This is a genomic window from Salinibacterium sp. GXW1014 (assembly GCF_044769865.1).
Taxonomy (GTDB): Bacteria; Actinomycetota; Actinomycetes; order Actinomycetales; family Microbacteriaceae; genus Homoserinimonas.
The window spans coordinates 567159-624829 of the sequence record NZ_JBIZWA010000002.1 but is presented as its reverse complement, the minus strand read 5'-3'; the positions used below and the strand labels follow the sequence as shown (position 1 = coordinate 624829).

The 57671-nt window shown below is 68.3% G+C and carries 47 protein-coding genes and 1 pseudogene (2 of these 48 cut by a window edge); 32 read left to right on the top strand and 16 right to left on the bottom strand.

Annotated elements, in window-relative coordinates; genetic code table 11:
* Window positions 1–1411, bottom strand: partial view of an MDR family MFS transporter gene (locus ACIQK7_RS12690; RefSeq protein ID WP_403025443.1) — the 5' portion only. It extends 77 nt beyond the left edge of the window; 1411 of the gene's 1488 nt are visible here — the first part of the coding sequence; its start codon is at window positions 1409–1411; the stop codon falls past the left edge of the window.
* Between the two features lie 272 nt (window positions 1412–1683).
* Here ACIQK7_RS12690 and ACIQK7_RS12685 point away from each other — a divergent pair, with 272 nt between their 5' ends.
* On the top strand, window positions 1684–3063 hold the full coding sequence (locus ACIQK7_RS12685) for a flotillin family protein (RefSeq protein ID WP_403025440.1): 1380 nt from the start codon (window positions 1684–1686) through the stop codon (window positions 3061–3063).
* On the opposite strand, the gene ACIQK7_RS12680 is transcribed toward ACIQK7_RS12685, so the two are convergent.
* The 7 genes from ACIQK7_RS12680 to ACIQK7_RS12650 all read right to left on the bottom strand — a co-directional run bounded on the left by ACIQK7_RS12680 (window position 3041) and on the right by ACIQK7_RS12650 (window position 13139).
* Window positions 3041–3946 carry a TIGR01777 family oxidoreductase gene (locus tag ACIQK7_RS12680; RefSeq protein WP_403025437.1) on the bottom strand — a complete coding sequence of 302 codons (906 nt, stop codon included), beginning with the start codon at window positions 3944–3946 and terminating at the stop codon, window positions 3041–3043. The genes ACIQK7_RS12685 and ACIQK7_RS12680 overlap by 23 nt on opposite strands.
* 10 nt (window positions 3947–3956) lie before the next feature.
* The gene (locus tag ACIQK7_RS12675) at window positions 3957–4460 is read right to left on the bottom strand and encodes a pyridoxamine 5'-phosphate oxidase family protein (protein WP_403025434.1); all 504 of its coding nucleotides are present in this window, start codon (window positions 4458–4460) and stop codon (window positions 3957–3959) included.
* Window positions 4461–4531: 71 nt separating this feature from the next.
* The gene (locus ACIQK7_RS12670; RefSeq protein ID WP_403025431.1) at window positions 4532–5599 is read right to left on the bottom strand and encodes an aromatic acid exporter family protein; all 1068 of its coding nucleotides are present in this window, start codon (window positions 5597–5599) and stop codon (window positions 4532–4534) included.
* Window positions 5599–7395: a thiamine pyrophosphate-requiring protein gene (locus ACIQK7_RS12665; RefSeq protein WP_403025428.1), complete on the bottom strand. Its 1797-nt coding sequence runs from the start codon at window positions 7393–7395 to the stop codon at window positions 5599–5601. The genes ACIQK7_RS12670 and ACIQK7_RS12665 overlap by 1 nt, the downstream gene beginning before the upstream one ends.
* Before the next feature lie 78 nt (window positions 7396–7473).
* On the bottom strand, window positions 7474–10818 hold the full coding sequence (locus ACIQK7_RS12660; RefSeq protein WP_403025426.1) for an error-prone DNA polymerase: 3345 nt from the start codon (window positions 10816–10818) through the stop codon (window positions 7474–7476).
* A gap of 30 nt (window positions 10819–10848) precedes the next feature.
* Entirely contained in the window at window positions 10849–12426 is a 1578-nt protein-coding gene (locus ACIQK7_RS12655; RefSeq protein ID WP_403025423.1) for a DNA polymerase Y family protein, read from the bottom strand.
* Window positions 12423–13139 carry a hypothetical protein gene (locus tag ACIQK7_RS12650; RefSeq protein WP_403025421.1) on the bottom strand — a complete coding sequence of 239 codons (717 nt, stop codon included), beginning with the start codon at window positions 13137–13139 and terminating at the stop codon, window positions 12423–12425. Before ACIQK7_RS12650 ends, ACIQK7_RS12655 begins: the two co-directional genes overlap by 4 nt.
* Window positions 13140–13538: 399 nt before the next feature.
* On the opposite strand from ACIQK7_RS12650, the gene ACIQK7_RS12645 reads away from it, so the two are divergent.
* From ACIQK7_RS12645 to ACIQK7_RS12615, 7 genes are all read left to right on the top strand, one after another.
* A complete protein-coding gene (locus ACIQK7_RS12645) occupies window positions 13539–13751 on the top strand; it encodes a hypothetical protein (protein WP_403025419.1) in 213 nt (70 codons plus the stop codon).
* 33 nt (window positions 13752–13784) lie between these two features.
* Window positions 13785–14606: a CPBP family intramembrane glutamic endopeptidase gene (locus tag ACIQK7_RS12640; protein WP_325208855.1), complete on the top strand. Its 822-nt coding sequence runs from the start codon at window positions 13785–13787 to the stop codon at window positions 14604–14606.
* Window positions 14606–15589 carry a serine hydrolase domain-containing protein gene (locus ACIQK7_RS12635; protein ID WP_403025416.1) on the top strand — a complete coding sequence of 328 codons (984 nt, stop codon included), beginning with the start codon at window positions 14606–14608 and terminating at the stop codon, window positions 15587–15589. The genes ACIQK7_RS12640 and ACIQK7_RS12635 overlap by 1 nt, the downstream gene beginning before the upstream one ends.
* Window positions 15590–15635: 46 nt before the next feature.
* Window positions 15636–17819, top strand: a complete 2184-nt coding sequence (gene glgX, locus ACIQK7_RS12630) for a glycogen debranching protein GlgX (protein WP_403025413.1) — start codon at window positions 15636–15638, stop codon at window positions 17817–17819.
* Complete coding sequence (gene treY, locus ACIQK7_RS12625) at window positions 17819–20098, top strand: malto-oligosyltrehalose synthase (RefSeq protein ID WP_403025410.1); 2280 nt, start codon at window positions 17819–17821, stop codon at window positions 20096–20098. The genes glgX and treY overlap by 1 nt, the downstream gene beginning before the upstream one ends.
* Complete coding sequence (gene treZ, locus ACIQK7_RS12620; RefSeq protein ID WP_403025407.1) at window positions 20095–21855, top strand: malto-oligosyltrehalose trehalohydrolase; 1761 nt, start codon at window positions 20095–20097, stop codon at window positions 21853–21855. The genes treY and treZ overlap by 4 nt, the downstream gene beginning before the upstream one ends.
* Before the next feature lie 92 nt (window positions 21856–21947).
* Window positions 21948–23402, top strand: coding sequence for a glyceraldehyde-3-phosphate dehydrogenase (locus ACIQK7_RS12615; protein ID WP_403025405.1), 1455 nt, complete (start codon window positions 21948–21950; stop codon window positions 23400–23402).
* Here the strand turns inward: ACIQK7_RS12615 and ACIQK7_RS12610 are convergent.
* Window positions 23399–23794, bottom strand: coding sequence for an RNA-binding S4 domain-containing protein (locus ACIQK7_RS12610; protein WP_403025402.1), 396 nt, complete (start codon window positions 23792–23794; stop codon window positions 23399–23401). The two genes, ACIQK7_RS12615 and ACIQK7_RS12610, sit on opposite strands and share 4 nt — an antisense overlap.
* A gap of 63 nt (window positions 23795–23857) precedes the next feature.
* Here ACIQK7_RS12610 and ACIQK7_RS12605 point away from each other — a divergent pair, with 63 nt between their 5' ends.
* Window positions 23858–25300, top strand: coding sequence for an FAD-dependent oxidoreductase (locus tag ACIQK7_RS12605; protein ID WP_403025399.1), 1443 nt, complete (start codon window positions 23858–23860; stop codon window positions 25298–25300).
* Between the two features lie 52 nt (window positions 25301–25352).
* Here the strand turns inward: ACIQK7_RS12605 and ACIQK7_RS12600 are convergent.
* Window positions 25353–25751 (bottom strand): annotated as a pseudogene (locus tag ACIQK7_RS12600) (Pr6Pr family membrane protein); the annotation flags it as partial.
* Window positions 25752–25921: 170 nt separating this feature from the next.
* A complete protein-coding gene (locus ACIQK7_RS12595; RefSeq protein ID WP_325208848.1) occupies window positions 25922–26365 on the bottom strand; it encodes a HEAT repeat domain-containing protein in 444 nt (147 codons plus the stop codon).
* A gap of 120 nt (window positions 26366–26485) precedes the next feature.
* On the opposite strand from ACIQK7_RS12595, the gene ACIQK7_RS12590 reads away from it, so the two are divergent.
* From ACIQK7_RS12590 to ACIQK7_RS12575, 4 genes are all read left to right on the top strand, one after another.
* Window positions 26486–27103 (top strand): CDP-alcohol phosphatidyltransferase family protein, encoded by a 618-nt coding sequence (locus tag ACIQK7_RS12590; protein ID WP_403025396.1) that lies wholly within the window; start codon window positions 26486–26488, stop codon window positions 27101–27103.
* Window positions 27104–27121: 18 nt separating this feature from the next.
* Complete coding sequence (locus ACIQK7_RS12585) at window positions 27122–27676, top strand: FHA domain-containing protein (RefSeq protein ID WP_403025393.1); 555 nt, start codon at window positions 27122–27124, stop codon at window positions 27674–27676.
* An 80-nt stretch (window positions 27677–27756) separates the two neighbouring features.
* Window positions 27757–28404 carry a MerR family transcriptional regulator gene (locus ACIQK7_RS12580; protein ID WP_403025712.1) on the top strand — a complete coding sequence of 216 codons (648 nt, stop codon included), beginning with the start codon at window positions 27757–27759 and terminating at the stop codon, window positions 28402–28404.
* 183 nt (window positions 28405–28587) lie between these two features.
* Complete coding sequence (locus ACIQK7_RS12575; RefSeq protein WP_147721062.1) at window positions 28588–29136, top strand: MerR family transcriptional regulator; 549 nt, start codon at window positions 28588–28590, stop codon at window positions 29134–29136.
* A gap of 58 nt (window positions 29137–29194) precedes the next feature.
* Here the strand turns inward: ACIQK7_RS12575 and ACIQK7_RS12570 are convergent, their stop codons facing one another.
* Window positions 29195–29983, bottom strand: a complete 789-nt coding sequence (locus tag ACIQK7_RS12570; RefSeq protein ID WP_403025391.1) for a ParA family protein — start codon at window positions 29981–29983, stop codon at window positions 29195–29197.
* 121 nt (window positions 29984–30104) lie between these two features.
* Between ACIQK7_RS12570 and ACIQK7_RS12565 the strand changes: the two genes are divergently transcribed.
* Genes ACIQK7_RS12565 through ACIQK7_RS12555 form a run of 3 tightly spaced genes read left to right on the top strand, consistent with a single transcriptional unit; the run spans window position 30105 to window position 35434 of the window.
* Entirely contained in the window at window positions 30105–33509 is a 3405-nt protein-coding gene (locus ACIQK7_RS12565; RefSeq protein WP_403025389.1) for a pyruvate carboxylase, read from the top strand.
* 47 nt (window positions 33510–33556) lie between these two features.
* The gene (locus tag ACIQK7_RS12560) at window positions 33557–34927 is read left to right on the top strand and encodes an AAA family ATPase (protein WP_403025387.1); all 1371 of its coding nucleotides are present in this window, start codon (window positions 33557–33559) and stop codon (window positions 34925–34927) included.
* 18 nt (window positions 34928–34945) lie between these two features.
* On the top strand, window positions 34946–35434 hold the full coding sequence (locus ACIQK7_RS12555) for a peptide deformylase (protein WP_403025384.1): 489 nt from the start codon (window positions 34946–34948) through the stop codon (window positions 35432–35434).
* An 87-nt stretch (window positions 35435–35521) separates the two neighbouring features.
* Here the strand turns inward: ACIQK7_RS12555 and ACIQK7_RS12550 are convergent, their stop codons facing one another.
* A complete protein-coding gene (locus ACIQK7_RS12550) occupies window positions 35522–37348 on the bottom strand; it encodes an AMP-dependent synthetase/ligase (protein WP_403025381.1) in 1827 nt (608 codons plus the stop codon).
* 186 nt (window positions 37349–37534) lie between these two features.
* Between ACIQK7_RS12550 and ACIQK7_RS12545 the strand changes: the two genes are divergently transcribed.
* The 3 genes from ACIQK7_RS12545 (at window position 37535) to ACIQK7_RS12535 (ending at window position 40668) form a co-directional block, all read left to right on the top strand.
* Window positions 37535–38482, top strand: coding sequence for an ROK family glucokinase (locus tag ACIQK7_RS12545; RefSeq protein WP_403025378.1), 948 nt, complete (start codon window positions 37535–37537; stop codon window positions 38480–38482).
* Between the two features lie 32 nt (window positions 38483–38514).
* Window positions 38515–39204 (top strand): lysophospholipid acyltransferase family protein, encoded by a 690-nt coding sequence (locus tag ACIQK7_RS12540; protein WP_403025376.1) that lies wholly within the window; start codon window positions 38515–38517, stop codon window positions 39202–39204.
* Between the two features lie 135 nt (window positions 39205–39339).
* Entirely contained in the window at window positions 39340–40668 is a 1329-nt protein-coding gene (locus tag ACIQK7_RS12535; protein ID WP_403025709.1) for a class II 3-deoxy-7-phosphoheptulonate synthase, read from the top strand.
* Between the two features lie 16 nt (window positions 40669–40684).
* Here the strand turns inward: ACIQK7_RS12535 and pknB are convergent, their stop codons facing one another.
* Window positions 40685–42622 carry a Stk1 family PASTA domain-containing Ser/Thr kinase gene (gene pknB / locus ACIQK7_RS12530; protein WP_403025374.1) on the bottom strand — a complete coding sequence of 646 codons (1938 nt, stop codon included), beginning with the start codon at window positions 42620–42622 and terminating at the stop codon, window positions 40685–40687.
* Window positions 42623–42691: 69 nt separating this feature from the next.
* Window positions 42692–43951 carry a LysM peptidoglycan-binding domain-containing protein gene (locus tag ACIQK7_RS12525; RefSeq protein WP_403025371.1) on the bottom strand — a complete coding sequence of 420 codons (1260 nt, stop codon included), beginning with the start codon at window positions 43949–43951 and terminating at the stop codon, window positions 42692–42694.
* Window positions 43952–44141: 190 nt separating this feature from the next.
* Here ACIQK7_RS12525 and ACIQK7_RS12520 point away from each other — a divergent pair, with 190 nt between their 5' ends.
* On the top strand, window positions 44142–44480 hold the full coding sequence (locus ACIQK7_RS12520; protein ID WP_325208837.1) for an Rv2175c family DNA-binding protein: 339 nt from the start codon (window positions 44142–44144) through the stop codon (window positions 44478–44480).
* A 46-nt stretch (window positions 44481–44526) separates the two neighbouring features.
* On the opposite strand, the gene ACIQK7_RS12515 is transcribed toward ACIQK7_RS12520, so the two are convergent.
* A complete protein-coding gene (locus ACIQK7_RS12515; RefSeq protein ID WP_403025367.1) occupies window positions 44527–45615 on the bottom strand; it encodes a polyprenyl synthetase family protein in 1089 nt (362 codons plus the stop codon).
* Window positions 45616–45688: 73 nt separating this feature from the next.
* Between ACIQK7_RS12515 and ACIQK7_RS12510 the strand changes: the two genes are divergently transcribed.
* From ACIQK7_RS12510 to murC, 12 genes are all read left to right on the top strand, one after another.
* The gene (locus ACIQK7_RS12510) at window positions 45689–46057 is read left to right on the top strand and encodes a DUF3040 domain-containing protein (protein ID WP_403025364.1); all 369 of its coding nucleotides are present in this window, start codon (window positions 45689–45691) and stop codon (window positions 46055–46057) included.
* Between the two features lie 235 nt (window positions 46058–46292).
* Complete coding sequence (mraZ, locus tag ACIQK7_RS12505) at window positions 46293–46724, top strand: division/cell wall cluster transcriptional repressor MraZ (RefSeq protein WP_147721084.1); 432 nt, start codon at window positions 46293–46295, stop codon at window positions 46722–46724.
* A gap of 98 nt (window positions 46725–46822) precedes the next feature.
* A complete protein-coding gene (rsmH, locus tag ACIQK7_RS12500) occupies window positions 46823–47779 on the top strand; it encodes a 16S rRNA (cytosine(1402)-N(4))-methyltransferase RsmH (protein WP_403025361.1) in 957 nt (318 codons plus the stop codon).
* Window positions 47776–48396 (top strand): hypothetical protein, encoded by a 621-nt coding sequence (locus ACIQK7_RS12495; protein WP_403025358.1) that lies wholly within the window; start codon window positions 47776–47778, stop codon window positions 48394–48396. Before rsmH ends, ACIQK7_RS12495 begins: the two co-directional genes overlap by 4 nt.
* A 73-nt stretch (window positions 48397–48469) precedes the next feature.
* Window positions 48470–50209, top strand: a complete 1740-nt coding sequence (locus ACIQK7_RS12490; RefSeq protein WP_403025356.1) for a peptidoglycan D,D-transpeptidase FtsI family protein — start codon at window positions 48470–48472, stop codon at window positions 50207–50209.
* 13 nt (window positions 50210–50222) lie between these two features.
* Entirely contained in the window at window positions 50223–51761 is a 1539-nt protein-coding gene (locus ACIQK7_RS12485; protein WP_403025353.1) for a Mur ligase family protein, read from the top strand.
* Entirely contained in the window at window positions 51752–52732 is a 981-nt protein-coding gene (locus ACIQK7_RS12480; protein ID WP_403025351.1) for a Mur ligase family protein, read from the top strand. The genes ACIQK7_RS12485 and ACIQK7_RS12480 overlap by 10 nt, the downstream gene beginning before the upstream one ends.
* Window positions 52729–53835, top strand: a complete 1107-nt coding sequence (gene mraY, locus ACIQK7_RS12475; protein WP_403025348.1) for a phospho-N-acetylmuramoyl-pentapeptide-transferase — start codon at window positions 52729–52731, stop codon at window positions 53833–53835. Before ACIQK7_RS12480 ends, mraY begins: the two co-directional genes overlap by 4 nt.
* Entirely contained in the window at window positions 53832–54833 is a 1002-nt protein-coding gene (locus ACIQK7_RS12470) for a hypothetical protein (RefSeq protein ID WP_403025346.1), read from the top strand. Before mraY ends, ACIQK7_RS12470 begins: the two co-directional genes overlap by 4 nt.
* 63 nt (window positions 54834–54896) lie before the next feature.
* Window positions 54897–56105 carry a putative lipid II flippase FtsW gene (gene ftsW, locus ACIQK7_RS12465; RefSeq protein ID WP_403025343.1) on the top strand — a complete coding sequence of 403 codons (1209 nt, stop codon included), beginning with the start codon at window positions 54897–54899 and terminating at the stop codon, window positions 56103–56105.
* Window positions 56102–57178: a UDP-N-acetylglucosamine--N-acetylmuramyl-(pentapeptide) pyrophosphoryl-undecaprenol N-acetylglucosamine transferase gene (locus ACIQK7_RS12460; RefSeq protein ID WP_403025341.1), complete on the top strand. Its 1077-nt coding sequence runs from the start codon at window positions 56102–56104 to the stop codon at window positions 57176–57178. Before ftsW ends, ACIQK7_RS12460 begins: the two co-directional genes overlap by 4 nt.
* 5 nt (window positions 57179–57183) lie before the next feature.
* Window positions 57184–57671, top strand: the 5' portion of a protein-coding gene (gene murC / locus ACIQK7_RS12455) for a UDP-N-acetylmuramate--L-alanine ligase (protein WP_403025338.1). The gene runs 925 nt beyond the window's last position; 488 of the gene's 1413 nt are visible here — the first part of the coding sequence; it begins with the start codon at window positions 57184–57186; the stop codon falls past the right edge of the window.

The window sequence follows — 57671 nt, the reverse complement described above, 5'->3', positions numbered from 1 at the left end:
CGGATGCGATGGCAGCGCCGACAAGGAATGCCACGTGGATCCCCGCCGCGGTCGCGAGGAGTTCAGGGGCGCCGGTGCCCATGGCCGCGGCGGCCGTCACTGACATGAGGGTGACGAAGAGCGCGGTGCCTGCAGCCCCTGCGACCTGCTGCACGGTACCGACGATCGCGCTGCCGTGGGGGTACAGGTGCGGCGGCAGCGAGCCGAGGGCCGAGGTGAGAAGGGGTGTGAAGACGAAGCCGAGGCCGAGGTTGAGCGCGAGGTGGACGGCGATGATCCAGGCGATGGAGGTGCCTGGATCGAAGGTCGCCATGCCCCACATCGCTCCGGCCGCCACAACCATGCCCGGGATGACCAGCGGAGTCGGGCCGAAGCGGTCGAAGAGGTTGCCGACGATGGGAGCGATGACGCCCATGAGCACGCCGCCGGGGAGCAGCATGAGGCCGACGCCGAGCACCTCGAAACCGAGCACCTGCTGGAGGTAGATGGGGAGGAGGATCAGTGAGCCGAAGAGGCTCGCCATGACGATCACGACGAGCACGATGGCGAGGCTGAAGGTCTTGCTCTGGAAGGTGCGCAGGTCGAGGAGGGCAGCGTCGGCCTTCTGGAGGCGAAGCTGGCGCAGCACGAAGAGGACGAGGGAGACCGAGCCGCCGACAAGCGGGATCCAGATGGGCACGGGCGTGTGACCTGAGGCCGCCTCCCCGATGCTGCTGAGGCCGTAGATGAGGCCGCCAAAGCCCAGGGCAGACAACACGACCGACAGGATGTCGAATCGGGCCTCCGGGCGGGTCGACGTGACGTTACGCACCCAGATCGCTCCCAGGACGAGGGCGAGTACCGCGATGGGCAGCACCGACCAGAACAGCATGTGCCAGTCGGCGACCGAGAGAATGAGCCCCGACACCGTCGGGCCGAGCGCGGGGGCGACGGCGATGACGATCGTGATGACCCCCATCATCCGACCGCGGTGACTCGCCGGCACGACATTGAGCACCGTCGTGAAGAGCAGCGGCATCATGATGGCGGTGCCGCTCGCCTGCACGACGCGACCCGCGAGGAGCACCTCGAAGCCGGGGGCGATCGCGCCGATCAGCGTGCCGACCGAGAAGAGCGACATGGCGGCGAAGAACACGTTGCGCAGCGGGAATCGCTCAAGCAGGAAGCCCGTCAGCGGGATGACGATGGCCATTGTGAGGAGGAAGCCGGTCGTGAGCCATTGGCCGGTCGCGGCCGTGATGTCGAGGTCGATCATGATGGGCGTCAGCGCGACGCCCATGACGGTCTCGTTGAGGATGACGACGAAGGCAGACACCACGAGGAGCGCGATGACGAGACCCGGCTTGACAGCCTGGGTCGTCGGCGCGGCGGGCACGGAGGCGGTGCTGGGGGAGGAGTCCTGCAGGGTCAAGAAGTGGCTTCCTTCAGAAGAGTGATGGGCACTGCGCGCGGAACAGACGGCGCGAATGGCAGGGGATCGAGACTACCCGAGGGTGACACCGACACCGAGCAAACGTCGCGAGCGGCACCGATATTCCCGAGCATCCGCAATCTTGCCGCGATCGCGCAGTGAGCTGGCTCTGGCCACGGCGGGTGACTCTCCGACATACTCGAAGCTGAGCGGATGTCGGTGACCTTCGTGCGCTCGTGCGACAGCTCCCACGACCATCCGAAAGGCTCTGCATGTTCTTCCTTGACGCGCTCGTCGGCACGGTGCTCCTCGCCGTCGCCGGCGTAGTCCTGCTCGTGTTCCTCTTCCTGACCCTGCGCGGCATCAAGATTGCGAAGCCCGACGAGGCGATCATCGTCACCTCCCGGCAGAAGGCGGGCGCGCGAGCGGAGAGCGGTGAGATCGAGAACGCCGGGCAGAAGGTCGTCTTCGGTTCCCGCGTCTTCGTCAAGCCGATCGTCGAGGCGCACTTCAAGCTCAGCCTCCGCAGCCGACAGCTCAACGTGCAGGCAACGGCGCAGACGCGCGACGCCATCACGATCCGCGTCAATGCCGTCGCCGTCGTCAAGGTCGGCGGCACGGAGGAGATGGTGCGTGCGGCAGCGCAGCGCTTCCTCAACCAGCAGGAGGAGATCGAGGCATCCACCGAGGAGGTGCTGAGCGGTTCCGTACGATCGATCGTCGGCCAGCTCACGGTGACCGAGATCATCACGAACCGTTCCGCACTGCAGGGGCAGGTGCTCGAGGCCGTGCGCGAGTCACTCGACGTGCAGGGGCTCCAGATCGACACCCTCCAGATCAAGGAGATCGACGACGACAACGGCTACATCCGCGACCTCGGGCGTGCGGAGGCCGCCCGCGTCAAGCAGGTGGCCGAGATCGCGGAGTCGGTCTCGAAGCAGGCCTCGGAGGAGGCCCGCATCGGAGCGGAACAGGCCGTCGCCGAGCAACAGCGCAAACTTGACCTGCGCAACGCCGAGATCCAGAAGGAGACCGACAAGGCCCGAGCCGAGGCCGACGCCTCGCGCCCGCTCGCCGAAGCAATTGCGCAGCAGGAGGTCATCTCCCAGCAGGAGGTCACGGCCCAGAAGCGCGTCGGCCTGCGCAAGCAGGAACTCGATGCCGAGATCCGCGCGGTCGCCGACGCCGAGGCGTACTCGGTCGAGAAGCAGGCCGAGGCATCCGCCGCCGCCGAGAAGAGCCGCCGCATCGCGGCCGCTGAGGCGCTGCGTGCCGAGGGTGAGGCCGAAGCCGATGCGATTCGTGCCCGTGGTTCCGCCGAGGCCGAGGCCGCACGGGCCCGTGCCGAGGCGCTCGAGGAGCGAGCAACCGAACTCCTGCGCCAGCAGCTCATCGAGAAGCTGCCGGAGATCGTGCGCGCCGCCTCCGAGCCCTACGCGGCCATCTCGAACCTCACGGTCATCTCCGGTGACGGCGGCACCCAGCTCGGCCAGAATGTGGCGGGCCAGCTCGCCACATCGACGCAGATCATCAAGGACCTCGTCGGCATCGACATCGCCGACATCATCACGGGTCGCGCGTCGGGCGAGGCCACAGGGTCGGCGATCGCCGAGGCAATGGCCGCTCCGACTACGCCGACAGCGACGCAGTAACCGCCTCTCGCGCGCTCGGGTGGCGGAAGGTGAAGCCGTCGCCGTGGAGCCTGCCCGGATCGACGTTCTGGTCGGCCAGCAGCAGTTCGCGGCCGGCGTGGGCGAGCACCGCCGTGATCGCGAAGCGGGGAGCACGGAGCCAGTACGGCCGGCCCATCGCCCGTGCGACGGCCCTGCCGATCTCGTCGGCCGTCGCGGGTGCGGGCCCCACGAGGTTCACGGGCCCGGAGAGCTTGGAGTCGAAGAGCAGGTGACGGATGGCCGCAGCCTCATCGTGCACGCTGATCCACGGCCAGTGCTGGCGGCCGGTGCCGATAGGGCCAGCGAGGCCGAGCCGGGTGAGCAGCAGCAGGGGAGCCAGTGCACCCCCGCTGCCGAGCACGATGCCGGTGCGCGCGTGCACGACCCTGGTGGCGGCATCCGCTGGCGCGGTCGCGCCCTCCCACGACGCGACAACCTTGGGCAGGAAGCCCGCGCCCCGCTGGGCGCCCTCCGCGAGCAGTTCGCCTGGGCGGTCGCCGTAATAGCCGACAGCGGAGCCACTCACGAGGACCTCGGGTCGCGAGGATGACCGGGCGATCGCGGTCGCGAGCGTACGGGTCGCCTGCAGGCGGGAGTGGAGGATCTGCCGCTTGTATCGGTAGGTCCAGGGCAGGCGGGAGAGGGATGCCCCCGAGAGGTTCACGACGGCGTCGGCGCGTTCGATCGCCTCGACGGGGAGCGCCCCGTGCTCGGGGTGCCACTCGTACTCGTCCCGCTCCTCGGCGGGTCGGCGTACGAGCCGCAGGACGGTGTGCCCATCGGCTCGGAGTTGCCGCTGCAGCTCCGAGCCGATGAAGCCCGACGCCCCGCTCACAAGCACGGTGCGTGCTGGCGTGGTCATGGTGTGGCCGTCACAGTCCCACGGTGCGGTTCTCGCCGATGTCGGGGTGGCCACCCGTGATGAGCGCCTTGACGCCCTTGACAGCGGCAACGACGCCTGGCTCGTCGGAGTGCCAGTACTCGGCAGCCTCGGCGCGCACGCGGATCAGTGCGACCTTTGGGTCGTCGCGGCCCTCGGGGAACCATGCCTCGACCATGGGGTTCCAGAGATCGTCGATGAGCTGGCGATCGTGGATGATCTCGGCCGCCCCCGCGATCGAGACGAAGCCCTTGTTCGATTGGAAGCTCGCATTGACCTGCGGATGCGTGCGAATGGCCTCGACCTTGTTGCTCGGGTCTTGCGTGAAGAACCAGAGGTCACCAGCGAACTCCTCCTCCTGCACCGCGAGCGGACGGCTCTCGTGCCGTCCCTCCCTTGTCATGGTCGTGAGCATCGCGATCTTCGACGCCTTGACGAGTGCGGCGATCGTGGAGAGGTCCTGATCCGTGGCGGGTGCCGTCGTCGTGTCTGACATGGTCAACCTTCCTGTCGTGGCTTCGGATGTCGCGGACGCTACCCGCGATCGCTGGCAGTGGGGTGTGTGATTCAGTTGCGGTGCAGGCGTCGCTCGACGATCGCAACCATGTGGCGCGCATCCGGGCTGAGCGTCGGCTCCTTCTGCCCGTCCAGGCTCAGGGGGTGCTCCCGTTCGAGCGCAGCAAGGCGCACGATCGCGTCTCTCACCTCCTGCACCGCGTCCCGCGTGCCGCGCCCGGCATCCCACGACCGCAGCAGGTCGGCGAGGCGCCTCAACACCGACTCGGTCGCCGCCGAGGCGGGATCGCTCGCACCCTCGAGGCTCTCGCGCCTCGCCTGCGCGTCCTCGATGATGTGCCGCAATTGGCTCGCCAGCCGGGTGAGCGCGAGCAGGTCATCGAAGTCCTCATCGATGTCGTAGGGGTGACGGCGGGCCCTGGGGTTGAGCCGCCGGCTCTCGGCGGCCTCCGAGGCGGTCGCCTCCGCCTCGCGAAGGGCAGTGTCGATCTCCCGCATCTGGTCGAGGGAGCCGTGCAGTTCCGATCCGTCGACGACCCGAAGCGCCACGTCATCGAGCGTCTCGGCGATGCGCTGTCGCAGCTCTGACACCGAGGCGGAGGACTCCTGAATCCAGAGCGGAGGCATGATCGCGGCGTTGATGACGACGCCCACGAGCATCCCGACCCCCATCTGCACGAGGTAGCCCAGCGAGAAGTCGTCTGCGTTGGCGCCGCCGAGCACGAGCACGAAGAGCGCCGCGATCGGCACGTAGTCGCGCCCCGCGCCCAGGCCGCCGAGCCCGCCCAGGAGCACACCGAGGCCGACGGCGAGCGCGACGCTGAGGTAGCCGGGCAGGGGCGAGAAGATGACGGCGAAGGCGAGGCCGATGCCGATCAGTAGGCCGAGCGCGGTCTGCAGGGTCGAGCGCAGCGAGCTCATGAGGGTCGGCATCATGACGATGAGCGCCCCGAGCGGCGCATAGTAGGAATAGTCGTCGACTTCTCCCGGCAGCAGGTGCCCCACGAGCCAGGCCACGCCAGCGGCGAGCGCCGTCTTGAAGGCGAGCACGAGACGAGCCGGGCGGATGCTCGGCTCGATGATGCGCGAAAGCCTCCGCTTCACGCCCACGCGCGACATCACCGTTCTGTGCGCTCGTGCTCCGCATACTCGTCGAGCAGCGCGTTGGCCCGTTCGCCGGACTCGCCCTCCTGCGCGATCGCGTCATGCATGCCCTCGAGCTTCTCCGCACCGGCGGGGAACGGGGGCAGGAGCGGGGTCGATGGGTCGGTGATGACCTCGAGCACGACGGGACGGTCAGCCGAGAGGGCCTCGTCCCACGCCGACCCCAGTTGCTCCGGGCTGTCGACGAGGAGGCCCTTCATCCCGAGGAGCTCGCCGTAGGCCGAGTAGCGGAAGTCGGGCAGGGCCTGGCTCGCCGCGAAGCGCGGCGCGCCCTCGTTCTCGCGCTGCTCCCAACTGACCTCCGCGAGGTCGCGGTTGTTGAGCACGCACAGCACGAAGCGCGGGTCGTTCCAGCGCATCCACATCTTGCTCAGCGTGATGAGCTCGGCAACGCCCGTCATTTGGGTACCGCCGTCGCCCGCGAGCACGATCATGGGGCGGTCGGGATGCGCGAGCTTGCCCGCGATGCCGTATGGCATGCCGCAGCCCATGCTTGCGAGGGTCGATGAGAGGTGCGCGGGAACCCCTGCGGGCAGGCGAAGCTGCCGGGCATACCAGTAGACGACGCTGCCGACGTCGAGCGCGACCTGCGCGTCCGCCGGCATCCGCTCGCTGAGGGTGCGCACGACGAGCTCCGGGTTGACGCCCTGCACCTCGACGTGTGCCCGGCGCTCATTGATCTCGTGCCATTCGCGTACGTGCCCTTCGACCTCTTCGCGCCAGGAGGTGTCGGATGCCTCGGGCAGCAGCTTCACGAGCGCCCGCAGCGTCGCGGCGGCGTCGCCGACCAGCCCGACCTCCACGGGGTAGCGGTCACCGATGCGACCCGCGTCGATATCCACCTGCACGGCCCGCGCCTGGCCGGGCTGCGGATAGAACTCGGTCCACGGGTCGCTCGACCCCACGATCAGGAGCGTGTCGCAGTTGTCCATGAGGTGGGCGCTCGCCGTCGTGCCGAGGTGCCCCATGACACCCGTCGAGAACGGCAGCGACTCGTCGACGTGGGGTTTGCCGAGCAGGCTCGTCGTGATGCCCGCGCCGAGCTTCTCCGCGACCGCCACGACCTCCTCGCTCGCGCCCTTGGCGCCCTGGCCGACGAGGAGGGCGACCTTCGACCCGCTCGCGAGGAGGCGAGCGGCGTCTTCGAGCTGCTCTGCGGCAGGCAGCATCCGCCCGGTCTCGAACCCGGCCGAGGTGAGCACGACGCCGTGTGTGTGCTCGTGTTCGGGGGCATCCGCGATCTGCACGTCATGCGGCAGGATGACGACGGCGGGCGAGCGCGTGCTGAGGGCACTTCGGAACGCACGGTCGACCACCATGGGGATCTGTTCGGGGGTCGCGACGACCTGCACGAACGACGCGACATCGGCGAAGAGGGTCGAGAGGTTGATCTCCTGCATGTAGCCGGAGCCCAGCACGCTCGCCGACTGCTGCCCCACGATCGCGATGACGGGCACGTGGTCGAGCTTGGCGTCGTAGAGCCCGTTGAGCAGGTGCACGGCGCCCGGCCCCTGCGTCGAGGTGACGACGCCGACACCGCCCGTGTACTTGGCGTGACCCACCGCCATCAGGGCGGCGTTCTCCTCGTGGCGGGCCTGCACGAACTCGGGCCCGTGCTCGGAACGCTGGAGCGCCGCGAAGAAACCGTTGATGCCGTCGCCGCTGTAGCCGAAGATGCGGTCGACGCCCCACTCGAGCAGGCGCTCGACGATCACGTCGGAGACGGTCGAGGTGGTATCGCTGTCGGCCATTGCCACTCCTTTGTCGGGTGCCCGGCATGCTATTCCCGCCTCGCGACGGCGACGTCCAGCGATCGCACAGCCGGCGGCTCAGCGGAAGTTGCGCGACTCCGTGCGCACGGGCATCCGCAGCGCCTCGAAACGGTCGGCGACGAGGTTCACGACGCCATCGGGGGAGCGCTCGAGGACGCCCCGCACGATGAGCGCAGGCGACTCGCGCGCGACCCGTCGATACCTGGCCCACACCCCCTTGCTCGCGAGCACGTTGAGCATGCCCGTCTCGTCCTCAATGTTGAGGAAGGTCATACCGCTCGCCGTCTGCGGTCGCTGCCGGTGCGTCACGACGCCACCGATCTCGATGCGGCGGCCCGATTCGCCCGTCTCGAGGCGCGAGATCGACCAGACCCCGCGTCGGTCAAGATGGGGGCGGATGTGACGCACCGGATGATCGTCGGTCGACACCCCCGTCGCCCAGAGGTCATAGGCAACCTGCTCGGCGGGCGAGAGCATGGGCAGGAGGGGTGGCTGGATGGAGATGGACGTGCCCTCGAGCGTGCCTGGACGTTCCTGCGCCGCCGCGCCAGCATCCCAGAGGGCCTCGCGGCGGGACATGCCGAGGGAGTCGAAGGCGCCCGCCGAGGCGAGCGCCTCGAGCTGCTCCGTGCTGAGCCCGACCCGCCGGGAGAGGTCGGCGAGGTCGCGGTAGGGGCCGCCCTCCTCCCGCTCCGCCACGATGCGCTCCGCGAGGCTCGAGCCGATGCTCGTGACCCCGGCGAGTCCGAGGCGCACCGCGAAGGCACCGTCCCTGCGGTGATCGATCGGGTCAGGTTGCGAACGGTCGAAGGGGGCGACGGGGGGTTGCGTGAAGCTGAGGCAGGCGTCATCACCCGTCGCCGCGGCATCCGGCCCCAGGGGCTCAAGGGTCGCATCGGCGGCCGAACGCAGGATGTCGGGCCGCAGCACCTGCACGCCGTGCCGCCGCGCATCCGCCACGAGCGTCTGCGGCGAGTAGAAGCCCATGGGCTGCGCGCGCAGGAGGGCGGCGAGGAAGGCGCCCGGGTAGTGCAGCTTGAGCCACGAACTCGCATAGACGAGCACGCCGAAGCTGAGGGAGTGCGACTCCGCGAAGCCGAAGTTCGCGAAGGCCTCGATGCGGGCGTAGACATCATCGGCGACCTTGCCCGTGATGCCATTGCCCGCCATGCCCTCATAGAGCTTCGCCTTGAGTGACTCGATGCGCTCGATGCCGCGCTTGGAACCCATCGCCCGTCGCAGCAGGTCGGCGTCCTCCGCCGAGCAGCCGCCCACCGCGACCGCCATCTGCATGAGCTGCTCCTGGAACAGCGGCACCCCGAGCGTGCGCTTGAGCACCGGCTCGACGAGGGGATGCAGGTAGGTGACATCCTCCTCGCCCGTGCGGCGCCGGATGTAGGGGTGCACGGCGCCGCCCTGAATGGGGCCGGGGCGGATGAGGGCGATCTCGACGACGAGGTCGTAGAAACAGCGCGGCTTGAGGCGGGGGAGCGTCGCCAGCTGGGCGCGGCTCTCCACCTGGAAGACGCCGATCGCATCCGCCCGGCAGAGCATGTCGTAGACGCCCTGCTCCTCGCGGGGGAGGGTCTCGACGGTCCAGCGCTCGCCGAGGTTGTCGGCCACGAGGTCGAAGCAGTACTGCATGGCCGCGAGTATCCCGAGGCCCAGCAGGTCGAACTTGACGAGGCCCATCCACTCGCAGTCGTCCTTGTCCCACTGCAGCACCGTGCGATCCTCCATGCGGGCGTGCTCGATGGGGCACACCTCGCCGACGGGGCGCTCCGTCAGCACCATGCCGCCGGAGTGGATGCCGAGGTGGCGGGGAGCCTTGAGCATCCGCTCGGCCAGGTCGACGACGGGGCCGGGAATCTCGTGATCGCTGCCGATGTCGTGCCAGCGCTCGACCTGCTTCGACCAGGCATCCTGCTGGCCCTGGCTGTAGCCGAGGGCCTTCGCCATGTCGCGCACGGCGTTCTTGGGCCGGTAGCTGATGACGTTGGCGACCTGCGCTGCGTTGCGCCTGCCGTACTTGCGGTAGACGTACTGGATGACCTCCTCGCGGCGGTCGGAGTCGAAGTCGACATCGATGTCGGGCTCCTCCTCGCGCAGGCTCGAGAGGAAGCGCTCGAAGGGCAGGCCGTAGAAGATCGAGTCGACCGCCGTGATGCCGAGCGCGTAGCAGACGGCCGAGTTGGCGGCCGAGCCGCGGCCCTGGCAGAGGATGCCCTGGCTCTTTGCGAAGCGCACGATGTCGTAGACGATCAAGAAGTAGCCGGGAAAGTCCTTCGCCTCGATCACGCGAAGCTCCTGCTCGAGGCGGGCGTGCACCGACTCGTCGGCATCCGGGTACTTCTCGAGCGTGCCGAGCCGCACGAGTTCCCGCAGCCACGACATGGGGGTGTGGCCCTCTGGCACGTCCTGCTTCGGCAGTTTGGGTCGTGCCGCGCGGAGGGGGAAGGCGAGCTGGTCCGCGAGCTCGACCGTGCGGGCGACCGCCCCCGGGTAGCGCGCGAAGCGTTCGGCCATCTCGGCGCCGCTGCGCAGGTGCGCGCCGTCGGTGGCTGGCAGCCACGCATCCATCTCGTCGAGGCTGCGCCGCGCCCGCACAGCGGAGACGGCAGAGGCGAGCGGATGCTCGTCGGGCGTCGCGTAGTGCACGACGTTGGTCGCGATGGTCGCGAGGCCCGTGCGGGCGGCGATGCGCGCGAGGGCGTCGTTGTGCTCGGAGTCGAGGGGGCCGCCCTGGTCGAAGAGCTCGACGACGACATTGTCGTGGCCGAAGAGGCCCACGAGTCGTTCGACCTCGCGCGCCGCTGCCGCCTCGCCCTCGTCGACGAGGGCCCGCCGCACGGCGCCCTTGCGGCATCCCGTGAGCACGACCCAGTGACCGTCCGCGGCCGCGGCAAGCTGCTCCAGGTCGTAGATGGGGCGGCCCTTCTCCGCATCGTTCGCGAGTTGCGCCGTCGTGATGGCCCCCGCGAGCCGGTGATAGCCCTCCTCCTTGCGGGCGAGCACGAGGAGGTGCTCGCCCTCAGGGTCGGCCTGGCCGTTCTGTGGCGCTCGCAGGCCGAGGGAGAGCTCGGCACCATAGACCGTCCGCAGGCCCGTGCCCTCGGCGGCCTCCGCGAGGCGCACGATGCCGTAGAAGCCGTCGTGGTCGGTGAGCGCGATCGCATGGAGGCCGAGGCGCACGGCCTCGTCGACGAGCGCCTGGGGTGAGGAGGCGCCGTCGAGGAAGCTGAAGTGGGAGTGCACGTGCAGCTCCGCATAGGGCACGACCGCGCCGGGGTCGGCAGGGGCGGGCGGATGCTCGCGCTCCCGCCGCGGCCGTGCGGGCATCGGCTCGCCCGAGAGGGCGCGCTCAAGCTCGGCCCAGGTCACGGGCGGGTTGTTCCACCCCATGTCTCACCTCCTCGCGTGCGGTCATGACGGTCAGTCGTAGCGGGCCTCGACCCGCCAGTGCTGTTGCTCCAGCAGGAGCAGCCAGCCCTCGCCTCTGTCGTCAAGCAACTGGAACCGGTCGATGCGCCGAGCCCTGCTCGGGTCCCACCAGCGCTGCCGCAGCGGCCACGGGCCGGCCCACGCGGCGATGCGGCGCTGCCGGTGGTGTTGCTCGTCGGGCAGGTCGAGCCAGGCGGGCTCGGCACTCAGGCGGCCGCGCCGGTCGACATCGACGGGAGCGTCGGCGTCATCGAGCACGCGCGCATCGCGGGGCGGGTCGTAGACGGTCGCGGGCGCGGGGTCGGGCAGGCTGCCGGGCCAGGGTCGGTCGGCGGCGAGTCGTTCGCGCGCCGGCGGTGCGTCGCCCCAGGGCACGAGCACCCGCCGCTCCGCGAGCAGGCGGCCCCCGCCGGGCACGGCCGTGAGCACGGCCTCGTGGCCGAGCATGCTCTGGATGCGGGAGAGCCCGTGGTGGATGCGCTCGTCGGGGCTGCGGCCCCACAGCCCCTCCTCGTGGTTGGCGATCGCGTCGACCTGGCTGGGGGAGAGCACGACGCGCGCGATGGGGGAGTCGAGCCCCGCATCCACTCCGCCCGAGCCCTGCAGCTGCCAGCGCACCCGGTCGACCAGATCGGCGGGGGTGAAGTAGCGCGGGTGGCTCCATTCCCGCTCAGAGCTGCCGCCCCGGTCACTCGTGACGGTGACGCGGATGCCCGTGCACACGAGTCCCGCATCCGTGATGCCGCTCGCGAAGCGTTCGGCGACCGTGCGCAGGGCAAAGGCGATCTGGTCGACACGGTCGAGGGGCGGCTCGAAGTCGACTGCGGAATCGAAGTCGCGGGGCGGGATGCGCGGGGTCACCGCTCGCCGGTCGGCCCCCGCAGCCCGTTCATGGGCCGCCGCACCCGCTTCGCCGAAACGCGCTCGCACATCGCCGGGGTCGAGCGCGGCGAAGTCGGCGAGGGTGCGCGCGCCGAGGCGGCGCAGCAGGGGAGCGAGTTCGGGCGCGTCGATCGCTTCGATGGGGAGGGATGCGAGGAAGGCGGGTGACCCGCCGGGCGGAACGATGTGCACGGCGCGGCCGGTGGCGCCCGGGAGGGCGTGAAGTGCGGCCTGTTCCGCCGTGTACCTGCCGTCGGCGATGCCGATGACGGCGGGTGGCCTGCCGTCGTGGAGCATGCGGTCGAGCACGGCGTCGGCGGCCTGCTGCTCCCCGCCGTAGTAGCGGGCCGCCCCGCGTGCCCGCACGGCGCACAGCCCAGGGCGGATGAGCTGCACCCCCGGGATGGTCTCCTCGATCGCGGCGATGACGGGTTCGAAGGTGCGGGCATCGGTGTCGGGGTCGTGGGGGTGCACCGTGAGGGTGGGGCAGCGCAGTTGCGCCTCCCGCACGCGGAGCCCCCGCTTGACGCCCTCTGCGCGTGCCTCCGCGGAGCAGGCGATGACGATTCCCTTGTCGATGATCGCGACAGGGGCGGTCGGGGGAAGGCCCTCGCTGCTGCGCGCTGCCGCGACGGGCCAGTCGGGAAACCACATGACCATGGCGCGCACGATCGTCTCCATCGTCATCCCGCCAGGTGGGGAGCGAGCTGCAGCCGGGGGACGGATGGGCCCTGCGTGCCAGTCGCATCCGCATCCGCGTTGCGTGCGGTGGGGTCGAGCGTGATGACGCGGGCCCGGGCCCGCCCGCCGCGCGGGGTGGTCTCGACCCGGAGGCGCTGCGCCGTGAGGTGGCCGTGCCCGCGGCCGAGCCCCGTCCAGCCGCTCTCGGTGGCGTGCAGTACGGCGTCGGCCTGTGGCCAGGGCCCGAGCATGATGAGGGTGCTCTCCCGCTGGCGCAGCCGGGCGGCGAGCCGTGAGGCCTCGCTGGGGGCCACGCGGGTGGGTGCCGCGATGATGACGCCGAGCACATCGGCCATGGCGGCCGCAACCGTGAGCCACTGCCCGCCCGGCTGCGGCACGAGCACGAGGCGGTCGAGATCGATGCCGAGCCCCGCGGCAGCCTCCGTGCCGAGGTGGGGGAGGCCCAGTACGCCGCACCAGGCACCCTGCTGTGAGGGGCCGGCGAGCAGGGCAAGGGCGAGGCTCGTCGACCCCATGACGGAGTAGGTGGCACCAGCGCGCAGGCCGCTCGGGAGGACAGCCCGCAGGCCGTCGAGCATGGGAAGCGTGCGTTCCGGCAGACGATTCGACTGCATCTGACGGATGCGCGCCTGCAACTCCTCCTGCACACTCGAACGTTCCGCAGGAGCGGAGGTCCGAGGGTCGGCGAGCATCGTCATGCCCTTAGTTTCGAACATATGTTCGAACAACGCAAACGTGTTCTTTGCTCGACGGCGTGTCGCCAGGGCGCCGGCCGCGAGACGCCAGAAACGTGCGCAACTTGCCGCGAGTGTCCCCCGAACGGGGGCAGTACGGTGTGTGCACGAACCGATGGCGAGGCACCCACAGCGACGTGGGCGTCCTGTGAGCGCTGGAGAGCCCCATGCGCAGCATTCGTACATCAGCAGCAGCACTCGTCGTGGCCGGACTGGCACTCACGGCGTGCGCGACCGGCACGGGCGATGCGAAGGTCGACGGGGCCAACAACTGGTCGATCTTCACGCGCGTCGCCCTCCCGCTCTGCAAGCCCGTGCTCGCGATCACCCTCCTTTTCGAGGCGGAGGCCGCCCGGAGACCTCATGCGCGGCCTCATCTACCTGCGCGACTCCGCGACCTTCACGGTGCCGCGAGGGCTCAAGGCGCTCGTCGACCAGTACGGCTTCGGCGGGGAGTGGCACTGGGAGATCCTCGTGACCGCGAGCGTCATCACGACCCTGCCGATCATCATCGTCTTCTTCATCGGTCAGAAGCACTTCGTCTCGGGCATCGCCACGACGGGCATCAAGGGCTGACGCGGTGCAACACCGATAGGGCATGCTTGGGGAGTGACCCCGAGCGACGCGACCGCCGCCCCGCCCACCGCCTACGCACGCAAGCTGCTGCCGACCGCCCTCGTGTCGGTCTCCGCGCTGCTGCTGTTCGGCATCCAGACGCCCTTCGGCTATGCGACCCTTGCCGTCGGTCTCCTGCTCGCGATGGGGATCGACCGGCAGTTGCTCAAGCATCTTGCCCTCATCGCGGCGGGCCTGCTCATCATCAGCACGGTTCCGCTCAACGCCGACCTGAGCCTCGGGCACATGGCGGCGATGGGGGCGGCGCTGGCGCTCGCCGTGATCGTGCCGTGGGTCATCGACCGCTACATCTATCGCGAGCGAATCATCCGCTTCCCCATGTTCACGGGCCAGAAGTGGTCGCTCGCGGCGAAGCTCTACCTGCCCGGCGTCGTAATCCTCGGCTACCTGATCCTGCCGGTCTACCTCATCAGCACCGACGTCTACCAGAACTGGCCGGATGCCTCGAGCGACACGACGATCTTCTGGCGCCTCTTCGTCGGGGTCAACGCCGTCGGCATCTGGGACGAGCTGTTCTTCATCTGCACCTGTTTCACCCTGCTGCTTCGGCACTTCCCCGTGTGGATCGCAAACGTGTTGACCGCGGTGATGTTCTCCTCGTTCCTCTGGGAGATCGGCTACGAGGCGTGGGGTCCGCTCTTGACCTTCCCCTTCGCGCTCCTGCAGGGCTACACCTTCCGCCTCACGAAGTCCTTCACCTACGTGGTCTCGGTGCACCTGCTCTTCGACCTCGTGCTGTTCCTCGCGCTCGTGCACGCGCACGACCGCTCCTTCCTCCCGATCTTCATCTACTGATGAGCGAGACGGATGCCAGGGGCGACAGCTCCCTCGCAAAGCTGCTGCGTGCGCGCCTCGGGCGTGTGCACCCCGTCGCGGCGGCGGCAACGGTCGCGCGCGGCGAGACCAGGGTCGCGGCGCTCGGCACGGGGCTGGACTCGCGCTACGAGATCGGCTCAATCTCGAAGGGGGTGACGGGCCTGCTCTACGTGGACTCCGTCGAGCGCGGCGAGGTCTCCCCGGCGACGAGGGTGGGAGAACTGCTGGACCTCGGCGATTCTCCTGCCGCCCGCGCGACGCTCGCCGCGCTCAGCACCCACACCTCCGGCCTGCCCCGACTCGCGATGGCGCACGTGTGGCGCAAGTCCTGGGATCTCACGCGTCACGGCAAGAATCCCTACGGCGAGTCGCTTGAGGCGCTCTTGGCGGCCGCGCGGGAGGCGAAGGTCAAAGCCTCGCCTCGCGTGAGCTACTCGAACCTCGGTTTCGAGCTGCTGGGGCACGCGCTCGCCGCGGCCGCGGGCGTGAGCTACCCCGCGCTCGTGCGCGACCGCATCGCGAGTCCGCTCGGCCTCACGTCCTGGACCGTGCCCGCCTCCGCCAAGGAACTCGACGCCGTCGACATTCAGGGTCGCAGCGCTCGCGGCCGGGCCATGGAGCCGTGGACGGGTGAGGACCTGGCCCCGGCCGGTGGCATCCGCTCGACCGTTGGAGACATGGCTCGCTTCGCATCCGCCCTGCTCGACGGCACGGCACCCGCAGTCGCCGCCCTCGATCCCGTCACGGAGATGAGCCGCGGCATGCGCATCGGCGCCGCCTGGATCACCCTTGAGGCGAACGGTCGCCAGGTGACGTGGCACAACGGCGGCACGGGCGGCTTCCGCACGTGGATGGGGCTCGACCGTGAGGCGGGCACGGCCGCGGTGATGCTCTCGGCGACCGCCGCATCCGTTGACCGTCCCGGATTCGCGCTGCTCCAAGACTTGAGCAGTGAGATTTAACGGGGCGCACCTGTGGCTGGCGCCGGGTTCCGCATACCGTGAGCGCATGGAAACCTGGCCCGGAACGGCATACCCCCTTGGCGCGACGTACGACGGCAGTGGCACCAACTTCGCGCTCTTCAGCGAGGTCGCCGATGTCGTCGAACTCTGCCTCTTCGACGAGCAGCGGGGCGAGACCCGCGTGAAGATGCGCGAGGTGGATGCCTACATCTGGCACTGCTACCTGCCCGAGGTGCAGCCGGGGCAGCGCTACGGATACCGTGTGCACGGGCCGTGGGACCCCGCACAGGGCCAACGCTGCAACCCCAACAAGCTGCTGCTCGACCCCTACGCCAAGGCGACGTGCGGCGCGATCGACTGGGACCAGGCCCTCTTCTCCTACAACTTCGGTGAGCCCGACAGCCGCAACGATGACGATTCGGCCCCGCACGCGATGCTGAGCATCGTCACGAACCCCTACTTCGACTGGACGGGCGACCGCCACCCCCGCACGCCCTACAGCGAGACCGTCATCTATGAGGCGCACGTGAAGGGCCTCACCCAGCTGCATCCGGAGATCCCGGAGCAGATGCGCGGCACCTACGCCGGCGTCGCCCACCCGGCCGTCATCGAGCACCTGCAGCGCCTCGGCGTGACGGCCCTCGAACTCATGCCTGTGCACCAGTTCATCAACGACAGCACGCTGCAGGAGAAGGGCCTCTCCAACTACTGGGGCTACAACACGATCGGCTTCTTCGCGCCGCACAGCGAGTATGCATCCTCCGACTCCGGCCAGCAGGTGCAGGAGTTCAAGGCGATGGTGCGCGACCTGCACGCGGCAGGCATCGAGGTCATCCTCGACGTGGTCTACAACCACACAGCGGAGGGCAACCACCTGGGCCCCACGCTGAGCTTCAAGGGCATCGACAACGAGACCTACTACCGGCTCGAAGAAGACGACAAGCGTTACTACACCGACTACACGGGCACCGGCAACAGCCTCAACGTGCGCCAGCCGGCGTCGCTGCAGCTCATCATGGACTCGCTGCGCTACTGGGTCACCGAGATGCATGTCGACGGGTTCCGCTTCGACCTCGCGGCGACCCTCGCCCGCGAGTTCTACGACGTCGATCGACTCTCGTCGTTCTTCGAGCTCGTGCAGCAAGACCCCGTGGTCTCGCAGGTCAAGCTCATCGCCGAGCCCTGGGACATCGGCCCGGGTGGCTACCAGGTCGGCAACTTTCCGCCGCAGTGGACCGAGTGGAACGGCAAGTACCGCGACACGGTGCGCGACTTCTGGCGCGGGGAGGTGTCGACGCTGGGCGAGTTCGCCTCCCGCATCACGGGCTCGGCCGACCTCTATGAGCACTCGGGTCGCCGCCCCGTCGCATCCATCAACTTCGTCACCGCGCACGACGGCTTCACCCTCGCCGACCTCGTCTCCTACAACGAGAAGCACAACGAGGCCAACGGCGAAGACAACAACGACGGCGAATCGCACAACCGCTCCTGGAACTGCGGGGTCGAGGGGCCAACGGATGACCCGGAGGTGCTCGGCCTGCGGGCGCGCCAACAGCGCAACTTCCTCGCGACACTGCTCCTCTCGCAGGGCGTGCCCATGATCTCCCACGGCGACGAGATGGGTCGCACGCAGCAGGGCAACAACAACGGCTACGCGCAGGACTCCGAGCTCACCTGGATGCACTGGGATGACGCCGACCAGCCGCTCGTCGCGTTCACGGCCGCGATCTCGCGACTGCGACGCGATCATCCGGTCTTCCGGCGCAGCCGCTTCTTCCATGGCAGGCCGGTGCGCCGCGGTGAGGGGGAGCCGGTGCCCGACATCGTCTGGTTCGGGCCAGAGGGCGAGCCCATGCAGCCCGAGGACTGGGATGAGCAGCTCAACCGCAGCGTCGGCGTCTTCCTCAATGGCCTCGGCATTCGGGAACGGGATGCGCGTGGCCGACCGGTGACCGACGTCAACTTCCTCGTCTACTTCAACGCGGCGCCGGAGGACGTCGAGGTCGTGCTGCCGCCCGATGAGTACTCGCCGCAGTGGGAGATCGTCGTCGACACGGCAGGCGAGGAGGTTGACACCGTGGCGCGGCCCGCGGGTGCGCGGCAGACGATCGCAGCGCGTTCGCTCGTCGTCATGCGTGCCTGGTCAGAACCGGAGGTCGTTGAAGACCACTCGGTTGCGGCATCCCTCGCGGCGAACGCGACCGGCCCACTGCCGCTGGTGGAACGATGATGCCGCGGCCCGCCTCCAGCTACCGCATCCAGGTGCGGCCGGGCTTCGACCTTGAGGCGACGCGGGGCATCCTCGACTACCTCGACGCGCTCGGCGTCGACTGGCTCTACCTCTCGCCGCTGCTTGTCGCTGAGGAGGGCTCCGACCACGGCTACGACGTCATCGACCACAGCACGGTCGACCCGAGCCGCGGTGGGCCCGATGCGCTCGCCGACCTGGCGACGGATGCCGCGGCCAGGGGCATGCGGCTGATCGTCGACATCGTCCCCAACCATGTGGGCGTGGCGACCGCCCGCGCGAACCCCTGGTGGTGGGACCTGCTCACGCACGGGCGCGACTCCCGCTACGCCGAGGCCTTCGACGTCGACTGGGACGCGGCGGGTGGTCGCATCCGTCTTCCTGTGCTGGGTGACGACGGCGTCGATGCGCTCACGATCGAGGGCGGGCTCCTGCGCTATCACGAGCAGGCATACCCGATCGCGCCCGGCACGGAGGGTGACGACCCGGCCGAGGTGCACGCGCGCCAGCACTACGAACTCGTGCACTGGACCCGCGCCGACAGCGAGCTCAACTACCGCCGCTTCTTCGGCGTCAACACGCTCGCCGGCATCCGCGTCGAGGTGCCGTGGGTCTTCGAGGAGTCACACCGCGAGATCCTGCGCTGGGTGCGCGACGGCCTCGTCGACGGCCTCCGTGTCGACCACCCCGACGGGCTCGCTGACCCACTCGGCTACTTCGAGCGGCTGCGGAGCGAGACGGGCGATGCCTGGCTGCTCGTAGAGAAGATCCTTGAGGGCGACGAGCCGCTGCCGCCCGAGTGGCCCGTCGACGGCACGACGGGCTACGACGCGCTCGGCGAGATCGACCGCGTCCTGGTCGACCCGCGCGGGCAGGCGCCCCTCGACGCGCTCGAGGCCCGGCTGCGAGGCAACCACGTGGAGTGGGAGGAACTCGTCCACACTGGGAAACGCGGCATTGCTGACGGCATCCTGCGCTCGGAGGTGCTTCGCCTCGCGCGCCTCATCCCGGGGTCGGATCCGGATGCGATCGCCGAGGTCCTCACCTGTTTCCCCGTCTACCGCTCCTATCTTCCGACGGGACGCGAGCATCTCCAGGCGGCGCTCGCGGAGGCCCGTCGCCGTCGCCCGGACCTCGCGGATGCGATCGACTCACTCGCTCCCGTGCTCGGCGATCCCGAGCATCCGGCCGCCGTGCGCTTCCAGCAGACCTCGGGCATGGTCATGGCGAAGGGCGTCGAAGACACGGCCTTCTACCGCTACAGCCGGCTCACGTCACTCGCCGAGGTCGGCGGCGACCCCGGCCACTTCAGGGTCTCGGTTGGCGAGTTCCACGCGCGCCAGCTGTGGCGGCTGGCGTCGCACCCGCAGTCCATGACGACCCTGTCGACGCACGACACCAAGCGCGGGGAAGACGTGCGCGCACGCATCGACGTCATCGCGGAGATCCCGGGGGAGTGGGATGCCACGCTCTCGCGCCTACGCGAGCTTCGGCCTCTCGGCGACCCGCCCTTCGAGAACCTGCTCTGGCAGGCCATCGTGGGCGCGTGGCCGGCGTCGCGCGAACGGCTGCACGCCTACGCCGAGAAGGCGAGCCGAGAGGCGAACAGCTCGACCACGTGGACGGCACCGAACGAGGAGTTCGAAGCCGCCATGCACGCGCTTGTCGACGCCGCGTTCGACGATGCCGAGATCGCGGGCGTGCTCGACGGCATCGTCGAGCGACTCACCGGGCCCGGTCGCATCAATGCGCTCTCGGCCAAGCTGCTCCAGCTGACAATGCCGGGTGTTCCCGACGTGTACCAGGGCAGTGAGCTGTGGGAGACCTCGCTCGTTGACCCCGACAACCGGCGTCCCGTCGATTTCGACGAGCGCCGCGTCCTCCTCAAGCGGCTCGACGAGGGCTGGCGCCCGCCCATCGACGAGACCGGCGCCGCGAAGCTCCTCGTCACCTCGCGCGCCATCAGGCTTCGGCGCGACCACCCCGAGTTCTTCGACGGTTACACGGCCCTCAGGGCCGAGGGGTCCGCGGCCGATCATGTCGTCGCGTTCGATCGGGGCGGCGCCATCACGGTTGTCACCCGCCTGCCCCTCGGCCTTGAGGCAGCGGGCGGCTGGCGAGACACGACGATCGAGCTTCCTGCAGGGCTCGTGGACGAGCTCACGGGCACGCAGCACGGCGGTACCGTGCAGCTCGCCGAACTGCTCGCTGACTACCCGGTCGCCCTCCTGCGACCGGCCACGGGGGAGGAACAGTCATGACCTACGCGGTCTGGGCACCAAAGGCCGAGACGGTCGAGCTCGTGCACCCGGGCGGCAGGGTCACGATGCGGCGCGGAGATGGCGGGTGGTGGCATCCGTCATCTCCCGTCGACGCGCGGGACTATGGCTTCCGCATCGACGGGAGGGGGCCGTTCCCCGATCCGCGCTCGCGGCACCAGCCCGAGGGCGTGCACGGCCTCTCGCGCCGATTCGACCCCGCCGAGCACGAGTGGACGGATGCCGCGTGGACGGGCCGCCGACTCGCCGGCGCCGTCATCTACGAGCTCCACCTCGGCACCTTCACGCCCGAGGGAACCCTCGACGCGGCGATCGGCAAGCTCGACCACCTCGTGTCGATCGGCGTCGACTTCGTGGAGCTGCTGCCCGTCAACGCCTTCAACGGCACGCACAACTGGGGTTACGACGGGGTCGGCTGGTTCGCGGTGCACGAGGGCTATGGCGGTCCGGCCGCCTACCAGCGCTTCGTTGACGCGTGCCATCGCGGGGGCCTCGGGGTCATTCAGGATGTCGTCTACAACCACCTCGGCCCGAGCGGCAACTACCTGCCAGAGTTCGGCCCCTACCTGAGCGAGGGGCGCGGCAACACCTGGGGCTCGTCGGTCAACCTCGACAGCGACGGCTCTGACGAGGTGCGCCGCTTCATCATCGACAACGCGCTTATGTGGCTGCGCGACTACCGCGTCGACGGGCTGCGGCTCGATGCCGTCCACGCGCTCGTCGACTCCCGTGCCGTCCATGTGCTTGAGGAGATGGCGGTCGAGGTCGCGGCGTTGAGTGCTGCGGAGGGCCGCCCGCTCTCGCTCATCGCCGAATCCGACCTCAATGATCCGAAGCTCATCACGCCGCGCGAGGCGGGCGGCTTCGGCCTCGACGGTCAGTGGAGCGATGACTTCCACCATGCCGTCCACGTCGCGCTGACGGGGGAGACGAGCGGCTACTACGCCGACTTCGAGCCACTCGACGCCCTCGCGAAGGTGCTCGAACGCGGCTTCTTCCATGACGGCACCTGGTCATCCTTCCGGGGGCGCACGCACGGGCGTCCCGTCGATGTCGAGCGGATGCCCGGCTGGCGTCTCGTCGTCGCGAACCAGAACCACGACCAGATCGGCAACCGCGCGACGGGTGATCGGCTCACGGCGCACCTCGACGCCGGCCAGCTCGGCATCGCGGCCGCGCTGACCCTGCTCGGCCCCTTCACGCCAATGCTCTTCATGGGGGAGGAGTGGGGCGCCTCGACCCCGTGGCAGTTCTTCACGTCACACCCCGAGCCGGAGCTGGGCGAGGCGACGGCCAAGGGGCGCATCGCCGAGTTCGCCCGCATGGGCTGGGACGAGTCGCTCGTGCCCGACCCACAGGACCCGCAGACCTTCGAGCGTTCGAAGCTCCGCTGGGATGAGCTGCAGCAGCCCGAGCATGCCCGCCTGTTGGCGCTCTACCGTGACCTTGCCGGGCTGCGCCGCGCGCATCCGGAGTTCTGCGACCCCCGCATGACGCACACTCGTGTCGAGTTCGACCCCGCGGGCCGCTGGCTCGTGATGCATCGCGGCGGCCTCGCCGTGGCGATCAACCTGGCGTCCGAGCCTCGCGAGCTGCCCGTTACCGGCGAGGTGGTCTTGGCCTTCGCCGCGCGGGAGACGGATGACGCGACCGCGCGCGATGACGGCGCGCTTGAGCTTCCCGGCCACGCCTTCGCCGTCGTCGATACACGCCTTACAGGCACCGCCGAGGTCAACTGAGCAAAGATCAATACCGCCCGGATCCGGGTAGACTTGCGCGGGGTTCAACGGCCGTGGGGCCGCCCCACGTTCGCACGCCTGAAAGGATCCCCATGGGCCACTCGTCCGACCAGTACCTGCACAGTTGGAGCGACCGCGAGACGGTCGCCGAGGCAATCATCCCCCTCGTCGGACGGCTCTATCGGGAGAACGGCGTCGTGACCTCGATCCACGGTCGCCGCCTCATCAACAAGTCGGCGATCGGCGTGCTCAAGGCACACAACCTCACGCGCCAGGGCACCGAGTTCTCCGTCACCGAGACCCTTCCCATCATCGAGGCACTCACGACCCTCGACCTCGGCCCCGCGTCGATCGATGTCGCGAGCCTGCTCCTGCGCCACCAGCAGGAGGGTGGCGACCTCACCGAGTTCCTCCGTCGTGAACTCGCGGCCGTCGTCGGCCACAGCACCGACGAGGATGCCGAGCCCGTCGACGTCGTGCTCTACGGCTTCGGTCGTATCGGCCGCCTGCTGGCGCGCATCCTGATCGCCCACCAGGGCGGCGGCTCGACCGGCCTGCGGCTCCGTGCGGTCGTCGTGCGCAAGGGCTCGGAGAACGACCTCATCAAGCGCGCGAGCCTCCTGCGCCGCGACTCGGTGCACGGCCCCTTCGAGGGCACGATCGAGGTCGACGAGGAGAACAACACGCTCCTCGCCAACGGCACCCTGATCCAGTTCATCTACTCCAACAGCCCCTCCGAGGTCGACTACACGGCCTACGGCATCAAGAACGCCGTCATCGTCGACAACACGGGCCGCTGGCGCGACGCTGAGGGCCTCTCGGAGCACCTCAAGAGCCCCGGCGCCTCGCGCGTGCTCCTCACGGCGCCCGGCAAGGGCGAGATCAAGAACATCGTGCACGGCATCAACCACGACACGATCGCGGATGACGACCTCATCCTCTCGGCGGCATCCTGCACGACGAACGCCATCACCCCCGTGCTCAAGGCCGTCAACGACGCCTACGGCATCGTGCACGGCCACGTCGAGACGGTGCACTCCTTCACGAACGACCAGAACCTGATCGACAACTTCCACAAGGGCGACCGTCGTGGCCGTTCGGCCGCACTCAACATGGTCATCACCGAGACCGGTGCGGCGAAGGCCGTCGCGAAGGCCCTCCCCGAGCTCGCGGGCAAGTTGACGGGCAACGCGATCCGCGTTCCCACCCCCAACGTGTCGCTTGCGATCCTCAACCTCACCCTCGACCGGGAGGCGCCGCGCGAGGAGGTCAACGACTACATCCGCGACCTCGCCCTCAACTCGGTGCTCCGCCAGCAGATCGACTACGTCGAGTCGGCTGAGATCGTCTCCTCCGACTTCGTCGGCACGAGCCGCGCCGGCATCGTCGACGGCCTCGCGACGCTCAGCACTGGCAAGAACCTCGTGCTCTACGTCTGGTACGACAACGAGTTCGGCTACAGCCGCCAGGTCATCCGCGTGCTGGAGACGATCGCGGGCAACCACCCGCACGTCTTCCCGGAGCGCACCCCGGTCGCTCCCAGCTAGACCTCGTCCTCGCGCTGATCCTGGCCCCGGCCGCGCAGCCGCTCGAGTTCGCGGCGCTCCCGCTTGGTGGGGCGCCCGGCTCCGCGGTCGCGCACCGGGGCCAGCGGTCGTTCCTCCCTCGGCGGGGGAGGCGGCGTCGTCTCGTCGTAGGCAGTGGCCGCCTCGGGCGCCCCGACGCGCTTCGCGATGAGCCTGCGCACGATGAAGGTGCGGTCGAAGCCGGCGATGCGCACGCGCACCTCATCGCCGATGCGCACGGCCTGGGCCGCCTTGACCCGTTCGCCGCCGACCCTCACATGGCCGGCACGGCAGGCGGATGTCGCGGCCGATCGTGTCTTGTAGACGCGGATGGCCCACAGCCAGCTGTCGACGCGCGCACTCGTTGCCTCCACGATGCCAGCGTAGCCGCGTGCCTCGCTGGAGCTTCCCGCACTCCGGCGATACAGTGACCCACGATGTCAATCACGCGGCGATCCTTCATCGTCGGCTCGGTCTCCGGGCTGACCATGCTTGCCGTCGCGGCCTGCACCGAGGCCGAGCCGCAGCCGACGCCGAGCGTGCCGCCGACGCGGTCGAACATCCCGCAGCCGAGCGCCTTCGAGCGCAGCAACTGGGGCGGCGACGCCTTCACCCTGGGTGCCGTGAGCTACCTCCCGGTCGGCGCGACCCCCGAGCACCGCACGGTGCTCTGCGAGCCCGTCGATGGCCGCATCTTCTTCGCGGGCGAGCACACGGCTGCCGTGGGGGCCGGCACGGTGCAGGGTGCGCGCGCCTCGGGCCGCCGCGCGGCGAGCGACGTGCTCCTGCGGGCCGAACCCGGCGAGCGGGTCGCGGTCGTGGGCGCGGGCCTCGCGGGGGCAACCGCCGCGAGAATCTTGACGGATGCGGGCTTTGATGTCGTCGTCATCGAGGGGCGCGAACGTGCGGGCGGGCGCATCCGTTCCGTGTCGGGCGAGGAGTGGCCGTTCCCCGTCGAGTTGGGCGCGGCGCTCGTGCATGACCCGCGGTCGAACTCCGTCTCGATGTCGCTGACGGATGCCGGGATCGAGACCGTGCCGATCGCGGCGTCGGTCGAGCGGCGCACGCGGGCGGGCGCGGTCGTCGAGCCCTCCGAGGCTCCTGCCGACGCGCTGGAGTCGGCGCGGGAATGGGCGGCCGGCCAGCTCTCGGACCTATCGATCGCCGATGCGATCGTGGAGTCGGGGGAGGGCGACGTGAGCCAGGCGGCCTCGCCGGAGGGCGTCTCCGAGGCCGACCTGCTCGAGAACTACGTCCTGTCCGACGTCGTGCTCGCATCCGGTGCCGACGCCGACGAGCTGTCGTCGTGGTTCTCCGAGCCGGTGCTCGCACTGCGCGAGGGTGACTCCCTCGTCGTGGGGGCCTTCGACGACCTGGTCGCGGGCGAACTCGAGGGCATCGACATCCTGCCCTCGAGCACCGTCTCGCACATCACGACGACCGAGCGGGGCGTGAGCCTCCGGCTTGCGCGCGGGGAGTCCTACTCGGCCGAGCGCGTCGTCGTCACCGTGCCCCTCGGCGTGCTCAAGGCTGGCGCGATCGAGTTCGAGCCGCCGCTTCCCTTCGAGCACCGCGGCGCCATCAGCGCGCTCGGCATGGGCCTGCACGAGCGGGTCGTCATCCGCTTCGATGAGCCCTTCTGGTCGACGGATGCCACGCGCTGGAGCGTCGTCGACGGCGACTCCGACTTCCCACTCTGGATCAATCTCATGCCCTCGACGGGGGAGCCGATCCTCGTGGGCCTCACGGGCGGTGAGGCTGCGGCCCGACTCGCCGAGTACTCCGACCAAGAGTTCCTCGACGCGGCGCTCGCGAGCCTCGAACCGTTCCTCGACCCGTCGCTCGTGTCACCGGGCCCCTCGGATGGTGTCGACGGCTGAGCGCGATCAGCAGCGCGACGATGAGCGAGAACACCGCGACGATCGCGAGCAGGTAGAGCGCGAGTTCGAACGGGATCTCGACGAGGGCAGGGTCGAGGAAGAAGTAGGGATACCAATAGACCTGTGACCCGCGGATCATCGTGTAGATGACCCACACTGCGGGAAACAGCATGACGATCCCGAGGGTCTTCCACGGCACCTCCCTGCCGGGCGCGAGCCACCAGTCGAGCAGGGCATAGGCGGGCAGCACGAAGTGCAGGATCTGGCTCGACCACGGCGCCCACACGGGAACCCCCCGCGTCGTGCCCTCGACCAGCAGCACGGCGAAGACGATCCCCGAGACCGTGACGTAGGTCGTCACGAGCGCGCGCACCTGGTCGAGCCACACGGGATCCCTGGGCTGCCTGAGCGCGATGACCGCCGCGGTCGAGAACACGATGACGGCGAGCATCATGCTCTGCACCGTGAAGTAGCTGAAGAAGTTGCCGATCGCGAAGGGGCTCGTGCCGATCGTGAAGTTCACATCACCGATGAGCGCGACGATGGCCGTGATCGCGGCGATGATCCTCGCGATCCCGAACCACTTGCGTCTCGATGGCACTCGTCTGCTGGCGGCTGCGCTCAGGCGTCGACGAGGGAGCCCTTCCAACGCACGAGCTTGCGCACCGTGTCGCTGGGATCGGCTGAGAGTCGGTGCATGACGTCGGCGGGCACGTGGTAGTTGACGGCGAGCCATCCGCGCACCTGTTCGGAGGGGTCCTCGGCCATGCTGCGCAGCACCTCGCACGATGCGCGCTCATTGCGGGCGACACTCTCGCGCACCTTCTCATCGGGGTCGCGCGCGAGCTCGGCGAGCACGTCCTCCGGGGTGTTGTAGTTGCTCGCGGCACTCTCGCGGATGCGCGGGTTCGGGTCCTTGGCAAGCAGCCGCAGGCGGCGAAGCTTGCTCGCCGTCACGGGGGGAGCCGGGTGCAGTCGGGCCGCCTCTTCAGCGGTGAGCATGGCGGGGGCGAGTTCTCGCATCGCCTCCCTCTGGGCTGGAGTGTTGAAACGGATGCACGACATGCCCTCGAGCGTACTCCGGGGGCCTGAGCGTCCCCGGCTGTTTGCTGGCGTGCCGTGGCATCCGTCGCCCCACCGGCACCTGCCCTGATCGTGCCTGCCGCACTCGGTAGACTCGGAGCTGTGGAGGATGTGTCGAGCGGTTCCGTCTCGGGTCGCGTGTTCACGGTCCCCAATGTGCTGAGCATGCTGCGGCTGCTCATGGTGCCGGTCTTCCTTGTGTTCGTCGCCCGCGGCGACGACGTCGCGGCACTCGTCGTCCTGGCGATCTCGAGCATCACCGACTACCTCGACGGCGTCATCGCGCGTCGCTTCAACCAGATGACGAAGCTGGGACAGGTCCTCGACCCGGCGGCCGACCGGCTCTTCATCTTCGCCGCGCTCCTCGGGCTCGCGCTCAGGGACGTGCTGCCGTGGTGGCTCGTCGCCGTCGTCGTGGCCCGCGACGTGTTCCTGCTCGCGGTCGGTGTCGTGCTCGCCAACCACGGGTACGGGCCACTGCCCGTGCATCACATGGGCAAGCTCGCGACGTTCTGCCTGCTCTACGCCTTCCCCCTCCTCATGCTGGGGCAGGCAATCCCCGTGGCCGCGCCCATCGCAGATCCGCTCGGCTGGGCCTTCGGACTGTGGGGCGCGTTCATCTACTGGTGGGCCGCCATCGTCTATGCCCGGCAGGCCGCTCGGCTCACGGCAAATTCGACTCCCGACGAGTTGCCGGAATCCGATACGCTGGGACGCTAACGAGCTAGGGAGGTTCACATGGTCGATTCGACGCCGTCGCCGCATGACCCGAAGGCCGGTCGTCCCGCTCCCTCGCCGGAGGTGCGGCCCGAGCCCGTCTCGAGTGACACGGTTGCCGTCACGCCGCAGCAGCGTGAGGCCAGCACGGTCGACACGACCGCGCACTTCGGTCCCGAGTTCGAGTCCCAGTTGGCTGCCCTGAGCGGAGATGTCACGCCGGAGGAACTCGAGGCAGTGGGCGCACTGCCGTCGCGCTCCGCGCTCCTCATCGTCAGGCGCGGCCCAAACATCGGCGCTCGCTTCCTGCTCGACTCCGACCTCACGACCGTGGGTCGGCACCCGGATGCCGACATCTTCCTCGACGACGTCACGGTGTCGCGCAAGCACTCGCAGTTCGTGCGCACGGGAAGCTCGTTCGAGATCCGCGACCTCGGCTCGCTTAACGGCACCTATTTCGACGGCGTGCGTGTCGATTCGGCCGCGCTGACGGATGGCTCGGAGGTCCAGATCGGCAAGTTCCGGCTCACCTTCTACGCCTCGCGCGTCGACCTCGCGTCGCGGGCGGGGAGCTAGTGGCCCGGGCCGCGGCCCAGGTCAAGGTCCTTCCCGAGGCGCAGGGGGCGCTCACCGGTTCCTCCGCTCCGCTCCTCAGCATCGGGCAGGTCCTGGCCCGCCTGACCTCAGAGTTTCCCGACCTCACGCCCTCGAAGCTGCGCTTCCTCGAGGAGCGGCGCCTCGTTTCACCGGCCCGCACCGAATCGGGCTACCGCAAGTTCTCGCACGACGATGTCGAGCGCCTTCGCCTCGTGCTCACGATGCAGCGCGACCACTACCTGCCGCTCAAGGTCATCAAGGGCTACCTTGACGACCTCGATGCGGGGCGCCAGCCCGAACTCCCCGGCGTACCGGGCACGCCGGCGCCCTCAATGCTGTCGACTGAGCGTCGCTTCAGCCGCGAGGAGATCGTGCGGGAGGCCGGCGCGACACCCCAGTTGCTCTCCGATGCTGTCTCGTCGTCGCTCATTGTCGCGGCAGACGTCTATGGAGAAGACGCACTCCGGGTGCTCACGGCCCTTGTGGAGCTCAAGCGATCGGGCATCGAGCCGCGCCACCTCAGGGGGTTCCGCGCCGCCGCAGAACGCGAGTTGGGTCTCATCGAGAGCGCGCTCATGCCCGTGTCTCGGCGCAAGGACGCCTCCAGCCGGGCCAAGGCGAGCGAGCTTGCTCGCGAGATCGCGGGACAGCTGGAGGTTGTGCGCAGCAGCCTCATTCGCGGTGCGCTTTCGCGTCTCGACCCGTAAGCTGGGGTCAGCGCATCCGCCTCCGCGACGACACGCCGCGGGTGACACGGCTCAATGCCGAACAATCACCCCGAGTGCTCGTAGCGTTGGTGCAAGATCAACTTCAACCTCACGTTGAAAGTTGATCTGCCGCCGTGACGGCGGCATGAGGCATTCAAGACCCATCGTGGAAGGCACAGCGAGATGAGCGAACTCAGCAATCGGAACGAAGAGTCTCGCTACGACCTCGGACTCCTCTTCACCGATGGCCTGCCCGACCTCGACGACGCCTCCGGCTATCGCGGTGCCGTCGCGGCTCGCGCCGCCGGCATCAGCTACCGCCAGCTCGACTACTGGGCCCGCACCGAGCTCGTGCAGCCGACCGTTCGCGGTGCCGCCGGTTCGGGGTCGCAGCGCCTCTATGGTTTCCGCGACATCCTCGTGCTCAAGCTCGTCAAGCGACTCCTCGACACGGGCATCTCGCTGCAGCAGATCCGCACGGCTGTCAACCAGCTTCGTGAGGCGGGCGTCAACGATCTCGCCCAGACGACCCTCATGAGTGACGGCGCAAGCGTCTACCTCTGCACGTCGAATGACGAGGTCATCGACCTCGTGAACCGCGGCCAGGGCGTCTTCGGCATTGCGGTCGGCAAGGTACTGCGCGAGGTCGAGACGAGCCTTGTGGAGCTCGAGACCGACAAGCCCGAGGCGATGGACGAGCTCGCCGCTCGCCGCGCTACCAAGGCCTCCTGACGCCGCTCTGCTCCGCGGGTTGAGTACGCCCGTCAGGGCCGTACCGAAACCCGGCGAGTCAGACCAAGCCGGCAGTGCGCATGACGCGCTCGAGCAACTGATCGAAGTTGCGCGCCATCTCCTGTGCGCTCTCGCCGGGCCACATGTGGAGCGGCTTTGCGGCTCCCTGGGCCTGCTGCAGCGAGGTCCGCTCTGGCAGCTGGGGGCTCAGCACGAGGGGGCCGAACATGTCCCGTAGCTCCTTGATGCGGAACTGGTGCTCGAGCGACTGCACGCGGGCACGGTTGACAATGATGCCGAGGGGCTGCAGCCGGGGGCTCAGTCCACGTCGAATCTCTTCGATCGCACGGAGCGCGCGGTCGGCAGCGGCGACCGAGAAGAGCCCTGGCTCTGTCACGACCGTCACGCGATCGCTCGCGGCCCACGCCGTTCTGGTGAGGGCATTGAGCGAGGGGGCGCAGTCGATCAGCACGAGGTCGTAGTCGTCCTCGACATTCGCGAGCGCTTCCTCAAGCTTCCAGATATCCCGGATGCTCGGGTGTGGTCCGTCGAAGTTGATGGCCGACGGGCTTCCGATCAGCACGTCGATCTTGCCGGGGCGACCCTTCGTCCAGCCGCTCGGCGCGATCGCCTGCCTGACGATCTTCTCCTTGGGGGAGGCGAGCACGTCGGCGATGTTGAGCCGGCCCACGACGTTGATGTCCATGCCGGTCGAGACATCCGACTGAGGGTCGAGGTCGACGACGAGGGTGCGCAGCCCCTTGGCGAACGCCGCAGATGCGAGGCCAAGCGTGACAGTGGTCTTCCCGACGCCCCCCTTGAGGGAGCTCACGCTGAGTACATGCACAACAGCAGACTCTACCTTCAGTAGTCTGGACGCATCCACTACCGACGCACCGGCACGCTTCGTGTTTTGCGCTCGGTCGTGATCGGGTGCAGTGCCGCGCGGGTGCGGCGAAAGGGGCAGGATGTTCTCCAAGATTCTCGTGGCCAACCGTGGCGAAATTGCCATCAGGGCCTTCAGAGCGGCCTACGAGTTGGGGGCGCGCACCGTCGCGGTCTTCCCCTACGAAGACAGGGGGTCGCTGCACCGTCAGAAGGCTGACGAGGCCTACCTGATCGGCGAGAAGGGGCATCCGGTTCGCGCGTACCTTGATGTCTCCGAGATCATCCGCGTCGCGAAGCTGAGCGGCGCCGACGCCATCTACCCGGGCTACGGCTTCCTCTCCGAGAACCCTGAGTTGGCGCGCGAGGCGGCGGCCGCAGGCATCACCTTCATCGGCCCGGGCGACAGCGTGCTCGAGATGGCGGGAAACAAGGTCACCGCCAAGGAGTACGCGATCGCGGCGGGCGTGCCAGTGCTCGCCTCGTCGCCCGCGACGACCGACATCGACGTGCTCGTCGCTGCGGCTGACGAGATCGGCTTCCCCGTCTTCGCCAAGGCGGTCGCGGGTGGCGGCGGCCGCGGAATGCGCCGTGTCAACACGCGCGAAGAGCTTCGGCCCGCGCTCGAAGAGGCGATGCGCGAGGCAGACAGCGCGTTCGGTGACCCCACGATGTTCGTCGAGCAGGCCGTGCTTCGCCCGCGCCACATCGAGGTGCAGATCCTGGCCGACACGACGGGTGAGACGGTGCACCTCTTCGAGCGTGACTGCTCGATCCAGCGCCGCAACCAGAAGGTCGTCGAGATCGCTCCGGCGCCAAACCTCGACGAGGCCACGAGGCAGGCGCTCTACCGCGACGCGGTCGCCTTCGCGAAGTCGATCGGCTACGTCAACGCGGGCACAGTCGAGTTCCTGCTCGACACCGAGGGGGAGCGCGCGGGCCAGCACGTGTTCATCGAGATGAACCCGCGCATCCAGGTCGAGCACACGGTCACGGAGGAGGTCACGGATGTCGACCTCGTGCAGGCGCAGATGCGCGTCGCGGCGGGGGAGACCCTCGAGCAGCTGAAGCTCACGCAGGGTGAGCTGCGCCTCCACGGTTCGGCACTCCAGTGCCGCATCACGACCGAGGACCCGACGCAGGGCTTCCGCCCCGACACTGGCAAGATCACGACCTACCGTTCGCCGGGTGGCGGCGGCATCCGCCTCGACGGCGGCACAGTCGCGACGGGCTCCGAGATCAGCCCCCACTTCGACTCCATGCTCGTCAAGATGACGTGTCGTGGCCGCGACTTCGCGGCGGCGGTCGGCCGTGCGCGCCGGGGCCTTGCGGAGTTCCGCATTCGTGGTGTCTCCACCAACATCCCGTTCATCCAGGCGGTGCTGGAAGACCCCGAGTTCATCTCCGGCGACATCAGCACAGCGTTCATCGACACGCGCCCGCACCTCCTGCACGCGCACCCCTCGCGCGACCGCGGCACCAAGATCCTCAACTGGCTCGCGGATGTCACGGTCAACCAGCCGAACGGAGCGGCCCCCGTCGCATCCGCCCCCATCGTCAAGCTGCCGAGCATCGACCTCACGCAGCAGCCGCCCGCGGGTTCGCGCCAGCGTTTGCTCGAGCTCGGGCCCAAGGGCTTCGCGACCGCGCTGCGGGAGCAGAAGGCGCTTGCCGTCACCGAGACGACCTTCCGCGACGCACATCAGTCGCTGCTCGCGACCCGCGTGCGCACACGCGACCTCGTGGCAGTCGCGCCGCACGTGGCACGCCTTACTCCCGAGCTGCTCTCGGTCGAGGCCTGGGGTGGCGCAACCTACGACGTCGCGCTCCGCTTCCTCGGTGAGGACCCGTGGGAGCGACTGGCGGCCCTGCGCGAGGCACTGCCGAACGTCGCGATCCAGATGCTGCTGCGAGGGCGCAACACGGTCGGCTACACGCCGTATCCGACCGAGGTGACCGACGCCTTCGTGCGCGAGGCCGCCGCGACCGGCGTCGACATCTTCCGCATCTTCGACGCCCTCAACGACGTCTCCCAAATGCGCCCCGCGATCGACGCCGTGCTCGAGACGGGCACGACGCTCGCCGAGGTCGCCCTCTGCTACACGGGCGACCTGCTCGACCCGGCAGAAGACCTCTACACGCTCGACTACTACCTCCGCCTCGCTGAGCAGATCGTCGAGTCGGGCGCGCACATCCTCGCGATCAAGGACATGGCCGGACTGCTTCGCGCTGGTGCCGCCGAGACCCTCGTGTCGGCGCTTCGCGATCGCTTCGACCTTCCCGTGCACGTGCACACGCACGACACGGCGGGCGGCCAGCTCGCGACGCTGCTCGCAGCCGCGAGGGCCGGCGCGGACGCGGTGGATGTGGCATCCGCCCCCATGGCCGGCACGACGAGCCAGCCCTCGATGTCGGCGCTCGTCGCGGCGCTGTCGCACACGGGCCGCGACACGGGCCTCTCGCTCTCGGGCGTCTCGGACCTCGAGCCGTATTGGGAGGCCGTGCGCGAGGTCTACGCGCCCTTCGAGTCGGGCCTCGCCGGGCCGACCGGCCGCGTGTACCACCACGAGATCCCGGGCGGCCAGCTCAGCAACCTGCGCCAGCAGGCGATCGCACTCGGCCTGGGCGACCAGTTCGAGCGCATCGAGGATGCCTACGCCGCGGCGAATGCCATGCTCGGGCGCCCGCCCAAGGTCACGCCGTCGTCGAAGGTCGTCGGCGACCTCGCGCTCGCCCTGGTCGCGGCTGACGCCGACCCCGCCGACTTCGAGGCGAACCCGCAGAAGTACGACATCCCCGACTCCGTCATCGGCTTCATGGCGGGCGAACTGGGCGACCTGCCGGGTGGATGGCCGGAACCCTTCCGCAGCCGGGTGCTCGAGGGTCGCACCGTGCGCGTCGGCCTCACCGACATCTCCGAGGAGGACTCGGCCGCGCTCGACGGCACTTCGGGGGAACGTCGCCAGGCACTCAACCGGCTGCTGTTCCCGGCTCCAGCCGCGCAGTTCGCGGAGGTGCGCGAGCAGTACGGCGACCTCTCCGTCGTCGACACGGTCGACTACCTCTACGGTCTGCGCCAGGGCGAGGAGCACATCGTCGAGATGGAACGCGGCGTGAGCCTCTATGTCGGGCTCGAGGCCATCGGCGACGCCGACGACAAGGGCATGCGCACCGTCATGGCGACCATGAACGGCCAGCTGCGCCCGGTCTTCGTGCGCGACCGCAGCATCAAGGTCGAAACGCGTGCGACCGAGAAGGCGGATGCCTCCAAGCCGGGCCACGTTGCGGCCCCCTTCGCGGGCGTGGTCACCCTCCAGGTCGAGGAGGGCGCCACGGTGCAGGCGGGCGAGTCCGTCGCCACGATCGAGGCCATGAAGATGGAAGCGTCGATCACGGCGGGCATCTCGGGCACCGTGCAGCGGCTTGCGGTGAAGGCCACCTCTCCCGTTGAGGGCGGTGACTTGCTGCTCGAGATCGTCGCCGACTGAGCCTTTGGTAGGCTCGATCGTTGGTCTCAGGCGAAAGGAATGCTTCTGTGGCGGTCAAGCGCGGTGCATCAGGCGATGCTGACGACGCGACCCGTGGGCGCGACTTCGCTGGCGAGCAGGAGGGTGCGTCGGATGTCGCAGACTCCGTGCTGTTGGAAGACGGGGGAGATGACCTCGCTGCCGAGGTGCCGCCCAGCCTCACGGTGAACGTCGACCTTCCAGCCCCAGTGCGCACGGTTCCCGAAGATGAGCTGGCGGTCAGGATCTCCGACGAGCCGGTGAGTCCTGGTCTGCTGGCGGGCGTGGATGCCAGCAACCTCTCGATTAGCGTCGCCCCCGAGCTCCTCGAGCCGGCCGACGACGATGACGGGGTGGACGACGCCGTCGACGTGCCGCCGCTGCCGGCACGCGAGGACCGATCCTCGGATAGCCAGAGCAGGCGCGACCGACTCCGTGGCGAGGTCTCGATGTCGCCGGAGTCGGCCAGCATGCTGACTGCCGATCGCCTCATCGACGTCAAGAAGCGCCGTCGGCCCGCACCCGAGGGAGCGTGGCAGTCCTTCGTCTACACCGCGACGCTGCACCTCGTGAACCTGGGCGATTCGCCGAAGGCACGCCAGCGCAAGGAACTCGAGGCGCGCATCGACAAGCAGTTCGAGGGCGGCACGCGCTTCGTCCCAGTGCTCACGCGCAAGGGCGGCGTCGGCAAGACCACCGTCACGGCGCTGCTGGGCATGGCCCTCTCGGATGTTCGTGAGGATCGCATCATCGCGATCGATGCCAACCCCGACAGGGGAACGCTCGCCGAACGCATCAACAAGCAGACCAGGTCGACCGTGCGCGATGTCGTCACGCAGGCGGCGTCGATCACGAGCTTCAACGACTTCTCGATGATGGTCTCGCGAGACGACACGCGACTCGATATCCTCGCCTCCGACACCGATCCGCTGCTCTCGGAGGCCTTCGACGAGAACGACTACAACGTGGTCGCTGACCTCGCAGCGCGGTTCTACTCGATCGCCTTGACGGATTGCGGCACGGGCATCGTCCACTCCGTCATGCGCGCGACGCTTCAGCGCGCGGACTCGATCGTCATCGTCTCGGGCGGCAGCGTCGACGAGGCCCGCCTCGCATCCGAGACGCTCACCTGGCTCGAGTCCAACGGCTATTCCGAGCTCGTGCGCAACGCGGTTGTCGTCATCAACACGGCGACGCAGGGCACCAACCTCATCAAGCTCGACGAGATCGAGTCCCACTTCCAGTCTCGTGTCCGCGAGATCGTCCGAATTCCCTACGACCCACAGCTCGCTGCCGGCTCCGTCATCGACTACGCAACGCTCAAGCCCCTGACCCGCGACGCCGCCCGGCGCCTCGCCGCGCTCGTCATGGACGGTCTTCCTGTGCGTCGCGGCAGCTGACGCCCACTGGAGGACCACATGACCGTACGCCAGATCAGGATCTTCGGAGACCCCGTGCTCAAGACGGTGTCTGACCCCGTCGGCCCCGGCGTCGATGTGAGCGGCCTCGTGGAGGACCTCATCGACTCCGTCAAGGTTCCGGGCCGCGCGGGCGTCGCGGCGCCGCAGATCGGCGTGAACCTGCGCGTGTTCAGCTACAACGTCGACGGCCGCATCGGCTACGTCATCAACCCCGAGCTGGTCGAGGTGTCGGGGGAACCCGAGCTCGTCGACGAGGGATGCCTCTCGGTGCCCGGACTCTACTTCAAGCGCCGTCGCTACCCCTTCGCGAGGGTGCGCGGTGTCGACCTCGACGGCAAGCCCGTCGAGCTCAGCGGCACGGGCACGATGGCGCAGGCGCTGCAGCATGAGACTGATCATCTGAACGGCGAGCTCTACATCGACGGGCTCGACAAGGACACCAAGCGTGAGGCCATGCGTGCCATCCGCGAGTCGGACTGGTTCTAAGCGAGCGCGTCCGCTCTCTCCACGCGTTTCCTGAACGACAAGGGGCCCGCATGCCAGGCATGCGGGCCCCTTGTGTTGCTCGGTGTATCAGCCGCTGACCGAGATGCCCTCCGTCGCGGGGGTGCCGCTGTACATGCTCTCGATGACATCGGCGAAGTCGGCGATCACGCGGTCGCGCTTGACCGACAGCTTCGGCGTGAGGTGGCCACTCGCCTCGGTGAGCTCGCGCTCGAGGATCGTGAACTTGCGGATGGACTCGGCGCGCGAGACGGTCGCGTTGGCCGCGTCGATCGCGCCCTGCACCTCGGCGATGACCTTCGGGTTCTTCGCCGCCTGTGCTGCATTCATGGTGGCGTCCTCGCCGGCGTTGTTGAGCCACACCGGGAGCATCTCCTCGTCCAGCGTGATGAGCGCCGAGACGAAGGGCTTCTGGTCGCCGACCACGACGACCTGGCCCACGATCGGGTTGGCCCGGATGGGGTCTTCGAGCGCGGCGGGAGCGACGTTCTTGCCGCCGGCCGTCACGATGATCTCCTTCTTGCGGCCCGTGATGACGAGGTAACCATCGGCATCGATCTCGCCGATGTCGCCAGTCTTGAACCATTCGCCGTCGAACGACTCTGCCGTGGCCGCGTCGTTGTTCCAGTAGCCGGGGAACACGCTGACGCCCTTGGCCTGCACCTCTCCGTCATCGCTGATACGGATGGCGTTGCCGGGGACGGCCGGCCCGACCGTGCCGATCTTGAACTTCTTGACGAGGTTGACCGTCACGGGGGCCGTCGTCTCGGTCAGCCCGTAGCCCTCGAGAATCGTGAGGCCGAGGGCGCGGTAGAAGTGCCCGAGGCGGAGCCCGAGGGGAGCGGAGCCGGAGACGGCGTACTCGACTCGGCCACCCATCGCCGCGCGCAGCTTCGAGAGCACGAGCCTGTCGAGCACCTTGAACTTGAGCTTGAGCCCGAGCGGGATGCGACCGGTGTCGAGCGCCTTCGAGTACTCGATCGCCGTTGCAGCAGCGGCGTGGAAGATCTTGCCCTTGCCGCCGGCCTCAGCCTTCTGCTCGGAGGCGTTGTAGACCTTCTCGAAGACGCGGGGAACCGCGAGGAGGAAGGTCGGCTTGAAGCTTCCCAGCGCCTGCAGCAGCTTCTTGGTGTCTGGCTCGTGGCCCACCTTCACGCCGCCGTGGATGCTCAGCACCGAGATGAAGCGTGCGAAGACGTGGGCGAGGGTGATGAACAGCACGGTGCTCGAGGCATCGTGCATGACCTCGGGCATGTTCAGACGGCTGTTGCGCGCGAGCTCGTAGAAGTTCGCGTGGTTGAGCCGGACGCCCTTCGGCTTGCCGGTCGTGCCGGAGGTGTAGATGATCGTGGCAATGTCGTCTGCCTTGGCGATCGAGCGGCGGCGCTCGATCTCCTCGTCGGTGACGGCGGAGCCTGAGGCGGAGAGCTTGTCGATGTCGCCGAGGTCGATCTGCCACACGCTGCGAACCAGCGGCAGGTCAGCGCGCACCTCGTCGAAGCGTGCGAAGTGGTCGGGTGTCTCGCCGAAGAACGCGACGGCGTTGGAATCGGAGAGGTACCACTGGATCTGCGCGGGCGCGGAGGTCTCGTAGATGGGCACGAGCATGGCACCCGCGTACCAGGCTGCGAAGTCGATGAGGCTCCACTCATAGCGGGTCTTCGCCATCAGGGCGATGCGGTCGCCCGGCTCGATGCCTGCTGCGACGAAGCCCTTCGCCAGGGCGATCACCTGGCGCTCGAACTCGCGGCACGAGACGTCCTTCCACGAGCCGTCAGGCTGGGGGATGGCGAAGAGCGCTTTATCTGGTGTCTGCTTCACCCGCTCAACCAACAGGTCGGTGGTGTTCGCATTCGGGTCTGCCTCAACCAATGCGGGCACGCTGTACTCTTTCACGGCAACTCCTTCGGTACCTCAGAGGGTGCGGGTATTCGATATACCCTACTCGCAGCGGGCTCCCAGTCTCGATGCCGTTGTCGAATCCCTACACTGGACGGAACGCATCAGCGAACACCGTTATCGCGCATCGCACCGTTGGCTGCGAGCGTCGTCCACCCTCGGCCCTTGAAGTGAGGATTCTCGATGCATGCAGTCGGAATTGACATCGGCGGCACCAAGATCGCGGGAGCACTCGTCGCCGAAGACGGCACGATCCTGCGCTCCGACCGCTCGCCGACGCCAGCCGGCAGTCCCGCCGAGATCGTCGAGGTGGTGGTCGGCATGATCACGCGCCTCGCTGAGGGGCACGATGTCATGGCTGCGGGCGTCGCGGCGGCGGGCTTCATCGACGAACAGCAGTCGACCGTCTATTACGCGCCCAACATCAGCTGGCGAAACGAGCCGTTCCGTGACCGCCTCATGGCAGAGCTCGACCTCGACGTCACGATCGACAACGACGCGAATGCCGCGGGGTGGGCCGAGTTCCGCTTCGGCGCGGGTCGCGGTGTCGACGACATGACGATGCTCACGATTGGCACGGGTGTTGGGGGAGCGGTCGTCGCCGGCGGCCACCTGATGCGCGGTGGTTTCGGGGCGGGTGCTGAGCTCGGCCACCTGCGGGTGGTCCCCGGCGGCCTCCCGTGCGGCTGCGGGGCACGCGGATGCATCGAGCAATACGGCTCGGGTCGCGCGCTCCTGCGCATGGCCAACGAGATTGCCGACGTGGGCGGAATCGGATTGCGCCTCGCCGAGCTCCGCGAGCAGAACGGCACACTCCGCGGTGAGGATGTCGCCGAGCTGATCGCTGCTGACGATCCTGGCGCCGTCCAGGCGCTTCGAGAGCTGGGCGGCTGGCTCGGCCAGGCCTGCGCATCGCTCGGGGCCGTGCTCGATCCGCGACTCTTCGTCTTCGGTGGCGGCGTCGCTGCCGCGGGGGAGTTGCTGCTGGCGCCCATCCGTGAGGCGTACCTCGCCCATCTGCCTGCTCGTGGCTATCACCCCGAGCCGAAGTTCGTCACGGCACAGCTCGTCAATGACGCTGGCGTCGTGGGGGCGGCCGACCTTGCCCGGCTGCACTTCCGCTCGCGCTAGAGTGTTCGAGCCACTGCAGTAGAGAGGTCTCGATGTTCTATTGGTTCATGAAGAACCTGGTCGCAGGCCCGATCCTGCGCACCGTGTTCAGGCCGTGGGTGGTGGGGCACGAGAACATCCCGGAGACGGGCGGCGTGATCCTCGCGAGCAATCACCTCTCCTTCATCGACTCGGTCTTCCTGCCGCTCGTCATGGATCGGCGCATCAGCTTTCTCGCGAAGAGTGACTACTACACCGCCAAGGGCCTGAAGGGCTGGGCGATCAAGAACTTCCTGACGGCAACGGGGATGCTGCCCATCGACCGCTCGGGCGGCAAGGCGAGCGAGGCATCCCTCAATACGGGCCTTGGCGTACTGGCGAGGGGCGAGGTGCTTGGCATCTACCCTGAAGGCACCCGAAGCCCTGACGGCAAGCTCTATCGCGGTCGCACTGGTGTCGCCCGGATGATCCTCGAGGGCGGGGTGCCCGTCGTGCCCGTCGTCATGGTCGACACCGAGAAGGTCATGCCCATCGGCACTCGGATTCCCAAGGTGCGTCGTATCGGCGTCATCATCGGCAAGCCGCTCGATTTCTCACGGTTCGAGGGCATGGAGGGCGATCGCTTCATCCTGAGGTCGATCACCGACGAGATTGTCTACGAACTCATGCGCCTTGGCGAACAGGAGTATTCCGACGTGTACGCGTCGTCGGTTAAGGAGAAGCGCGGCTCCCTCAGCCGCTGACGTGGACGCCGTCGCCCACGACGTCCAGTAAACTTGCCGCAACCGGGCAGGGACGCCCGGCATCTCATTGTTCACTCGAATAGGAACCCCGTGGCCAAGTCGTCTGAAGAACCCGTCGTGCAAGCAGATCCCTCAGTGCTCGCAGGTCTCGACTATTGGCGCACGCTTCCCATCAAGCAGCAGCCACAGTGGCCCGACGTCGACGCGGTCGGCGCAGCCTCTGACGAGATCGCCTCGCTGCCGCCACTCGTGTTTGCGGGCGAGGTTGACCAGCTGCGCACGCGGCTGGCGGAAGCGGCTGCCGGCAAGGCATTCCTGCTGCAGGGCGGTGACTGCGCCGAGACCTTCTCGGGTGCCACGGCTGACCAGATCCGCGACCGCGTGAAGACGATCCTCCAGATGGCGGTCGTGCTCACCTACGGCGCCTCGATGCCGATCGTCAAGATGGGGCGCATGGCAGGCCAGTTCGCCAAGCCGCGGTCGAGCGACACCGAGACCCGTGGCGACGTCACCCTTCCCGCCTACCGCGGCGACATCGTCAACGGCTACGACTTCACGCCCGAGTCGCGCGAGGCGGATCCCCGTCGGCTCGTGCAGGGGTACCACACCTCCGCGTCGACGCTCAACCTCATCCGTGCCTTCACGCAGGGTGGCTTCGCCGACTTGCGCGAGGTGCACAGCTGGAACCGCGGTTTTGCCTCGAACCCCGCCAACAAGCGGTACGAGGCGCTTGCCCGGGAGATCGACAAGGCCATCCGATTCATGGAGGCCGCGGGCGCCGACTTCGAGGAACTCAAGCGCGTCGAGTTCTACTCGAGTCACGAGGGCCTCCTCATGGACTACGAGCGCCCCATGACGCGCATCGATTCGCGCACGGGCACGCCCTACAACACCTCGGCGCACTTCCTCTGGATCGGTGAGCGCACCCGCGACCTCGATGGTGCCCACATCGACTTCTTCTCGCGTCTTCGCAACCCGATCGGCATCAAGCTCGGCCCGAGCGTGACCGCCGAAGAGATGAAGAGGATCATCGACAAGCTCGACCCCGAGCGCGAGCCCGGGCGGCTCACCTTCATCACCCGCATGGGCGCCGGCAAGATTCGCGACGCCCTCCCGCCCCTCCTCGAAGCGATCAAGGGCATGGATGCCAATCCGCTCTGGGTCACCGACCCCATGCACGGCAACGGCATCACGACGCCGACCGGCTACAAGACGCGCCGTTTCGATGACGTCATGGATGAGGTCAAGGGCTTCTTCGAGGCGCACCGCGCTGCCGGCACGCACCCCGGTGGTATCCACATTGAGCTCACGGGCGATGATGTGACGGAGTGCCTGGGCGGTTCCGAATTCATCGACGAGGCGACCCTCGCGACGCGTTACGAGTCGCTGTGCGACCCGCGACTCAACCACATGCAGTCCCTCGAACTCGCGTTCCTCGTGGCGGAGGAGCTCAGCGCCAGCTGAGTTCGTCCGCGACGCGTCACCCTCCGGCTGCGAGGCCGATGGTGACCGTGGAACCCTTGTCGACGGCCGATCCCGGAGCGGGATCAGCAAAGGTCACTGTTGCGTTGTCCGGCACAGCGGAGAGGAACTCGCTAATCGGGTTTCTGAACCTGATTGCGAATCCGGCGTCCGTGAGCAACTGCCGTGCCGTTCGCCAGGTCTGACCCTCGACGTCGGGCACCGCGACCTGCTCGATGCCCTTGGAGATGATGAGGTCGACGGCACCGCCCTCCGGGACTGTTGCCTGGCCCTGCGGTGCCTGCGCGCGGATGAGGAGGCCGGCCGCGATCGTGTCGTTGTACTCCTCGACGGCCTCGACGCCCGTGAGCCCTGCATCGGCGAGGACGGCCTTCGCATCGTCGACCGTCTGGCCGGAGACATCCGGAATCGGACCTCGCGAGACGATCAGCGTGATCTCCTGCTGCTCGCCATAGCTCTCAAGGGTGGCGAGGTCGACGTCTCCCGCGCCGAGCGCCTGGAGCACGGTGCCCTCCGCGGAGTCGGCGTGGAAGACATAGCGCGATGCACCTGCCGTGAACCGCGCATCCGCGATCGCCGCGAGGGCATCCGCCTCCGACAGGCCGACAAGCGTGGGGATCGGGAGCATCTCCGGACCCAGCGAGACGATGAGGGTGACCGTCGAACCGTGCTCGACGGCGCTGCCAACAGGCGGGTCGGTGCCAATGATCCTGTCTGTGGGAACAGTGGGGCTGTGGGCCGTCGCATTCTCTGCCGCGACCACGAGGTTCTGTGCCTCGAGCGCCTCAACCGCGGCGGCCGGCTCGAGTCCTGCGACGTCGGGAACCGAGACGCTCGCGCCGGGCCCCGCGCCGAAGTACCAGCCGGCACCCGCCGCGAGTCCCGCCAGCAGCAGCACGAGGGCGACGAGCCAGCCGCCGCGCGACTTGCGCTTGGCGCTCTTCTCGCTGAGCGTGGCGACGTTCGGGCCGAGGTCGGCATCCGGGCGGCGTGGCTGCACTGGTGCGATGACCTGTGTCGCGTCGGTGCCGCCAACCGCCATGGGGAGCACCATCGTGTGCTGCATGGGTGTCGTGTCGTCGCTGCCCAGTCCCGAGAGCGTCCTCTGCGTCTCGAGCAACTGGCTCAGCATGATGCCGGCGTCGCGGGGCCGCTCTTCGGGGTCGCGCGCGGTCGCCCACAGCACGAGCTCGTCGAGCTCCGTCGGCACTCGCGGGTTGAGCGTGCTCGGCGTCGGCACCGTGTCATTCGCATGCTGCTGCGCGACATGGAACGGCTGTTCACCTTGGAAGGGCTGCTCGCCCGCGAGCATCTCGTAGAGCATGATGCCGATCGCGTAGATGTCGCTCCGCGTGTCGGCGACGCCGCGTGTGACGAGCTCGGGGGAGAGGTAGGCGACGGTCCCGAGCAGCGCGTTGCCGGTCGCAGTGGCGGCGGATGCGGCGCGCGCGAGCCCGAAGTCGCTGATCTTGATGCGTCCATCGTCGGCGAGGAGCACGTTCTCGGGCTTGAGGTCGCGGTGCACGATGCCGCTCCGGTGCGCCGCGGCGAGGCCGCTCAGCACGGCCTCCATGATGTCGAACGCCTGCTCGGTCGTGAGCACGCGGTGGTCGTTGAGGAGGTCGCGCAGCGTGATGCCGGGCAGGTACTCCATCACGAGGTAGGCGGTCTCGTCATCCTGACCCTGGTCGTAGACGTTGACGACGTTCGGGTGGGCGAGCCTCGCGGCAGACCGGGCTTCCTGGATGAATCGCAGGCGGTACTGCGAGTCATCCGCAAGGTGTGGGTGGATGACCTTGATGGCCACGCGCCGTTCGAGCCTCAGGTCGGTCGCAAGGTAGACGGTCGCCATGCCGCCGCGGGCGATGCGTGAGCGCACCTGGTATCGGCCGTCGAGCAGACGTCCAATCATCGGGTCAGAACTCACAGTGCTCACCGCTCAAGTCTAGAGTTGGCGTGCACGGGCGCCCGGGTGCGAAACACCCGCGGTCATCACGGCTCGGTATCAGCTGAGCTGTGCGAGCCATGCCCGCGCCGAGGTCTCCCACTTGGCGTAGGCGTCGGGGAATGCAGAGATCTGCACGGCCTGCGCCGCCTGGGTCACGGTCATTCCGCGCCAGCCGGGGATGTCGAGGAGACCGCGCGTCACGCCGGCATTGGGGTTGTTCGGCCCGCCGAAGAACAGCCTTGCGGCGTAGTCGGGAGTCGTGAGCTGAGCGACGGTTCCCCATCCGGCGCTCGGCCGCTGCTGGAAGAGGCCCACGGAGTCGAGGTCGCCCCAGTCGAGGTTGCGCAGGGTGGACTCCTGGGCGGCTGCGGCGAGCGCGATGACGAGACCGTAATCGTCGACGCCCAGGGAGCGCCCCACCCCGACGATCGTGCGCGCGTGGCCCGCCATCTCCGGGGTCATGGGCACGACGACGTCCGCCGCTGCCGGGACAGTCCCGGCTGGCTGCACGCTTGGGATCACGAGGCTCTGGCCCGCATAGATCGTGCTCGACGCGGTCAGGCCGTTGGCCGAGAGCAGCGCCCCGAGGCTGACGCCGTGGCGTTGTGCGATTGACGTGGCGGTCTCACCGGAGACGACCGTGTGGTTCGTCGCTGCAGGCGTGGGCGCCGCGGTGGGAGTAGCGGATGCGACGCTGCTGCTGCCCGGGATCGTCAGCTTCTGGCCCGGGTAGATGATCGACTGGGCGCTGAGGCCATTCGCGGAAAGCACGGCCTTCGCGCTGACTCCGAACTTGGCGGCGATGCCGCTGACGGTGTCGCCTGCGGCGATCGTGTAGACCGACGCGCTGCGCGCAGTGGGCGTGGCGGCCACGGGCGCCGCGGTCTTCGACAGCATGAGCACCTGGCCGGGGTGGATGATCGACTTCCACCCGAGGCCGTTCATCGCGAGCACCGTCGCGGTGGAGAGCCCGAAGCGACCGGCGATGCCGCTGACGGAATCACCGTCCTTGACCGTGTAGGTCGCCGGGGCGGCAGCGAAGGCGAAGTCACCCTCAGGGGTGCTCGCGGTCGCTTCGCTCTTGGCGCTCACGCCAGCGAATGCGGCGCGCACGTTCTCCCTGAGGTGGGAGCGCGAGTCGGAATCGTCGCGATCCGTCGCCCGCTCCGTGTCGACCACGATGGGGCCCGTGAGGTTCATGCTCATGGCGAGCGAGGACGCGATGACGATCGGGACGGTTGACAGTGACGCGCGAGCGGCGCGAGAGCGGTCGCGGAACAGTCCGCGCGAGGTGGCTCGATCAGTGAGAGTGGTCATGGCTGTCCCCGGGGTCTCGTACTTCAGTGCTGCGCAGTAACAGTCAAACTGACACAGAAGGATAGTCCTGTCAACCAATGTGACCGATGGTGCAGATGTGACTTGAGTTTACCCATCCGTAACATTCTCTGGCGCGACTCGTGACCGGGGCGTTGCGGAACCTCGGAGCGATATCTGACAGGATTTTGTTGTGACTGAAGCCACAGACATCCGCTGGTTGACCATCCCCGATCTTGTGGAGACACTCGGGATCGGCGTGAGCAAGGTGCGCCGCCTCATCGAGGACCGAAGCCTCGCCGCCCGCAGGATCGACGGGGTGTGGCAGGTTCCGGAGCTGTTCATCCGTGACGGGGAGCCCCTGTCAGAGCTGCGGGGCACCCTCATCGTCTTGACGGACGCCGGCTTCAGTGACGTCGAAGCGCTCGACTGGCTGCTCTCGCCGGAGGAGAGCCTCGGCACCTCGCCCATCGAGGCGCTGCGGGCTGGACGCAAGGCTGAGGTTCGACGGGTCGCCCAGGCTCTCGCCTGAATCCGGCCGGCTGCCCACTCGTCGCCGGCGCCGCCGGGGTCGCGCGTCAGACGACGCGCTGCGTGACCTTCTCGACGAGCTCGATGAGCCGTCCCCGGGCCTCGGGGTCGATCGATGCCGTATCGAGTGACGCGCGGGCGCGGTCAGCGTTGCGCTGGATCGCCCGCTCCACGTCGTCGACGGCACCGCTCTGCAGCAGGGTTGACTGGAGGGTCCTGACCTGCTCGTCGCTCAGCTCCGGGTCGCCGAGGAGCTCATCGAGCAGCCGGGTCGAGGGCCCGGGCATCCGTCGCCGCGCCTGCGCGACGAGCACAGTGCGCTTGCCTTCGCGCAGGTCGTCGCCCGAGGGCTTGCCGGTCTCGGCCGGATCGCCATAGACGCCGAGGAGGTCGTCCCTCAACTGGTAGGCGATGCCGAGGGGAAGACCGAAGTCGCGAAGCGCCGTCGACTGCTCGATGCTCGCGCCGCTCAGCGCCGCCCCGATCAGGAGTGGTGCCTCGACGCTGTATTTCGCCGACTTGTAGACGATCACCCGTTGGGCGCGCTCGAGCAATGAGTCATCCGGCCACGAGCGCCACGAGTGCTCCTCGAGCACATCGAGATACTGGCCCGCCGTGACCTCGGTACGCATGCGGTTGAACTCGCGGCGCGCGGCGAGGGCAGCGGATGCATCGCCGAGCGAGTGCAGGCCGGCATCGAGGATCTCATCGCTCCAGCCGAGGAGCAGGTCGCCGAGGAGGATCGCGCTCGACCGCCCGAAAGCGTCTGCGTCGCCCGACCAACCCGTGTCGCGGTGGAGGCGTTCGAAGCGGCGGTGGGCCGCTGGCATCCCTCGCCGCGTGTCGGAGTTGTCGATGATGTCGTCGTGCACGAGTGCTGCTGCGTGGAAGAACTCGAGAGCCGTCGCGGCATTCACGATCGCTTCGAGCGGCCCGTCCGGGGAGCCTCCCGCTGCACGCCACCCCCAGTAACAGAACAGCGCGCGAAAGCGCTTGCCGCCCGAGAGCAGCTCCCGCGACCAGTCGACGAACGGACTCAGGTCGGGGGAGACCTCGGCCAGTTGTGTCGCCTGGGCCTCGAGAGTGCGGTCGATGTTCGCCTGAACCTGCTCAACTATCCGCGTACTCTCAGTCACGCGTATAGCCTAGCCAGCGAGAGCGGCATACAATTGGGGTGGCAGTTCAACGGATCCGCCGGGAGGAGTCACCATGCCGCTGTCCGAACGTGAGCAGCGTCTCCTCGACGAGATGGAGCGCAGCCTCTATCAGAATGACGCCGACTTCGTGTCGACAGTGAGTCAGCGTCGGGGTGCCCCCAACTATCGCCTGCTCGTGGGCGGCGTGCTCATCGCACTGGCTGGCGTCGCGGCGATCGTCGTCGGTGTTGTCATCAAGCAGCCGGTCGTCGGCGTGCTCGGCTTCATCGTCGTCTTCGGCGGCGCACTTCTCGCGATCTCCTCGCCTCGCCGTACGGACTCTCCAGTGAGCCCCGTCGCAGGGCCGTCTCGCGGCAAGTCCCACGCAGGGTTCATGGATCGTATGAACGAGCGCTGGGAGCGCCGACAGGGCGAACGCTGACGCAGTAGTTCCGCTCCACAACAGGGTCGACCTTCGGGTCGGCCCTTTTTTGTGCGCGCGCACACCGGCGACTGCGGATTTTTCCTCCACCCTCCTCCACCCGCTACTTCCCCGTGTTTTGGGGCACCTTTGTCGGCAACATTGGCCTTTCCTTCGCCATTTCCTTGTTAAGTGGGGGAGAGTGGAGTAAAGTGGGGCATACCGAAGCTGGGCCGGAGTGGAAGGGGGTGCCGAGATGTTCCTTGGCACCTACGCGCCCAAGCTCGACGACAAGGGTCGAGTGATCCTTCCGGCCAAGTTCCGCCAGGAGTTGGAGAACGGCGTCGTGCTCGCTCGCGGCCAGGAGCGTTGCCTCTACGTCTTCAGCACGCGTGAGTTCGAGGAACTCGCCGACAAGATGCGGCAGGCGCCCGTCACGGGCAAGCAAGCCCGCGACTACATGCGTCTCTTCCTCTCTGGCGCCACGGCAGAGGTGCCGGACAGCCAGAACCGCGTCACCATTCCCGCCGCTCTCCGCGCCTACGCGGGCCTCGACCGGGAACTCACCGTCATCGGTGTGGGCAACCGCGCCGAGATCTGGGACACCGCCGCGTGGGAGGCCTACTACGCCGAGCAGGAAAGTGCTTTTGCCGACACCACGGAGGAGGTGATCCCGGGACTCTTCTAGCGCCCTGGGCCTGACTCCCAGCCGAACGCCCTGCCGCACTTCCCCGGCGGCAGGTCGAGTCGGATGGGGATCAGACCGAGGGGGCATCGGGAAATGACATGACTGAAGCCAACGAGATCCACACCCCCGTCATGCTCGAGCGCACAATCGAGCTCCTCTCGCCCGCCATCAGCGAACCCGGCGCGGTCGTCGTCGACGCGACCCTCGGCATGGGAGGCCACTCCGAGGCACTCCTCGAGCGGTTCCCGGGGCTGACCCTCGTCGGGCTCGACCGCGACCCCGAGGCGCTCGCCATCGCGGGCAAGCGGCTCGAGCGCTTCGGCGAACGAGTGCACCTCGTCCACACCGTCTACGACGAGTTCGAGGAGGCGCTCGACGGGCTTGGCATCGCGGAGGTGCATGGCATCCTCTTCGACCTCGGCGTCTCCTCGCTCCAACTCGACCGTGTGGAGCGGGGTTTCTCCTACTCGAAGGATGCGCCCCTCGACATGCGCATGGACTCGACCTCCGACCTGACCGCCGAGCGGGTGCTGGCCGAGTACCCAGAGGGCGAGCTTCGCCGGATCTTCCGCGACTACGGCGAGGAACGACTTGCTCCCCGCTATGCCCAGCGCATCGTCGCGGAGCGCGCACACACGCCGCTCACGACATCCGCTCAGCTGGTGCGCATCATCACGGAGGCGACGCCAGTTGCGATCCAGCGCAAGGGTCACCCCGCCAAGCGTGTCTTCCAAGCGCTGCGTATCGAGGTCAACCAGGAACTCGCCGTGCTCGAGCGCGCCATCCCAGCCGCCGTCGACAGCCTCGCGGTCGGCGGTCGCATCGTCGTGCTCGCCTACCAGTCCCTTGAGGACCGCCTCGTCAAGCGGTATCTCGCAAGCCACTCGACGTCGAGCGCGCCGGCCGGGCTCCCCGTGGAGTTGCCGGAACACGCGCCCGAGCTTCGGCTCCTCGTCAGGGGTGCAGAACTCGCGCCCGAACAGGAGCGCGAACTCAACCCACGTGCCATCCCCGTGCGGCTCCGCGCCGCCGAACGCATCAGGAGGGCGGCATGAGCGCCGTTCACGCACAGGCCCGTGTGGCGCCACGCCCACACGAGGAGCCGGCCCCCTATATCGAGATCGCGCCGACACGCCAGCAGCGCCGTTCGCGTCCGCGGCTCGCCTACGCGATGGTCGTCGTCGGCGGCCTCTTCGCCGTGCTCGTCTCGCAACTGCTCCTGAGCATCGCCCTCGCTGACGGTGCCTACGAGATCGCAGCGCTCCAGGCCGATCGCAAGGAGTTGAGCCGCGACGAGCAGATCCTGAGTGAGAAGCTCGACGTGCTGAACTCGCCCCAGAACCTCGCCGCGCGTGCCGAGTCTCTCGGAATGGTGAGCAATGAGAGCGCCGTCTACCTGAGCCTCGCGACGGGTGCCGTGCTCGGCGTGCCGACGGCAGCGAGCGAGGGTGCGGGAGGCGTCATCGGCGAGAACGGCACACTCCTCATCTCCAACGAGTTGATCGGCGAGATCCCAGACATGGGTGGTCTTCTCGCCGCCGAGTCCGCCGCTGCCGCTGCCGCAGCGGCTACCGAGGCAGAAGGCGACGCGGCGGGCGTGGCGCAACCGGGTGGGGCAGACCAGTCTGTACCGTCGTTCCCGGAAGGCATCCCTGCCCCCGTGACGCAGTAGGGACGACCACGGGTGTTCTCGAAATGCAGGATCCGACCATTGATGGGCTAGGTGGCTAGTGAACGACAGGCGGATGAGTAGTCGCAGGCTCGCGACCGCGATCCTCGTGACGCTCGCGATCGTCGCCGTCTTCGTGGTTCGCCTCGTCGACTTCCAGATCGTGCGGGCAGACGAACTCAATGAGGCATCCGTCAACAAGCGGGCTGTCGCGATGACGACACACGGCATCCGCGGACAGATCCTCGACACGAATGGCACGATCCTTGCCGATACGGTGCTGCGCTACAACGTGACGGTCGCGCCGAAGATCGTCAAGGACACCTTCGTGCGCGAGCTCGATGATGACACCGTCGAAACGGTCACCACCCTCGACGCGCTCGAGGAGCTCGCCGCCGTCACGGGTGGCAACGCAGCCGACCTGTACATGCAGATCACGAGCAACCCCGAGTCGAACTACGAAATCCTTGCAAAGGATCTCGACACCGAGCAGTACCGTGCCGTGCGAGAACTCAATATCCCGTGGTTGTACTTCGAATCCCAGCCAGACCGCACCTACCCGAACGGCGCGGTGGCAGGCAACCTCGTCGGCTTCGAGGGCACCGACGGCCCGCAGAACGGTTTGGAATACACCGAGAACGACTGCCTGAGGAGCGAGCCGGGCACGTCGACCTATGAGCGTGGCGTTGACGGCGTGCGACTCCCCGGGAGCACTGTCGTGACGAAGGAGGCGATCGACGGTGGGTCGCTCTCCCTCACGATCGACAGCGACCTGCAGTGGTTCACCTCGCAGCGGCTCGCGGAGCAGGCACTCGCGATCGGGGCCGACTCCGCATCCGCAATCGTTGTCCGGGTCAAGGATGCCCACGTCATGGCACTCGCCGATTGGCCGGCCGTCGACCCGAACAATGTCGATGCGACACCCGTCGAGCACCTTGGTTCCGCCGGATTCAACGCCGCCTACGAGCAGGGTTCCACCTTCAAGCCGCTCAGCGCAGCAATGCTCCTCGAGGAGGGTGCGGCGACTCCGGCGACGCAGCTCACGGTGCCGTCGCTGTGGCAGACGCCCGAGGGCGGTCAGGTGCGGGATGCCGTGCCACACCCCGATGCGAGACTGACGCTGGCGGGCGTCATCCAGAACTCGTCGAACGTCGGTATCTCGATGCTCTCGACCAAGCTCTCGAACTCCGTGCGCTACGACTACTTCAAGAAGTTCGGCCTTGGAGAGCAGACCGCGGTCGGCTTCCAGGGCGAGAGTGCCGGCATTCTCTCGGACTACTGGGATTCGCAACAGAAGTACGACGTCTCCTACGGGCAGGGCGTCGCCTCGACCCTCGCGCAGCTTGCTGGCGCCTACCAGGCGCTCGGCAACGACGGGGTGCGCCTGCCGCTCACCCTCGTGGACAAGTGCACGCTGCCCGACGGCACCGTCATCGAGAAGCCGAAGCCGGAGCCCGTCAGCGTCGTCTCGCAGTCGAGCGCGGAGCAGGTCGTCGGCATGATGGAGACTGTCGCCACCGGCGGAGACCTCGCCAACATGCTGACGATCCCCGGCTACCGTGTCGCCGCCAAGTCTGGAACGGCGCAGCTTGCCATCAACGGCGTCTACAGCTCGGAACGCGTCGTCTCCGTCGCAGGCATGGCGCCCGCGGAGGACCCGGAATACGTCGTGATCGTCAGCTTCGTCAAGCCGGATACAATTAGGACTTCCGCGGCGGCGGCCCCCACCTTCCAGAAGATCATGACCCAGGTGCTCAAGACCTATCGTGTCGAGCCGTCCACGCAGCCGGCCCCGAGCCTCCCGACCACCTGGTGAGAAAGAGGACCCATTGGCTGATCGGATACCCCCGGTCCTTCGCCCGGAACATCCGTCGGCGAGATCACTGACGGGTCTCGTCTCCGAATTCCAACTGGAGTCAATCGGCTCGCTCGACGGCGTCGAACTGACGGGAATCACGCTTCGCTCCAACGAGGTGCAGCCGGGGGACCTGTTCGTTGGCATGCCGGGAGCGGCCGCGCACGGTGCCCAGTTCGCCGAGGCGGCCCGCGACTCGGGCGCTGTGGCCCTGATGACGGATGCCCGTGGCGCTGAGATCGCCGCAGGCTGCGGACTTCCCATCGTGCTGGTCGACTCGCCGAGGGCCGCGCTGGGTGAGGTCTCCTCCTGGCTGTACCAGACCAACGAGCATCCGCCGCTCATGCTCGGCATCACGGGCACGAACGGCAAGACCTCGACGGCCTACATCCTTGAGGGCATCCTTCGCCAGTTGGGTCTCGTGACGGGCCTCAGCACCACGGCCGAGCGCCACATCGGTGACCTCACAGTCGTGAGTCGTCTCACGACGCCCGAGGCGAGCGAGATCCACGCCCTGCTCGCACGGATGCGCGAGAGCGAGGTGCGCGCCGCAGTGCTCGAGGTGAGTGCACAGGCGCTCAGCCAGCACAGGGTGGACGGCATCTCCTTCGATATCGTTTCGTTCACGAACCTCAGCCACGACCACCTCGACGACTACGCCGACATGGACGAGTACTTCGAGGCGAAGCTCGCCTTCTTCGACCCGGAACGCGCGCGTCGCGGCGTCGTCTCGCTCGATTCCCCCTGGGGCCAGCGTGTCGTTGATGAGTCGCGCATCCCCGTGACGACGATCGCGTCGACCGAGGGAACGGATGCCGAGTGGGGCGTCGAGATCCTTGAGGAGCGGGCGGAGTACACCTCGTTCCGCCTCACCGGCCCGGAGGGGCGCTCCATCGAGACGAGCGTGCCCCTCATCGGCCGGCACATGGCGGCGAACGCGGCACTCTCGATCGTCATGCTTGTTGAGGCCGGGTTCGAGCTCGAGGCCATCGGACACGCGGTCCAGGAGGGCATCGAGGCCTACCTGCCCGGCCGCACCGAGCGGGTCTCGGGCGAGCGCGGTCCCGCGGTGTTCGTCGACTTCGGTCACAGTCCCGACGCCTTCCTCAACACCCTTTCGGCGGTCCGTCGCTTCACGATCGGCCGCACGATCATGGTCTTCGGTGCCGATGGTGACCGCGACGCGACCAAGCGTCACGAGATGGGTCGCATCGCATCCGAGTACTCTGACATCCTCGTCATCACCGATCACCACCCGCGCTTCGAGGACCCGGCGTCGATCCGTAGCACCCTCATCGAGGGTGCCGGCCTCGCCGAGCACCAGGCCGAACTGCACGAGGTGAGCCCGCCTGAGCAGGCGATCCGCCACGCCGTGTCGCTCGCCCGTGAGGGTGACTCGATCCTGTGGGCGGGGCCAGGGCACCAGGACTACCGTGACATCCGCGGGGTGCGCACGCCGTACTCCGCTCGTGCGGAGGCGCGTGCCGCCCTGCGCGAGGCGGGGTGGGCATAGTGCAGGCGACCGCGAGCGTCGCGACGGTCGTCGGTACCGTCGGCCGCTCGTCGACCTCTGCCATGCTCGCTGCCGTGCTGGATGCGACGTCGCAGGATCTCAGGCGCACGGTCGTGCTGCTCTCGCGCGGCAGCTCGGAAGCGACGCCTGATGCGCCGGAGAAATCGTGGGGCGAAGTGCTTTCCTCGCTCGATCTCGAGTCGATCGTGGCGGTCCCCGCCTCGGACGCCCGCCTCGTCGAGGCGGCTCGGCTCACGGGCGCGCGCCTCGTGACCTTCGGCTTCGACTCGACGGCCGAGGTGCGCGGCGCTGGGCTCCACGCGAGCACCGGTGGCACCCACTACACCGTGACCATCGGGTCCGACCGCGCCGATGTGCGCCTCTCGCTGCTGGGTGAGCACCTTGCCGAGAACTCACTCGGCGTCCTCGCGGCGGCACACGCCAACGGCGTGCCCCTCACGAGCGCGGTCGCCGCGCTCGAAGCTCTCAGTTCGGTGGGCGCGGGCATCATGAGCCCAGTGGATGCCGGCCGCGACATCCTGCTGATCGACGACTCGGCGTCCATGGCACCCGAGTCGGTGACGGCCGCGCTGAAGGCCCTCGCCATGTTCGGCACGGAGGGACACCGCACGGTCGCGGTCATTGGCGAACTCGACCTCCACGCAACCGAGGACTCTGCGGCGCTTGCTGCCGAGTTGCACCGCGAGGCGCACGACAGGATCGGGCGCATCGTCGTGCGATTGAACGTTTCTTCCCTCATCGTGGTCGGCGACAACGCCCGCCACATCCACAACGCGGCGGGTTTGGAAGGCTCATGGAATGGAGAGTCGGTACTCGTGGCGGATGCGACGGCAGCGTACGATCGAGTGCGTGAAGTCGTGCGTCCGGGGGATGTCGTGCTCGTGAAGAGCCGGGAAGCGGCGACGATGATCGTCTCCAACCTCAGCATGCGGCCTGGAGGCGCCCGATGATTCCCCTTTTGGTTGCGGGCGGCGTCTCCCTCGCGTTCTCCCTTCTGCTCACGCCGCTCTTCGCACGGACTTTCCGCCGCATGAACCTCGGACAGTTCGTGCGCGCCGACACCCCGACGACCCATGTCGTGAAACGCGGCACCCCCTCGATGGGCGGTGTGGTCTTCATCCTGGCGGCCGTCGTCGGCTACTTCCTCGGCAATATCGTCGGCCGCGAGACACCCTCCGTGCCGGCGCTGCTGGTCATCCTCATGATGGTCGGCCTCGGCCTCATCGGCTTCCTCGATGACTTCATGAAGGTCACGCGGCAGAACAGCCTCGGTCTCAGCGGCCCGGCAAAGATCATCGGCAGCGTGATCGTCGCCGTCGTCTTCGCAGGCCTGGCCCTGAGCTACCGCGACGAGAACGGGGTGAGCCCCGCATCCACTGCCATCTCGCTCACGCGCGACCTGCCCTTTCTCGACCTGACGGCGATCTTCGGCGTGGGCCTCGGCACGGCGCTTGCGATCGCCTGGATGGTGCTCATCACGACGAGCGTGTCGAACGCCGTCAACCTGACCGACGGCCTCGACGGCCTCGCAGCAGGGTCATCGATCTTCGCAATCGGCTCGTACATCATCATCGGCTTCTGGCAGCAGAACCAGTCGTGCTTCGCACCGCGGCTCGACCCTGCCGTCGCCGAGCAGTGCTACGTCGTCTCGAGTCCGCTTGACCTCGCGGTGATCGCGGCTTCGATCGTCGGTGCCCTCATCGGCTTCCTCTGGTGGAACACCTCGCCCGCACAGATCATGATGGGCGACACCGGCTCCTTCGGTCTCGGCGGCGCCCTCGCGGCCCTCGCGATCCTCTCGCGCACCGAGCTGCTGCTCGTGCTCCTGGGCGGCATCTTCGTCATCGTGACCGGCCAGGTGATCATCCAGCGCCTCTACTTCAAGGCGACCAAGGGCAAGCGCATCTGGCGCGCGAGCCCGCTGCACCACCACTTCGAGATGGTCGGATGGCCCGAGGTCACGATCGTCGTGCGCTTCTGGCTCATCGCGGGGCTCTTCGTCGCGAGCGGGGTGTTCCTCTTCTACATCGAGTGGCTTGCGCTCCTGCCATGAGCCAGCGGTGGGATGCCCTGCGCAGTTGGCACCATGACTGGGCCGGCCTGCGAGTGGCGATGATCGGACTGGATGCCCGCGGCTTCGCCGTTGCGGATACGGTCACCGAACTCGGCGCCGACGTCGCGGTCGTCTCAGATGGGGAGCACTCTTCCGACCTCGCCCAACTCGTCGACGTGATCGGAGCCCGGCTCGTCGTGGGGCTGCCGGAGGCCCAGGAGCTCGTGGCCGATTCGCTGCCGGATGTGCTCGTCGTGAGTGCCGGGAGCACCGGGCATCCGCTCGTCCAGTGGGCGGGCGAGAACGCCATCACGGTTGCGAGCGACATCGAACTCGCGTGGAGGCTCCGCGACAAGAACGGCGAGCCCGCTCCGTGGCTGCTCACAGCGGGTGGCTCTGAAGCCGGACGGGCGGCGCACCTGGCCGAGGCGATGCTGCTCGCAGGAGGCGCACGGGTCATGGCCTGCGGCGACACGACGGCGGGCGTGCCGGTGCTCGACGCGCTGCGCGTGCCGGAGCAGTGGGAGTGCCTCATCGTCGCCGTCTCGGCAGACGACCTGCGCTATTCACCCTCGGTGGCCGCCTGGTCGGCCGCCTGCCTCAGCTCCGGCTCGGGCGCGGCCGTCAATCTGCTTGGCCGGGTCTACGAGGGCGCACGGGTCGCCTGCGTCTACAACCGGGCGGACGAGGCCACGATGCACATGGTGGAAGAGGCAGAGGTCGAGGAGGGATGCCGCGCCATCGGGTTCGGCGCGGGGATCCCTGGCCCGAGCGATTTCGGCGTCGTGGAGGGAATCCTCTGCGACAGGGCCTTCCTCGAGGAGCGCCACGGTTCGGCGCTCGAGTTCGGCACAGTGGACATGCTCGACGACGCCGGGCTGGCCACAGCGAGTGGCCTCAACGAGGTGCTGGCAGCCGCGGCACTCGCGCGCTCTTTCGGCGCGCCCATCTCCGCTCTGAATGCCGCACTCAGGGGCCTCGGCACGGCGTCCGAGTGACCGCGTGTGGCGACACGCGCCGAGCGTGAGGCCAGACACGAGAAGGTGACCGAGACTAGACGGGTGACTGACACGCCCACCATCGACTCGACCAAGTCGGCCCCTCGCGGTGCCGGCGCGGTGGTGGCCGTCCGCAAGCTCTTCGGCGCCGAGACGGCGAACTTCTACCTGCTCCTCGGCACGACGCTGTTCCTGGTCGCTTTCGGCCTCGTCATGGTACTCTCCGCGTCGTCGGTCACCTCCTACACGGAGTCGCAGAAGTTCTTCGGGGGCATCGAGCGGCAGGCACTCTTTGCCGCTATCGGGCTGCCAATCATGCTGCTGGCGTCACGGGCACCGGCCATCTTCTGGAAGAAGTGGGCTCCCATCGCGATCATCGTTGCGCTGGGCCTCCAGCTCCTCACCGTCGCGACGCCCCTCGGCTATGCCGTCAACGGAAACCAGAACTGGATCCAGGTTGGTTCGTTCAGCTTCCAACCGTCCGAGACGATCAAGCTCGCCATGGTCGTGTGGATGGCCCTCGTGCTCGCGCGCAAGCAGGCCGTGCTCCGCAACTGGAAGGAGCTCCTGGTCCCGCTCGCGCCCGTCGCGATCGTGGCCATCGTGCTCGTCATGGCCGGTGGTGACCTTGGCACCGCGAGCATCCTGACCATCATGGTGTTCGGCACCCTCTACTTTGCGGGGGCCCGCCTCGTGCATCTCGGCACGGCGTTCCTCGCGATGGGGAGCATGGCTGCCATCGTGCTGTTCTCCGGCGGTTCCTCTCGCATGGTGCGCATCTCGGCGTGGCAGGGCGGATGCGTCACGACGGATGACGGGCTGGGCACCTGCTGGCAGACGCTGCATGGGTGGTGGGCCCTGGCATCCGGCGGCATCTTTGGCGTCGGCCTCGGCAACTCCAAGTCGAAATGGAACTGGCTGCCGGAAGCCGACAACGACTTCATCTTCGCGATCATCGGCGAGGAACTCGGCCTGCTGGGTGCGGTCACGGTGCTCGCACTCTTCGTCGTGATGCTCATCGCCTTCGTGCGCATCATCCGCGCCAGTCGTGACCCCTTCGCCCGCATCGCGGTGAGCACCATCATGGTCTGGCTCATCGGTCAGGCCTTCGTCAACATCGCCGTCGTGCTCGGCGTGCTGCCCGTGCTCGGCGTTCCGCTGCCGCTGATTTCCGCCGGCGGCACGGCGCTCATCTCGGGCATGGCGGCGATCGGCATCGCCCTCTCGTTTGCCCGCAAACCGGCTGAGGAGCGGCAGAGGGTGGCGAGGTGACCACGTACCTCCTCTGCGGCGGGGGCACGGCCGGGCACGTCAACCCGCTCCTTGCCATCGCCGACCGCATCCGCCGCGACGAACCGGATGCGCGCATCATCGTGCTGGGCACGGCTGAGGGCCTCGAGGCTCGCCTGGTGCCGGAGCGCGGCTACGAGCTCGTCACGGTCGCGAAGTTGCCCTTCCCGCGCCGGCCGAGCAGGGCTGCCCTTGCGTTCCCTTCGCGGCTCTCGGGCGTCATCCGTTCCATCGAATCCCTGATCCGCGACCGCGGCGTCGACGTCGTCGTGGGCGTCGGCGGCTACGTCGCCGCCCCCGCCTACCTTGCCGCTCGGCGAGCACGGGTGCCGCTCGCGCTGCACGAGGCGAACGCACGCCCTGGCATGGCGAACCGCCTCGGCAGTCGGTTCACGCGTTTCGTGGGCGTCGCCTTCGAGGGCACGCCCCTCCGTCATGCCCGGTTCGTCGGGATGCCGCTGCGTGCCGAGATCGAGACCCTCGACCGCGCGGCCGTGCGCGGTGAGGCGCTGCGGGCCTTCGGCCTCGACGCCGCACGCCGAACCCTCCTCGTGACGGGGGGATCGCTCGGCGCCGTGCGCCTCAACGAGGCGGTGCGGGCAACCGTCACCGAGGTCGTGGATGCTGGTTGGCAGGTGCTCCACATCACCGGCACGCGCGACACAGGTGCGGCGGTGCAGGCCGAGCACTACCATCCGCTCGACTATTGCGACCGCATGGACCTGGCCCTCGCGGTGGCCGACCTTGCCGTCTCCCGTGCCGGCTCGGCGACCGTCAGTGAGCTCACGGCACTCGGCATCCCGGCCGTGTATGTTCCGCTCGCGATCGGCAATGGCGAGCAGCGGCTCAACGCGCGGCAGGCCGTCGAGGCTGGCGCTGCGCGCTTGGTCGACAACGCCGACTTCACGCCCGAGTGGGTGCGCTCGGCACTCCTGCCGCTGCTGCGCGACGAGGCGGCCATCGCCACCATGGCGAGCAACGCTGAGGAGATCGGTGTGCGCGACGGCACGCGCCGCATGCTCGATCTCGTGCATGAGGCAGTCGGGATACGGTAGGCACGATGATCAAGTCGGATTTCTCCACCCCCGTTCCCGCTCGCCTCGACTCCGTGCACTTCGTCGGCATCGGCGGTGCCGGAATGAGCGGCATCGCGGCCATGTTCCACGAGCAGGGCATCGCCGTCACGGGTTCGGATTCCCGCGAGGGCGCGACAGTCGATGCCCTTCGCGAGCGGGGCATTCCCGTCGCGATCGGCCATGATGCCGAGAACATCGGCGCGGTCGATGCCCTCGTGGTCACGGGCGCGATCTCGGAGTCGAACCCCGAGTACCAGGCGGCGCGCGAGCGCGGCATTCCGGCCCTCCACCGCGCTCAGGCGCTGGCTTGGCTGACGCGCGATTCCCGCCTCGTCGCCGTCGCGGGCGCGCACGGCAAGACCACCTCCACCGCGATGCTCGTCTCCGCCCTGCTCAGGCTCGAGGCGGCTCCGAGCTTCGTCAACGGCGGTGTGATCCGGGAGCTCGGCACGAGTGCGGCGCACGGTGATGG

Coding starts and splice junctions, on each gene's coding strand:
- ACIQK7_RS12685 (WP_403025440.1), top strand. CDS start 1,684: ATGTTCTTCCTTGACGCGCTCGTCGGCACGGTGCTCCTCGCCGTCGCC.
- ACIQK7_RS12680 (WP_403025437.1), bottom strand. CDS start 3,946: ATGACCACGCCAGCACGCACCGTGCTTGTGAGCGGGGCGTCGGGCTTC.
- ACIQK7_RS12675 (WP_403025434.1), bottom strand. CDS start 4,460: ATGTCAGACACGACGACGGCACCCGCCACGGATCAGGACCTCTCCACG.
- ACIQK7_RS12670 (WP_403025431.1), bottom strand. CDS start 5,599: ATGTCGCGCGTGGGCGTGAAGCGGAGGCTTTCGCGCATCATCGAGCCG.
- ACIQK7_RS12665 (WP_403025428.1), bottom strand. CDS start 7,395: ATGGCCGACAGCGATACCACCTCGACCGTCTCCGACGTGATCGTCGAG.
- ACIQK7_RS12660 (WP_403025426.1), bottom strand. CDS start 10,818: ATGGGGTGGAACAACCCGCCCGTGACCTGGGCCGAGCTTGAGCGCGCC.
- ACIQK7_RS12655 (WP_403025423.1), bottom strand. CDS start 12,426: ATGACGATGGAGACGATCGTGCGCGCCATGGTCATGTGGTTTCCCGAC.
- ACIQK7_RS12650 (WP_403025421.1), bottom strand. CDS start 13,139: ATGACGATGCTCGCCGACCCTCGGACCTCCGCTCCTGCGGAACGTTCG.
- ACIQK7_RS12645 (WP_403025419.1), top strand. CDS start 13,539: ATGCGCGGCCTCATCTACCTGCGCGACTCCGCGACCTTCACGGTGCCG.
- ACIQK7_RS12635 (WP_403025416.1), top strand. CDS start 14,606: ATGAGCGAGACGGATGCCAGGGGCGACAGCTCCCTCGCAAAGCTGCTG.
- glgX (WP_403025413.1), top strand. CDS start 15,636: ATGGAAACCTGGCCCGGAACGGCATACCCCCTTGGCGCGACGTACGAC.
- treY (WP_403025410.1), top strand. CDS start 17,819: ATGCCGCGGCCCGCCTCCAGCTACCGCATCCAGGTGCGGCCGGGCTTC.
- treZ (WP_403025407.1), top strand. CDS start 20,095: ATGACCTACGCGGTCTGGGCACCAAAGGCCGAGACGGTCGAGCTCGTG.
- ACIQK7_RS12615 (WP_403025405.1), top strand. CDS start 21,948: ATGGGCCACTCGTCCGACCAGTACCTGCACAGTTGGAGCGACCGCGAG.
- ACIQK7_RS12605 (WP_403025399.1), top strand. CDS start 23,858: ATGTCAATCACGCGGCGATCCTTCATCGTCGGCTCGGTCTCCGGGCTG.
- ACIQK7_RS12595 (WP_325208848.1), bottom strand. CDS start 26,365: ATGTCGTGCATCCGTTTCAACACTCCAGCCCAGAGGGAGGCGATGCGA.
- ACIQK7_RS12585 (WP_403025393.1), top strand. CDS start 27,122: ATGGTCGATTCGACGCCGTCGCCGCATGACCCGAAGGCCGGTCGTCCC.
- ACIQK7_RS12575 (WP_147721062.1), top strand. CDS start 28,588: ATGAGCGAACTCAGCAATCGGAACGAAGAGTCTCGCTACGACCTCGGA.
- ACIQK7_RS12565 (WP_403025389.1), top strand. CDS start 30,105: ATGTTCTCCAAGATTCTCGTGGCCAACCGTGGCGAAATTGCCATCAGG.
- ACIQK7_RS12555 (WP_403025384.1), top strand. CDS start 34,946: ATGACCGTACGCCAGATCAGGATCTTCGGAGACCCCGTGCTCAAGACG.
- ACIQK7_RS12545 (WP_403025378.1), top strand. CDS start 37,535: ATGCATGCAGTCGGAATTGACATCGGCGGCACCAAGATCGCGGGAGCA.
- ACIQK7_RS12540 (WP_403025376.1), top strand. CDS start 38,515: ATGTTCTATTGGTTCATGAAGAACCTGGTCGCAGGCCCGATCCTGCGC.
- ACIQK7_RS12525 (WP_403025371.1), bottom strand. CDS start 43,951: ATGACCACTCTCACTGATCGAGCCACCTCGCGCGGACTGTTCCGCGAC.
- ACIQK7_RS12510 (WP_403025364.1), top strand. CDS start 45,689: ATGCCGCTGTCCGAACGTGAGCAGCGTCTCCTCGACGAGATGGAGCGC.
- mraZ (WP_147721084.1), top strand. CDS start 46,293: ATGTTCCTTGGCACCTACGCGCCCAAGCTCGACGACAAGGGTCGAGTG.
- rsmH (WP_403025361.1), top strand. CDS start 46,823: ATGACTGAAGCCAACGAGATCCACACCCCCGTCATGCTCGAGCGCACA.
- ACIQK7_RS12495 (WP_403025358.1), top strand. CDS start 47,776: ATGAGCGCCGTTCACGCACAGGCCCGTGTGGCGCCACGCCCACACGAG.
- ACIQK7_RS12490 (WP_403025356.1), top strand. CDS start 48,470: ATGAGTAGTCGCAGGCTCGCGACCGCGATCCTCGTGACGCTCGCGATC.
- mraY (WP_403025348.1), top strand. CDS start 52,729: ATGATTCCCCTTTTGGTTGCGGGCGGCGTCTCCCTCGCGTTCTCCCTT.
- ACIQK7_RS12470 (WP_403025346.1), top strand. CDS start 53,832: ATGAGCCAGCGGTGGGATGCCCTGCGCAGTTGGCACCATGACTGGGCC.